The following is a 57,671-nucleotide window of genomic DNA, read 5'->3' as shown; positions in this document are numbered from 1 at the left end:
GCCCGGATTCCCGCCAGCGCCCGGCCGTGAAATCAATCACGATGTCGCGAACGGAGCTATCGTCGGCGCAGGTCAGTCCCCGCGTGTCGGACATGGGCAGCGGAACGACGGCTGGCGCGGGAACCGCCGCCGGCGTGGAAACCGGGGTCGCCAGGGCGAGAAGTAGCATTGGCAGGAACATCGGGTTTACCTTATCTGCTGTGACCGTTTGGCGCGAGGCACCTCATAGCAGTGGCCACTTAACCGCGCCTTACAGCGGACGCGCCTGCCTTGCCACCAGCACGGGCACGCCGTCACGCACTGGAAAAGCGAGCCCGGCCGCCTCCGAAACCAAGGCATGCCGCCCGGCATCCCAGCGCAGCGGTGTCCGCGTGACCGGGCATACCAGCTTTTCCAGCAACCACGGTTCAATGGGAGGGAAATTTGCGTCCGGTTCGATCATTGCAGCGTCGCGCCGCCGTCGCGCTCGATCCGGCCAATGATCTGCATCAATTGCATGATGCGCTCCGACCGTTCGGAAAGGCTGTCGGCTTCCAGCAGGGTTTGCTTGGACGCAGGATCGAACGGCGCGATTTGCGCGATGCCGTTCACCAACGCCACATCGTCCAGCCGCGATACCGCCGTCCAGTCGACGACATAGCCCAGTATGTCGGCAAAGCGTCGCGATTCCTGCTCCAGCGCGGCGCGTTCCACTGCGGACAACACTTCGTCCTCACCCCTCGCCTGTTCCACCTCCGCCTCGACCTGGCGGAATTGCGTCGCCACAGGCAGTTCGCGCAGAACCCGGAACCGGGCGAGGCCGGTCAATATGATGTTGAAGCGACCATCCTCCAGAGCCTCTATATGGCTGACATGGCCCAAGCATCCGACATCATAAAGCGGTGGCACCGGACCGTCGCCACGCGGCTGGATCATGCCGATCCGGCGGTCCCGCGCCATTGCGTCATGGATGAGGGCGCGATAGCGCGGCTCGAAAATATGCAGGGGCAGGTCCATACCCGGCAGCAGCAGCGCGCCCGCTAGCGGAAAGATGGAGACGCGCGTCGCCGCCATCGTCGTTACGCGAACAATATCTGCGACAGTTTCCGCCGCTGCGTTGCAACCCAAGGATCTTCCAGACCCACTGCCTCGAAAATCTTCACCAGCTGAGCGCGCGCCGCGCCATCATTCCATCCGCGGTCGCGACGGACGCTTCCCAGCAGCATGTCGGCGGCGCCGTCGCGATCGCCATTGCCCATCAGGCCCGCCGCCAGATCGAAACGCGCCTGATGATCATCGGGGTCGGCGGCGACCTTTGATTCCAGGTCCGACAGATCAGCCGTCGGACGCGCTTCGCGCTTGAGCGCGATCGCCGCGCGGGCCTGATCGATCGCCGGATGCTTTGCTACTTCAGGTGGGAGGCTGGCGATCAGCGCTTCGGCTTCGTCCAGTCGGCCAAGCGCGATCAATGCGCGAGCCTGGCCGCTTATGACCTCGGCATTGTCCGGATCCATCTCCGCGATTTGCGAGAAGATCGAAAGGGCGCGTTCATGCTCGCCCCCCGCGAGCATTTCCTCCCCCATGGCGATCAGCGGCGCGACTTCCTGTTGCAGAGCCTTTTCATCGGATTCTATCGGAAGCTGGGCCAGCAATTGGTCAAGAAATTGCTTGAACTGCCCTTCCGTCCGCGCCTGCGACAGATCGGCCACCGGCTGACCTTGAAAAACGGCATAAACCGTCGGGATCGACTGCACGCGAAACTGGCTTGCGATAAAGCCGTTTTCGTCGACATTGACCTTGACCAGCTTGACGCCCTTGGCGGCATAGTCGGCGCAGACCTTTTCGATCACCGGGGCCAGCTGCTTGCAGGGGCCGCACCATTCGGCCCAAAAATCGACAATGACCAGACTGGTGCGCGAAGGATCGACGACGTCGCGGCGAAATGCCTCCACTGCCGCCTTTTCAGTCTCGCTCAGTCCCAGGGTCGCCACGTCGTCATCTCCTGCCAAGTTGGTCCGTCAAGGCCGCTGCCTTACAGCGCCTTATGTGGGGCGTCACCCCCATGGAACAAGGCAGGATGCCGTCAGAAGGTGTAGCCGACCCCTATCGCGCCGATCCATTGGTCCTTCGATCCGGCGATGGCGACCACGGGCGAATCCGCATAATCACCGAGCATGCGTGAATAGCTGCCAAGGGCAAACAGCGTCCAGCCGCGCCGGATGTCGCCCGACAGGGAATACCCACCGGTCAGGTTGAAATTGACCTTGCGAAAGCCTGACCCGTCGCCAGCGCGATCATAGGCCGGCAGGCCGCTCGCAACGGCCTCTTCGGGCGTCACGTCGAAATAATATCGGCCATATTTCTTGCCGACATAATCGGCCGACACGCCCAGGCCAACGAAGCTGCGGATCGACAAAGGGGTGAAATATTCAATCGCGGGCGTCACGATCATGCTGTCATGTGCCCCGGCAACGTCCTTGGTGATGGTGACGCGCGCCGAAATATTGTCATAGGCGCTGGTGATGACGCCGGTCTTTCCGATCCCGACGAAGCCACCCACCTCGATTGCGGTGTCGAGCTTGCCCAGCGCGGCGACGGCGTCGTCCTTGATGCGCTTGCGGCTGGTGCGGTCGAACCGTGCGCCCACGACGGGGCCAAGCTGAATGTCGATGCCTTCGTCGCTGCGATTGGGAATGACATCGACGAAGAGGGCAGGCCCGCGCGTCCAGAAGGCGAAATCGTGAACCTTGCCCCGCAGCTGCGGGATCGGGATGACACGATAATCGTCGGACCCTTCATAGCTCGGCACGGCGGCCGCGCCGACGCCGATCGTCAGATTGCTGTGATCCTCCGCCTCCTGTGCCTGTGCGGTCATGGTGAATGACAGGGGCGCGACAAATGTCGCGGCCACAAGGCTACGGAAGGATGGCATGAGAACCCCTGTTTTCAAATCTCTATTCGGAAGGCAGAATGTTTCGGGGGGGTTACAGGTTCCCGATTTCCGTCACAGGAAATATTTCAGCTGAATATCCTGTTCGACCGGCGCGCCGCTGATCGTGAAACTGGCAGATCGGAAGCTGGGCGCGCCAAAGCGCAGGACAGGGTTGCGAGAGAAGCCCACGCCTTCGCGCGGAATGCCGGCGAAGGTATCCAACCGCCCATTGCGATTTTCGTCATGAATGATCGCGATGGCATAGCTACCCGGCGCCAATTGACCCAGCGTCACGGGGTCGCTGGACGCGGGTATGGAAAAATGCCGCTTGTCAGGGTCATCCGTGCAGTCGGGAAAATGATCCGGATCGCGCGTCACGCAAATCAGAATCTGGCCCTTGGCCGAACGCAGCCCTTCCAGCGCCATGCTAAGGGGCTGTGGCAAAGTGACGGGCGCCGCACCCATCGAAAAAAACCCCGCCAGACACAGACCAACCGCCTTCACGTGCGTCCCTTCGCAAATTTGCCCAACCCTTTGTCGGTGCCGCACAGACGATCCCAGAAACGAAAATACAGGCCGTAATTGCAAGCATAATATTCATGGTGGCGCTGATGATGGCTCGCCGTGATCAGCCAGGCGCCCAGCGGCCCGCGCACCATCCAGCCCGGAAACATTTCCCACCCCATATGGTTGCTGACCCCCATGACCGTCATGACGGTCAGGACGACGGCCAGCGCGCCGACATGGATCGGTATTATGAACACGAGCGCCGGAATGACGATCGCACCGGTGAGCGCTTCCCAGGGATGAAAGCTCATCGCGGCCCAGGCGGTTGGGGGGCGGCTGGCATGATGCACCGCATGGGCGATGCGGAACAGGCGCGGCTGGTGCATCCAGCGGTGCGTCCAATAGAACCAGCAATCATGCGCGGCGAGATAGAGCAGCACCGACAGCGGCAGATACCAGAGCGGATAGTCGCCAATGTCGCTGTAAATTTGCGTCCAGCCGCGCGCCTGCCAGCCCCAGGCGACGATCCCCGCCGGCACGCCGTAAATGACCGCGGACAAGAGCGACCAGCGCACTTCCCGCCCCATCTGCCGTTCCAGCCCCCGGTAGAGACCGGGCTGGCGAATGCGCGTCGCGAGCGCGAAGCCGCCGCTTGCCAGCAGGTAACGCACGCCGACGATGACGCTCATCGCCAAGGCGGACAGAAGGATGGCAGCAACCATGGTCGGCCTATACCCTTGAAGTATTACGGGCGAAAGGGTGGAGCGCGGCTGGTGCTGACGCGCCGCCGCCGCTTGGGTCAGGTGCGCGGACGGGCCTGACGGTAGCTGCCAAGCTGCCGGACCCATTTGGTGTGGAATTCCAGTTCGGCCAGCGCCCGGTCGACCGCCGCATCGCCCGGCATACCTTCGATGTCGCAGAAAAATTCCGTGGCGGCAAAGCTGGCGCCGCGCTGGTAGCTTTCCAGCTTGGTCATATTGACGCCGTTGGTGGCAAATCCGCCCATCGCCTTGTAAAGCGCGGCGGGCACATTCTTCACTTCGAACAGGAAAGTGGTCATGACCGGGCCGATGCCTGCGACCGGCATTTTCGCCTCACGCGCCAGCACAAGGAAGCGAGTCATATTGTCGTCGCTATCCTCGATATTTTCCGCGACCAGCCGTAACCCATAAAGTTCGGCCGCCAGATAGGGCGCGATTGCCCCTTCCCCCGGCGTCTTGCGTTCGGCGACGAGTGCCGCCGCGCCCGCCGTATCGGCATAGGCGACCGGCTGAATGCCGCGTTCGCGCAGATAGTGGCGGCACTGGCCCAACGCCTGAACATGACTGACCGCGCTGGTTACAGGCGTCGCATCGGGCGCCATCAGGCAGTGGCGAATGCGCAGGAAATATTCATCGATGACATGGAGCCCCGATTCGGGCAGCAGGAAATGCATGTCCGCCACGCGCCCGTGCAGGCTGTTTTCGATCGGGATGATGGCGCGGTCCGCCTCGCCCTTGCGCACAGCGTCGATGGCGTCTTCAAACGCGAAGCAGGGCAAGGGCACGCAATCGGGGGCATAGCCAAGCGCCGCCAGATGCGAATTGGCGCCCGGTGCGCCCTGATAGGCGACGGCGCGCGCGGGGTTGGCTGCAGCCTTGGCAGCCTGGTCCGCGACGATCGCGCGGGCGGGGGCAGGATAATTTTCCATTTGCGCCTGCGCGCTTAGGATTTCCCCCCGGCCGGCGCAAGCGCGCTGCGCATTCGTCTATCAACCCGGCTTGCACCATCGCGCCAGCCCGATTATGGCAGCGCTCAAGAGGGGGCGCGACTGACAGCCGCCAAGACAAAAGCAAGGGAAGTCGAGCGAGATGGGCGATCGTTTCAATACCGTGGCGGGCTGGGCTTTGTTTGCAGGCATCATCGCCCTGGGTGGCGCGATCGTCAGTTCCAAATATTTCGAAACCGAACGGCCGGAAAAGATGGGCTATGCCATCGAGGGCGTGGAGGCCGAAGGCGAAGGCGGCGACAGCGGGCCCAGCCTCAACACCCTTTTGGCCAGCGCCGACGTCGCGGCGGGCGAAAAGGTGTTCGCCAAATGCGCCGCCTGCCACACCGTGAACCAGGGCGGGGCCAATGGCATCGGTCCCAATCTGTGGGGCACGGTCGGCGAAGCAATTGCCGTGGGCAAGGCGGGCTTTGCCTTTTCCGATGCGCTCAAGAGCAAGGGCGGTCAGTGGACGTTCGAAAATATGGACGCCTGGCTCAAAAGCCCGCGCGAATTTGCGCCAGGCACCAAGATGACCTTCGCCGGCCTGGGCAATCCGGCCGATCGCGCCAATTTGATCGCCTGGCTGAACACGCAAGGGTCCAACCTGCCGCTGCCCGCGGCCGACCCTGAGCCAGCAGAAGCGAGCGCCACGCCGGCCGAAGCGGCGGGCGATGCAACCAACGCCGCCCAAAGCGTCGAAGGCGCGGCGCCCGCTGACGCCGCAACCGCCGGCGGCCCCGCGACGCCCACCACCGGCGAGAGCGAATAAGCGCGATAAGCGTTTGAATGGGACGGGCGCCTTGGCGCCCGTCAGCCGTTCATCATCCGATATTTAAACCCCATGGCCTGGGCCAGATGCCGCAGGCGGCGTTCGACGGCTTCGCCATAAAGATCGGCATCCTCGGCGCGCAGATACAGGTCGATGCGGTCATCATGCCGTTCCAGCCGCGATACCGCCAGTGGCGCCTCCACTCCACCCGACATGCGTTGAGCCAGGCGGATGGCGAGGCCCCATAAAATGGCGCGCTGCAACCGGTCCGTCATGGCGATTCGCTCCAGCGCCGGCAGCGGTGCCACCCCTCCGCCAAAATGACTGCTGAGCGCCTGTCCCAGCATCGCTCGTTCCGCCGCGTCAATACCCACCCAGTTGCTGTGCAAAGCGATTTCGACACCCCGCTCCGCCCGAAAGTCGGGATTAGCGCGCCAGCTTACATCGGCCAGCAAGCAGGCGGCCCGGCGGATACGGCGACCCGACGCATCGTCATCGGTAAAAAGCGGAGCGATCCAGCGGTCGATCCGATCCCCATGGCCGCGAAACCGCGCCTGTGCCTCCCCTTCCGCCTCTGCTGCGACCAATAGCGGATCGTGCCGTTGAATATCGGGCGGCAGCGCTCCGTAAAGCAGCCCTTCGCGCAGGCCATAGGCGGACACGACCAGACGGCTCGACTTGAGCTGGCGCACCACAACCGACAGCAGAGCGGCGGCGTCCGGCAGCGTCGGCACGCGCGATCCCGTCATGGCCGGTATCTGTTTCAGCCGGGCCTTGTCGACATGGCTGACGATACGGGTCAACTGTTCGGCGCGCGCAGCCGTCATTTCATATTGATGGACGACGGGCAGCGGAAAATGGGTCAGCTGCATGTCGAACCGCGCGAGCGCACGCCACGACCCGCCGACCATGTAAAAGGGCAAGCCTGGTTCAGCGGCCCATCCGGCCTTGTCCAGCATCTTGGCGACGGCGCGCTCCAAGGCACGCGGCCCCTTGGCGCGGATCTGCGGCAGACGCAGCACGCCCAGCGGCAGCGATATGGTCTGTTCCACCGTCCCGTCCCGCACCCGCGCCAGTTCCAGGCTGCCGCCGCCCAAATCGCCGACAATGCCGTCCGCGCCGGGAATGCCCGACAGGACACCCATTGCTGCGCCGATCGCTTCCTGCGCGCCGGTGAGCAATTCGACCGTCAGCCCCATGTCCTTGGCGCGGGCGATGAAGTCGGGTCCGTTGGTTGCATCGCGCACCGCCGCCGTGGCGACGCAGCGTATATCGGCAACCTTCATCGACCGGCACAGATGCGCAAACCGACCGATGGCGCGCAGGCCGCGCTCCATCGCTTCGGGTTCGATCGCGCCGGTGCGGGCGAGCGAGGCGCCCAGTCCGGCCATCACCTTTTCATTGAACAGGATGAAGGGGATGCGGCGCGGTCCGTCATAGATGACCAGGCGCACGCTGTTCGACCCGATATCGATGATCGCCGTGCGCGCATGGGCGGGCTCGGGCGATGTCACCATCTGTTCGGCTACGGCGCGCACGCGGCTCAGCATCGAATTCATGGCCGCGTTCAACCCCCGCTGCGCAAACGCAAGGTCGGGACGGCGTCGCTGTCCAGAGCCGCGCCGCGTCCCGAAAGCGACGGATTGGTCATGAAATAGCGATGCAGGTTGAACGGCTTTTCGCCCATTTCGACGCGGCTATAATGGCCTTCGGCGTCCAGCTCCCAGCTCTGTTCCGTATCGATAAGGTTGGCAACCATCACCTGGTCGACGATCTGGTCGTGCACGGTGCCGCTTTCCACCGGGGCCAAGAACTCCACACGGCGATCAAAATTGCGCGGCATCCAGTCCGCCGAGCTGATATAGACTTTCGCGCCATTGTTGGGCAGCGCCTTGCCATTGCCGAACACGGTGATGCGGCTATGTTCCAGGAAACGGCCCACGACCGACTTCACGCGGATATTTTCAGACATGCCCGGCACCCCCGGCCGCAGGCAGCAGATGCCGCGCACGATCAGCTCGATCCGCACCCCGGCATTGCTGGCGGCATAGAGTTTTTCGATGATCGCGGGATCGACCAGGCTGTTCATCTTGGCCCAGATGGTGCCGGGCCGCCCGGCGCGCACATGATCGATTTCCGCCTCGATCAGTTCACACAGCCGATTGCGCAGGTCGCGCGGGCTCATCACCAGCTTTTCCAGACCCTGCGGTTCGACATAGCCGGTGATATAGTTGAACAACGCTGCGGCATCGCGGCCATAATCGGGATTGGCGGTGAAGAAGCTCAAGTCAGTGTAAATCCGCGCGGTGATCGGGTGGTAATTGCCGGTGCCGAAATGACAATAGGTGCGGAACTGCTCTCCTTCGCGCCGCACGACCATCGACACCTTGGCATGGGTCTTCCAGTCGATGAAGCCGTAGACGACCTGCACGCCCGCACGCTCCAGCGCGTCCGCCCACATCAAATTCTGTTCTTCGTCGAATCGCGCCTTGAGTTCGACCACTGCGGTCACGGACTTGCCCGCTTCAGCGGCGTCGATCAGCGCCCGGATGATCGCCGACTGTTTGCCCGCGCGGTAGAGCGTCTGCTTGATCGCGACCACATCCGGGTCAGACGCCGCCTGTTTCAGGAAGGATATGACGACGTCGAACGCTTCATAGGGATGATGGACGACAATGTCCTTGGCCCGGATCGCGGCGAAACAGTCGCCGCCATATTCGCGGATACGTTCGGGAAAGCGCGGCGCATAGGGTTCGAATTTGAGGTCTGGCCGATCTTCATCGACGATGCCGGACAAGTCGCCGATGCCGACAAAACCCTCCACCTCCTCGATGATCGCGTCATGCCCCTGGAGCATGTCCTGCAACATTTCCTCGACCGGTTCGGGAATGCGCTCCTCGATTTCCATGCGGATAACGCGGCCGCGGCGGCGGCGTTTGATGGCGCTGCGGAAATAGCGGACCAGATCCTCCGCTTCCTCCTCGATTTCGATGTCGCTGTCGCGGATGATGCGGAAGACGCCGCTGTTGCGAACGCGATAGCCAGGGAAGAGGTCCTCCGAAAAGCGCCGGATCACCGCCTCCAGCGCCATGTAGCGCGCTGGGTCCCCTGGCACGCGCACGAACCGCGCGAGCGACGATGGGATCATCACCAGCTCGCGGATCGGCTGCTTGTCCGACAGGCGCTCCAGATCGAAAACGATCGACAGCCCCTGGTTGGGAATGAAGGGAAAGGGGTGCGCCGGGTCGAGGGCCTGGGGGGTCAGGATCGGGAAGATCTGCGTCAGAAAATGTTCGCGCAGCCAGGCGGCGCAGACATTGTCCATGTCGGCCGAAGGGCCGATGACCTCGACGCCAACCTGCGTCAATTCGCCATGGAGCGCGCCCCACACTTTCTGCTGCGCGCGCATCAGCGTGCCTGTCGTCTCGGTAATCGCGGACAGTTGCTGCGCCGGAGTCAGCCCGTCGGCGGAGCGCATGTCGACATTCTGTAATTGTTGCCCTTTGAGCCCTGCGACCCGCACGGAAAAAAACTCGTCAAGGTTCGCGCCCGAAATCGACAGGAAGCGCAAGCGCTCCAGCAGCGGATGAGCGCGGTTCATCGCCTCTTCCAGCACGCGCTGGTTGAACGCCAGCCAGGACAGCTCACGATTGAAATAGCGGTCGCTGGGCAGCGACAGATTGGCAATGGGATCGGCTTCGGCCACGGACTACTCGCGTTGCACTGAGGAAGGATCGGACGGGACTATAGGCAGGATACCCGCGGATTGCAGGGCCTCTTTCGCCATTGCGACCGAAATCTTGCGTCCAGATGACAAGGCAGCGCGATCCAGCAGGCGCGTGATCGTTTCGATGGCGGCATAGGATCGGTCGATCCGCCGCGCCAGCCAGTCTGGCAAATCCGCAGAATACGCCGCGCCAGCGGCATCGAAACTGCGCTGGATGAGTGCGCGGGTCAGCATCTCGTCGGGTGCATCGATGCCGACATGGGGGACGGCGGCCAGACGGGAGCGTAGGTCGGGTAAGGTGACGGGCCAGGTGGCGGGCGGTGCCTGCCCTACGAGCAGAAGCGGGCGATGCTCCGTCTGCGCGGCGTTCCAGGCATGAAATAGCCGATGATCGTCCAGCGGGCGGTCACCCTCATGCGCATCATCGATGACATCGCCACCGCTCATGCGGGCGAACTGACGTGCCAGTGTCGACCGTCCCGAACGCGGCGGGCCAGTCAGAACGGCAATGGACAGCGGCCAATCCCGCCAACGCTCCAGATAGGCAACGGCGACACGATTGGCGTCGCTGACAAGAAAATCGCCTTCGCCCCTCCCTTCATGGCCTTCGAACGGAAGGCTGATCTGGCTCATTGCGCGGGAGGCGGCGCCTGTCGCCGCGTGATGCGCAGCGTCGTTCCAGCCACGGCGACCTGATAACCGCGCGCCTGAAGCCCGGTGCGCAGCATGTCGATGCTGCCGTCATACCCGACCTGCATGACCGATGTGCCGCCCAGCGCCAAACTGCTGGTCGATGCCGAACGCACGCCCGGGATGGACCGGACGGCCGATTCGCCTGCGCCCACCGAACTGACGTCCGGCGTGTCATATTGGATCGTGAAGCTGCCGGTCGTGCTGACGCCCGCAACCGGCACATCGATCGCCTCGATCGGCGCTTCGACGGCATTTTCGATCTCCAGCGTGGCGGGATCGACCGGCTCCTCGATGATGAGCGAGGGGTCAGGACGCAGGCGACCGTCGTTGAGCGCGCCGGTATAGAGCGTGTCGATCCGCTTCGCGCCTTCGTCCAGCATTTGCGCCAGGCCACTGGCGTTCGACGCCCGCAGCGCAAAGCTGCCGATCAGGCTGTTGTCCGGGCCATAGCGCGCCGTGAAGGTCGCGGTAATCGGGCCGCCGGGATAGGCGCGCTCCAACCGCACGATCGGGATGACGACATCGGCCGCGCCATATTGGTCGAGCAGCACCCGCCACCACAGCCGGCCGCGTCGCCCGGTCTGGCCAGCATTGAGCAGGATCGGATCGGCGATTGATCCGGCGACGCGCACATAATCGATGGCGCTTTCGCCGGTCCGATAGCGCGCCCAAGCCTTCTGCCATTCATTGGTCCGCTCGTAGGATACGGCGGACCCGCCATCCCACATCACCGGAATGACCAGCAGCGGCGGCGACCGACGGACATTGCCCGACACGCCGAGCAACTGCCCGGTGCGCGCGCGATCGAACATGACGCCCAGCGTAGCGACATAACGGGTGGGGCCCACCTGCTCCTGCTCGATTTCGATCCCTGAAATCATCGCTTCCAGCTGCGAATCGGACAGCGCCGGCGCGCCCGCGCCGCCATGGGTGCGGCTCCACAACATCCGCCAGGCCTGTCGCTGCGCCATGCGCCAGCCGGCATAGCGCGCGCTGTCAGCGTCCTTGGCTTCCACATCCACCTTGACGCCTGTTACCTCGAAATCGCCGCCGCTGGCGATTGGCGGGACGCCGCGTTCCCCCTCCATCTGCGCGAACAGCGCGGCGGCCAGCAAGCCAAGACCGATGGCGATCGCGATCTGGACAGGCCGGGACAGCAGGCGCACCAGCGCCATGGGCCGGAACAGGGGGCGGGACAGGGACGGGCTCAGGCTCACGCGCGCCCTTTTGGCGCGTAATGCCCGGGATGCCAAGCTTCCGTTTTGCGCCTCTTTGTTCTAGGGGCGCTGATCATGAGCGACAACGAATCCTACAGCTACGCCAAGGCTGGCGTCGACATCGCCGCGGGTAATGCCCTGGTCCGCGCCATCGCCCCCCTTGCCAAGGCGACGCGCCGGCCGGGCGCTGACGCGGAACTGGGCGGCTTTGGCGGCTTTTTCGATCTCAAGGCGGCGGGCTATGATGACCCGTTGCTGGTCGCGGCCAATGATGGCGTCGGCACCAAGCTCAAGCTCGCGATCGACCATGGCCGCCATGATGGTGTCGGCATCGATCTGGTCGCGATGTGCGCCAATGACCTGATCGTCCAGGGGGCGGAGCCGCTCTTCTTCCTTGATTATTATGCGACCGGTCGGCTGGAAAGCGGCGTCGCCGAACGCGTCATCGCCGGCATTGCCGAGGGATGTCGTCAGGCGGGCTGCGCGCTCATTGGCGGCGAAACCGCCGAAATGCCGGGCATGTATGCTGATGGCGACTATGACCTTGCGGGTTTTTGCGTCGGCGCGGTGGAACGATCCAATGCACTGACCGGTAACCGGGTGAAGCCCGGCGACGTGCTACTGGGCCTCGCCTCTTCGGGCGTGCACTCAAACGGCTATTCGCTGGTCCGACGTCTGGCCGCCGACAAGGGGTGGAGGCTCGACCGCCCTGCCCTGTTCGACCAGGACGTGCTGCTGATCGACGCGCTGATGGCACCCACGCGCATCTATGTGAAAAGCTTGCTGCCGCTGGTGCGCGCGGGCTTGATCAACGCGCTGGCGCATATCACCGGTGGCGGCTTGCTGGAAAATATACCCCGCGTCCTGCCCGAAGGCGCGCACGCCGTGATCGAAGCCGACGCCTGGGATCAGCCGCGGCTGATGGCCTTCTTGCAAGCACAGGGCCATATCGAGCCGGAGGAGATGGCGCGCACGTTCAACTGCGGCATCGGCATGGTGCTGGCCGTGGATGAGGCGCATGTTACCGCCGTTACGAAGGCGCTGGAGGATGCGGGCGAAACCGTGTTCGCCATCGGTGCGGTCGTTACCGGGGAAAAGGGCTGCACCGTCCGGGGCAGCGCTGACAGCTGGAGCGCGAAAGCAGACTGGTCGGCCACCCATCTGGGGTGATGCCACCAACCTTGTCCGGCGGAACGGAGGGAAAATGATGGCAAAAGCCAGGGTCGCTGTTCTGATTTCCGGGCGGGGGTCGAATATGGCGGCGTTGCTCTATGCCGCAAAGGCTGACAACTGCCCCTATGAGATCGTGCTGGTCGCCGCCAATGACCCGGCCGCACCGGGCCTGGCGCTGGCGGCGGCGGAGGGCATCGCCACCTTTGGCTACAGCCACAAGGGGCTGAAACGCGCCGAATTCGATTCGATCATCGATGCCCAATTGCGCGCAGCGGGTGCGGACTATGTCGCTCTGGCGGGATATATGCGGCTGCTGTCGCCGGAATTCGTTGCCGGCTGGGAAAACCGGATGCTCAATATCCATCCCAGCCTGCTGCCCAAATATAAGGGCCTGGACACGCACCAGCGCGCCATCGACGCAGGCGACAGCCATGCTGGCTGCTCCGTTCATGTCGTGACGGCCGAACTGGACGACGGGCCGGTTCTGGCGCAGACTCCCGTCGCGATCCTGCCGGGCGATAGCGCCGACAGCCTTGCCGCCCGCATCCTGATCGCCGAGCACCAGCTCTATTCGCGCACGCTGGCGGAGTTCGTCACGCGCGAGCAGCAGCCCGAATGGATGCTCAACCGCGTCCGGGAAATTGCCCTTGCCCTGCCCCAGGCAGACGAGATCACCTCCCATGGCATGCCATGTTTCGGGATTGAAAAGGGCAAGAAATTCGCTTGGTTCACCCGCGACCATCATGGCGACGGCATCGTTGCACTGCTGGTCAAGACCACCGCACCGGACGAACAGGCGACGTTGATCGATGCGGACCCCGACCGATATTATCGCCCGGCTTATTTCGGCACGGACTGGGTCGGCATCCGGCTGGACCGAGGCGCCAATGACTGGGACCACATCGCCGATCGGCTTCGCGCTAGCTGGCGGCAGGTTGCGCCGAAGAAGCTGCTCGGGCTCATGGATATCGCCGAAGATTTTTAAGAGCAAACCGGACGGCGCGATTGCCGCCCGGTCGCCTCATACTCAGGCGTCGGCCAATGCCGGCGCCCCTTCGAGAACGCCCTTCACATAATCGCGAATGGCCTCATCCTGCGCATTGGCGAAGAAATACTCCTGGAAGCGTTCACCGGCGATCGCGGCCTTAAGCAGATCCTGATCAACCGACTTCAATACCGTCACCATGTCCTTGCACGAAGCATCCTTCAATGATTTCAGGATGCCGCGATTCTTGGCCATGATTTCGGCCCGTTCCTTGGGATAGCCAAGGCCCCGCTCGCCTTCGAACAGCTTGCGGTAGACATCCTGCAGGTTCAGCTCGGCGGCCCAGCCAAAACCCTTGGCATAGGGCATGGAAATGGCGTTGCCGTCATTGATCTGCGCGAACAGGAAAGCGTCGGTCGGATCGATGACCAGGCCGCAAAACACGCCGGGCATGGCATTGCATGCCAGCATGGAACCCATGCCCGTGCCGCAGCCGGTAACGACGAAGTCGGCCGCCTTGGAATTGAGCAGAATGCCGGTCAGGATGCCATTCATGACATAGGTCAGCGAAGCCTTATCCTCGGCCGTATACATGCCATAGTTGAACACTTCATGGCCCAGCGGTTCGGCAACGGCGGTCAATGCCGAATGGATCGTCGAATTCTTCGCCGCCTGGCTGTTTTCCGTAATCAGGGCGATTTTCATCAATAGTCTCCAGATGAGAGGCGGATGGAAAGGACCAATAGCAGTGCGGGTTTTGGAACGCATGCCCACACCTTGGGAATCCTACCCCTACACGAAAAGCGTCCCGGCGGAAATCATCAAGCCCATATTCAACCCACTCGGGGCACTCCATGTCCTGCCGGCCCCGATCCCGAAAGGCCGCCAGGCGATCCTTAGCCTCCCCAATGCCTCCGCCCTCTTCCCTTCTTCTGTCGCCATCCCCATAGAACAGGCATGACTGACAGCCCTGCCCCGCAAGCCGCTATCGAAATCCGTAACCTCACCAAGGTCTACAAGGGCGGCAAGCGCGCGCTCGACGGCATCGACCTCACCATTCCACGCGGCCAGATTTACGGCCTGCTCGGCCCCAATGGCGCGGGCAAGTCGACCACGATCAACATCCTGGCCGGCATGGTGAACAAGACGGCCGGCGACGTGCGCATCTGGGGCTTCGACATCGACGTCAATCCGCGCAACGCCAAGAATTCGATCGGCATCGTGCCGCAGGAAATCGTCTTCGACCCCTTCTTTACGCCGCTGGAGACGCTGGACAATCAGGCAGGCTTCTACGGCGTGCCCAAGGACAAGCGCCGGTCGATGGAATTGCTGCGCGCGGTGCATCTGGACGACAAGGCCAATGCCTATGCCCGCACCCTGTCGGGCGGTATGAAGCGTCGGCTGCTGGTCGCCAAGGCCATGGTCCATTCGCCACCCATCCTGGTGCTGGACGAACCCACCGCCGGCGTCGACGTGCAATTGCGCCAGCAATTATGGGACTATGTCCGCGAACTCAATGCCATGGGCGTCACCATCGTGCTCACCACCCATTATCTGGAGGAAGCCGAGGAACTGTGTGACCGCATCGGGATCATCAATCATGGCAAGGTGATCACCGACAAGCCGACACGCGAACTGATCGCCATGGCACAGGAGAAGGTCGTGCAGGTAACGGTCGATCGAGATGTGACGGCCGCGCCGGATGCCCCTTGTTTCGAAAAGGTGGAACTGTCCGGCGAACGCACACTCACCATCACCTACAGCAAGGACCGCGCCAATGCCGGCCAAGTGCTGAGCGCCGTGCAGGCAAGCGGCCTGTCGATCGTCGATGTGGTGACCCGCGACCCGGACCTGGAGGATGTGTTCCTGCATCTGACGGCGGCGGCGTAACGCGAAACAGTCCCCCCTTCCGTCTGCGGAAGGGGCGTAGAACAGAAGCAGCAAGAGCGCGATATATGCCCACCACCCCCCATGACGTCATCATCATCGGTTCTGGCGCCGCCGGACTGACGGCCGCCATCAACCTCGCGCAGGATCGCAAGGTGCTGGTGCTGGCCAAGGGCGCGCTCGACAGCGGGTCGACCAACTGGGCGCAGGGCGGCATTGCTGCTGTACTCGACGCGGGTGACAGTTTCGAGGCGCATGTCGACGACACGATGGTCGCCGGCGCGGGCCTCAACAATCGCGAGACGGTGGAATTCGTCGTGTCCGAAGCGCCCGCCGCGATCGAGCGGCTCGCGGCGCTCGGTGTGCCCTTCAACCCCAGCGAGGATGGCGGCGACGCCTTTGGCAAGCGCTGGGACCTTACGCGCGAAGGCGGGCACAGCCATCGCCGCATCGTCCATGTCGACGACGCCACCGGCCACGCCGTCCAGGTCGCCTTGCTCAAGGCCGCGCGCGCCAATCCCAACATCACCCTGATGGAGGATATGGTCGCGATCGACCTTATCACCTCGCGCCATGGCGAGCGCTATTCGGGCGACGGCCATGTCTGGGGCGTCTATGCCTTTAACAAGGCGACCAAGCGCGTCGACGCACTGCTGGGCCGCGCAACCATCCTGTGCACTGGCGGCGCAGGCCGCACCTATCTCTTCTCCACCGCGCCGCGCGGCGCGACAGGGGACGGCATCGCCATGGCCTGGCGCGCGGGGTGCCGCGTTTCCAATATGGAGATGAACCAGTTCCACCCCACCTGCCTCTATAATCTGGAGGTCAAGAATTTCCTGATCACTGAAGCGGTGCGCGGCGAAGGCGGTCATCTAAAACTCCCCCCCGGCGTGCCGGGTGGCGGCGAACGCTTCATGCCGCGTTTCGACGCGCGCGCGGAACTCGCCCCGCGTGACATCGTGGCACGCGCCATCGACCATGAAATCAAGCGCCTGGGGCTGGACTATGTCCATCTCGACATCAGCCACAGGCCGCCGGAATTCGTGAGGCATCATTTCCCGACCATTTATGCCCGGCTGCTGGATCTCGACATCGACATTACGAAGGAGCCGATCCCGGTCGTCCCGGCGCAGCATTATACCTGTGGCGGCGTCATCATCGACCTCGATGGCCGCACCGACCTGCCCGGCCTCTATGCCGCTGGCGAAGTGACCGAAAGCGGCCTTCACGGAGCCAATCGCCTGGCGTCCAACTCCCTGCTGGAATGTTTCGTTTTCGGGGAAGCGGCGGCCAAGCATATCCGTGGCTCCTGGGACAACCTGCCCCCGCCCCCGCCGATCCGCGCGTGGGACGAAAGCCGCGTCACCAACAGCGACGAAGAAGTCATCGTCCAGCATAACTGGAAGGAAATCCGCCGCTTCATGTGGGACTATGTCGGGATCGTGCGCACCACCAAACGGCTGGAGCGGGCGCAACATCGCATCGACCTGCTTTCGCGCGAGGTTGACGATTATTACGGCAATTTCCGGGTGACGCCCGACCTCATCGAATTGCGCAACCTGCTGGAAGTGGCGCGGCTCGTCGTTCGCTCCGCGCTCCATCGCAAGGAAAGCCGCGGCTTACACTATACCCTCGACTATCCGGACACTTTGGCCCAGGCGGTCGATACGGTGCTCGCGCCCTAATTCGCAACGTGGCGCGCGGGCACCGGTTCAGGCGTCGGCGACTTGACGATGTGCCGCAAGATGGTGAGCAGATGGCCTCTGTCGAACGGCTTGTTCAGCAACGGCCGCTCGTTGAAGGCGACGGGCAGATGCTCGGGTCCATAGCCAGACAGGAACAGAAAGGGTATGCCCCGGCGATCCAGCGCTTCGGCGATCTGATCGACCGCCGCCCCTTGCAGGTTGCCGTCGAGGATCGCCGCGTCGAAAGCAAGCGTTTCAGCTGCATTGACCGCATCGTCCAGGGTTGATGGCGTCCCCACCACCCGCGCGCCGGCTTCGGTCAACACGTCGGCGAGTTCGAACGCGATCAGCGGTTCATCCTCCACCACCAGAAATTCCAGCCCTTCAAGGATGGTGTGGCTGTTGAGGCGTTCGCCATAGATGATCGGTTCATGGACTGCCGCGCCGGGAGGTGGGCTGGCCGATCCCATGTCCGCTGTGGCCGCGGACCAGGGAAGGTCGAACTGCCAGTGCACGCCTTCGACCGGATAGTCGGCGCTCACCGCCCCACCCTCCCCCAAAAGGCTGCGTTCGACCAATATCGTGCCAAAGCCCTTGCGCGTTGGCGGGGTGACGGCCGGCCCGCCACTTTCGCGCCAGCTAAGCAACAATCGTTCATTCGCTATCCGCCAGTCGATGAACACATGCCCCTCGCGGTTGGATAGCGCGCCATATTTGGCGGCGTTGGTGCCCAGTTCGTGCAGGACCAGCGCCAGATGCAGCGCTAGGTTGGGCGACAATTCGACCTGAGGGCCGGACACCGAACATCGTCCCTCATCGATCGTGCCCAGGTCGAGTTGATCCTGCACCAGTTGCGACAGGCTGGCGCTTTGCCAGGTCTGGCGGCTGAGCAGCGAATGCGCCTGCGCCAGCGCCTGAAGGCGACCGGTAAATTTGTCGGCGAATTCAGCGGGGCTGGGCGCTCCTTTGAGCGTCTGGAAGGCGATCGCCTGTACCGACGCGAGCGTATTCTTGACCCGGTGGTTAAGCTCCCCGATCAACAGATGCTGTGTTTCCTCCGCCCGCCGCCGTTCGGTAATATCCAGAATCTGGACGCTGACGGAAGCCGGCTTGCCCTGATGGTCCAGCAACAGGGAATAATAAAATTCGCATTCCAGCGATGCGCCGTCGATCCGCTGGACGGCATGGACCTGCATGTCGCGCTGTTCCCCGCCAAGCGTCAGGGCCGCGACATGGCGCGTGACCGCACCGGCCGTGTCCACATCCATCCATCCGATGGTTCCGGCATGGCGTCCCAGCACCGCCTCGGCCGACCAGCCGAACAGCCGTTCCGCCCCGCGCGTCCAGCTGATCAGCCTCAGGTCAGGCTCGAATTCCACGATGGCCAGCGGCGAATTGTCGCGATGGGCATTGAGGCGGTTGAGCGTCGTCGCCAGCTGCTCCGCCGTGTCGCGCAAGGCATCGCGTTGGCGTGCCAATGTCTGGCGCTGCCGGCTCAGTTCGAAAAAGACATCGGTTTTGCTGCGCAGCATGCGCGTGTCGATGGGCTTGAGCAGATAATCGACCGCACCGGCCTCATATCCGCGAAAGCGGCGCTGTTCATCGGTCGCGACAGCCGTCAGAAAGATGATCGGAATAGCGCGGGTCCGCTCGGTTGAGCGCATGATCTCGGCCAGTTCGAACCCATCCATTTCCGGCATCTGCACATCGAGCAACGCCAGCGCGAATTCATGCTCCAGCATCAGTTCCAGCGCCTGCGCGCCCGACTGCGCCTTGAACAGGCGCAGCCCGTCATTGGCCAGCAGCGCTTCTAGCGCTTCCAGATTCTGGGGCACATCGTCCACCAACAGGAAATTGATCGGCGCTTCTTCAGACATGGACGACATTTCCTGCGCTTTGGGCTTTCCTGTAAATCCGCTCCTGCGCGGCAAATTCGCTAAATGCATTTGCATGGGTTGAAAAGCGCAACGTTTCCTTGGCGCCCAGACCCAGAAAACCGCCTCGGACCAACGAGTCCTGGAACAATCCGATCGCCCGGTCCTGCAAGGGGCGATCGAAATAGATGAGGACATTGCGGCAGGATATGAGATGCACTTCGCCAAACACCTGATCATTGACCAGGCTATGCTCGGCAAAAAGCGTGCGCTCGCGCAGGCTGGGATCAAAGCGCGCACCGCCATAAGCGGCGGTATAATAATCGCTCAGCGATGTGCGCGCGCCCGACGCCTGATGATTGGCGGTAAAGCCCGCCAGCCGGTCCAGATCGTAAATGCCCATTTCCGCCTTGCGCAGCGCGGCCGGGCTGATGTCTGTGGCATAGAAGAGCGTGCGGCTGTCCAGCCCTTCCTCCCGAAACAGGATGGCGAGCGAATAGAGCTCCTCCCCCGTGCTGCATCCCGCGACCCAGACCTTAAGTGAGGGGAACGTCGCGAGATGGGGGATGACCTCTTCGCGCAGGGCACGAAAATAGCCGGGATCGCGAAACATCTCGCTGACATGGATGGTCAGGAAACTCAGCAGGTCGGGCAATATGGCCGGTTCGTGCAGCATCCGATGCTGTAACATGGACAAGCTGTCGCACTGGAAAAATTGCTGCGCCCGAACCATGCGGCGCAGCATCGACCCGCGCGAATAGCCGCGAAAGTCGAACTGGTGGCGGCGCCATAGCAGGTCGAGCAGGCAGTCAAGCTCAAGCAATTGCAGCTCTTCGATGGTGTCGTTCGCCACGACCGCGTCGATCGTCATCGCGGCATCCACACCCGCACCAGCGATAGCAGCTTGTCCACGTCCAGGGGCTTTGCCAGATAATCATTGGCCCCCGCGGCGATGCATTGCGCCTGATCCTGCGCGGTCGCCTTTGCGGTCAGGCTGATGATCGGCAAGTCGCGCCAGTTCGGATTGGCCCTGATCTCGCGCGTGGCCGTCAGCCCGTCCATCTCGGGCATCATCACGTCCATCAACACCAGGTCGATATCCCGTCCGCGCTCGCCCTCCAGGAATTTGAGCGCTTCCACGCCGTTTCGCGCAATATGAACGGTGGCGCCATGCGGCTCGAACAGGCTGGTGAGTGCGTAGATATTGCGCACATCATCCTCCGCGACCAATATCTGGCGCCCTTCCAACAGCGCGTCGCGATTGAGCGCGGTCGCCAGCATCGCCTGCTGCCGCGCGGGCAGATCGGCGACCACCTGGTGCAGGAACAGCGTCACTTCATCGAGCAGCCGCTCGGGCGACTTTGCCCCCTTGATGATGATCGACTTGGAATAGCGCCGCAGGCGCAACTCCTCCTCGGCCGACAGATCCCGTCCGGTATAGACAATGACCGGCGGGAAGGAGAGGCTGTCATCGCGGCTCAGCTTTTCCAGCAGCTCAAAGCCCGATGCGTCCGGCAGATTGAGGTCCATGACCATGCAGTCGAACGTCTGGGTGGACAGCCGTTCCAGACATTCGCTTGCGTCGGCCGCCTCCACCGTATCGACATCGCGCGTCGCCAGCAGCAGGCGCAGGCTTTCGCGCTGGGTGGCGTCATCCTCCACCAGCAGAACGCGGCGCATGCGCGCGGAAAAATGATGCTGCAACCCTTCCAGCACCTCGGTAAGCTGCTGCCGTTTGACCGGTTTGAACATATAGCCCACCGCGCCGCTCGACAGCGCCGCATGCGCATGGTCGGCCACAGATACGCAATGCACTGGAATATGCCGCGTATTGACGTCGCGCTTCAGCCGGTCGAGCACGGACAGCCCGCTATGGTCGGGCAACCCCATGTCCAGGATGATCGCCTGCGGCACAAACTGGCGCGCCAGCGTCACGCCCTCGTCCGCGCTTTCGGCCAACAGGCACTGGAAATCCAGTTCGCGCGCCAGGTCGCACAATATGCGGGCGAAGGCCGGATCATCCTCGACAAACAGGATGACGCGGCTGTCGCCGGTCAGGGCGTCCCGATCATCCTCGACAGACCGGACGCGCGGCGGTGGCGCTGGCAGGTCGGTGCGGGTCGCCAGCAGCGGGGCCGCCTCGCGCGGCGCGGGCCGATAATGCGGACGGGTGACGGGCGTCTCGGTGAAATGGCGTGGCAGCGTGAGCGTAAAGCTACTCCCCTCCCCCGGCGCGCTCACCAGGCTGATCTCGCCACCCAGCAATTTCGCCAGTTCGCGCGATATGGACAGGCCCAGCCCGGTGCCGCCATATTTGCGGCTGACCGATCCATCGGCCTGCCGGAAGGGTTCGAACACCGTCTGCTGTTGCTCAGCTGGGATGCCAATGCCCGTGTCATGGACGGTAAAGGCGATGGCATCGTCCCCAGCCTCCTCCACCGTCAGCGTGACTTCGCCCTTGTCGGTGAACTTGATCGCGTTCGACAGGAAATTCTTGAGGATCTGCTCCACCCGATGAGGGTCGCTCTCAATCTCGACCGGCATGGCGCTGGCCGCTGGGATACGCAGCGCAATCCCCTTTTGCCGCGCGCCCGGTTCCAGCAGAGCATGCAGCTTCTCGACCATTGGCGCGATGCGCATGGGCCGCGTCTGAAGGTCGACATGACCCGCTTCGATCTTCGAAATATCCAATATGTCGTTGATCAGCAGCAGCAGGTCGTTGCCCGACGTCTCGATGGTTTCGGCATGGCGAACCTGCTCGGCGGTCAGGTTTCCTGCTCGATTGTCGGCTAGCAATCGCGCCATGATCAGTAGCGAATTGAGCGGGGTGCGCAGCTCATGACTCATATTGGCGAGAAATTCGGATTTGTAGCGGCTCGCCTGCTCCAGTTCGCGCGCCTGCTCCTCCAACGACGCCTGCGCCCGGGTCAGATCATTGCGCTGCTGGACCAGCTGCTGCGTTTGCTCCTCCAGCTCGACATTGGTCTGTTCCAATTCCGCCTGCTGCGTTTCCAGGCGCGCCTGAGAATCGAGCAGCACCCGGCTTTGCTCTTCCAGTTCCTCGTTCGCGCTACGCAACTCCTCGCTTTGCGCCTGCAATTCCTCCGACTGCTGCTGCGTCTCTTCCAGCAATTCCTGCAAGCGCTCGCGATAGCGCGCGGCGCGGATCGCCTTGCCGATCGCTTCCCCTGCCCGCTCCAGCAATATCAGCGCCTGGGCGTCTGGCTCCTGCGCAAAACCGATTTCCAGCACGGCAACGACATCATCGTCAGCGCAGGCGGGCGCGACCAGCATGGTGGTGGGCGCGGCCTGCCCCATGCTGGCGCCATAGGCCAGATAGGATGGCGGCACCGGACCGACGCGGACAATGCGCCGTTCGGTGATGGCGACGCCGATCAGACCATCGTCTGGACCGGTCGAACTGATAATATCCGCGCCCTGGGGCACCCCGATGCTGGCGACCCTGCGATAGGCCGCGCCGTCATCGACGAATAGCAGGGCCGCCTGCGCATCCAGACGTGTCACGAGATTTCGGAGCAGGTCTTCGCCCAGCGTCTGGAGATTGCGTTCGCCCGCCATGGCCCGGCCAAGGCCGATCTGCGATCGCTGAACCCATTCCTCCCTCCGCACGGCCAGTTTCGTTCGAATGAACGCATAGCCAAGGCCGCCCAACAACCAGGCCGTTAGGCCCCCGAGCGAGCGATTGACCTGCGCAACAGTCGGATCGACGCCCGCCGGCGCGATCTGATAGCCGATCGCCATCAAGAGAGTCGCGATCACCGCCAGCAGTGGCGGAATGATCGCCCGTGACGTCATGTAGGACAAGGTGAGCGGCAGCAGGTATAGCACCCATACCGACATGCCGAGTGGCAATGCCATATCCGCCAGAAAGGGCGGGATCATCAGGATCAGCAAGGCAAAGGGAAGCAGCGTCGAAGATCGCGCCGGCGTCATCCCGAACAGGGAGGGCATTATGTTTCCACACTCTTGTAACAACGCCCCCACGCCGCGCGGCCATATTACAAGCAGGCCGCACCGGCGCAAGGGCATTCAGGCAAATATCTGCAGTGCCTATATGGCAAGCCACAGCCCTTTTTTTTCGAACGCGGATCGCGCACCCAGCCTGTTATCCGGCTGGCCAATGATTGTCGAGAAGATCGCGTAAAGCCCCTTCGGCCTCAGCGCGCGACCCGCCGCCTTTGTGAAACAGGGTCAACGTCACGCCACGCCGGTCCTTCGCATCGACCCGCAGCAGAGGCGCGCCTGCGGCGCTGTGGACGATGACGGCATCCGATCCTGTCCTCTTGGGGGCCTTGGGCGGACGAGCCTTTTCCCGCATATTGGCGGTCATGCCGGCCGCTGCGACCAAAGCGCGGATCATCTCCGGCGCATTGGCAGGAATGCCCCCCTCCCCTGCCAATCGTGCTTCGCGAATTCGGCGTGCCTCGCCCAGCACCGTGGCGCGCATGTCATCGGCCTTCAGGATCGGCTTTAGACTGCCGATATGGGAGATTTTAAGGTCGAAGGGGTCGGGAAACGACTCCACCAAATCCTGCGGCAGTCGGGCAAGGTCAAGATACCGGCTCAGCCAGGCCTCGGACTGGTTGAGCCGCTTAGCCATCTGCTTCTGACTGCCGGCATAATAAAGGTCGAGCGCCTTTAAATAGTCGCGCGCGCGCTCCAGGTCGCTTAGGTCCGCCCGTGCGCGATTTTCCAGGTCCGAGATGCGGAACGCTTGCTCATCCGTTAAGTCCCTGATTTCAACGAGATAGCGTATTTCCGGATGATTATGCTGGCGCAGCCAGGACACCGCCCAATGCCGGCGGGCGCCGCAGATCACCTCATAATCATAATCGGGGTCCTGCACGCGCCGGACAATCGCAGGCACCTCCTGCTTGCCCTGCGCCACTATGCTTTCGATAAGGTCGTTGCAGCGCTCTTCATTCAGCGCCGCATAATCCCGGTTGTGCCGATCCCAGATGCGGCACCGAGCCGGATCGACAAGCTCTTGCGGGTTATTGACCACCGACCCGGACGCCAGTTCCGCCAACCGGTTGTTGCGTCCCCCCAGCACGCCAACGCCCAGGCGCGAAGGCCGCCCCTGTCCCTCGGCCGCAGGCTCCACTGCCGACACCAGGTCGGCCATGAAACTCTTGTTCCGGGAGTTCATGCTCGCTCTCCTCCATGCCAAATTGCAGGGCTGCAATTTCTCCTGTTCATGCGTGGCCCGCCTTGCGCAGGCGTCCCAGATGGCTGGGCCATGTTTTACGGATCTCCAGCTCGATCTCCGCATTCACTCCGTCGAGATAGGTTAGACACCGGTCGCGAACCGCCTTGCTGGTCATCGGACCTTCCAGTTCGTAGACCGTCATCAACCGCGCGGTCGCATTGTCGATTTCAGCTGAATCCTTGAGCGGCGTGCGCACCATGGCATTGCCATAGACTTGTCGCATCAGATCCAGCAGCCCCTTCTGCATGGATTTGCCCTCGTCCACCTTCGACGCCACGAACCGCAGGAAAGCGAGTTGCGGCGCAAGGTCGTAGGATGCGAGTTCCTGGATCGTCTCGTCCAGCATCGCCAGGAAGGCGGTCGTCGAGGAAAAGTCCATCACCGTGGGGGGCACCGGGACCACAAGGGCATTGGCTGCGCGCAACACCGACAGGGAAATCGCGCCGAGCGCTGGCGGCGGGTCCAGGATGATCACATCATAAAGATCCTGGACCGACGCGATGCCATGCGCCATGCGGTCCAGCAAAGTCCCCTGCCCCCGCGCCATGCGGGCGGCCAGTTCATATTCCGACTGGAACAGTCGCAAATTGGCGGGGATCAGGTCCAGCCCGTCAAAATGCGTCTTCTTGATAGCATAGTCGAGCGACGCCCGCTCCCCCTCGCGCAGATAGGGGTACAGGGTTTCGTCCTCATCCAGATCGAGATCGGGCACATAGCCAAACAGAGTCGTGGCCGACGCCTGGCTGTCACAATCGATCAGGAGCACTCGATAGCCGCGAATGGCCAGATATTGGGCAAGGTGCACCGACACGGTTGATTTGCCGACGCCGCCCTTAAAATTCTGGACCGCGATGATCGAGCATGGGTCTTCAGGTTCCCGCCACGGCCGCGTGCCAAAGGTGCCGCGCATATCATTGAGTTGCGCGAGCGTGTAACCCATACGCCGCCCATTGTCCGCACGGGGAGGGGGGACAAGGCGGCCATCGCTTTCCGCCTCCCGAATCGCTGCTGTCGTTCGCCCCACCAAATCGGCGGCCTTTCCGATCTGGAAAGTTGGCTCGCGCCGTTCGTCGGCTCGCGCGTTGCGTGCAGAATTGCGCAGCTTTTCGAGGACAGAAGAGGACCGAGAGGCTAGAGTGGCAACGTCCAGTGCTTCCCCCAGCCGCACTTGTTCAAATGCGGAAGCCATAGCTGCTCCTTGTGAAACTGGCGTACTACATCTTCGATTTTCACTTTCCCGTCAATATGCGCGTAAAATTCGCAAATCCGCGTTGTAGCTTCAACGCATCGTAAATTGTGCTACCTATCCTGACCTAATGGGGGCGGTCGACATGACAGAGCATGATGGATCCTGACCTTTTGGGGGCGGCGATACAAAATTGCAGGGCTGCAATTCTTGATCAGTCTGCAATCGGCGCAGTGATCCCTTGCAGGGTGGACGCATGATGCCGAAGGAATGGGTAAATGTTCCGGGCATCAGATTACTCGGCTTGATTCTTTCCACCTGGATTTTGTGCATTCGCGATTCTTGGGTGGCGCCGAAGGGGAGGGCGCTGCGCATCAGCAGATGGAGCATGAGCCGAGCAATGGTTCAGACATCGCGAACCTCCCCGTGTATCAAGCCGCCCGGACAACCAACGACTCCCTTGGCTCCCGTTCCAATAGGCGGGTGCGCCTGCGGATCCTCAGCGGTGGGAAAAGCCGGTTTATGAAAACGATCGCGCACCCCCCCACCGGAGAAGCGGGCGCACGCACGACTTAGGCGGGCGGCAAAGGGGCGCCGTCGCGATTTGTCCGCATGCATGTAGCGCCCTTGGCGCTCATGCTTTGCATCGACGGGCGCCAGCTATGTTGATGGTCCAAAGGCTAACCCCAACGTAGTTCGACGTAAATATGATAGGCGACATCTCAGGTCGCTCATTCGCCCTTTAGGAAAAATTGCAGGGCTGCAATTATTACGATGGACGCCCCCGCCGCGCGAAGAATGCCTCGCAAAATCCCTTCCACGACTTTTCAAGCTTGACGCCTGATAGGCTGTCGAGCCGGTCGCCCATGGCCTCTCGATAAGCATCGGCAATCAGGTCGACGTCCCACCCGCCGCCATGACGCAGGCCTATGGCCCGTGCCGCCTGCTCTGTCGTCCCGAAATGCAGCCTGCCACGCGGAAACCGCGCCCAGGGCGCCGCCGCCTTGTCGCGCGCCCGCTCTTCGCTCACGGTCAGCGACGTTGTCGCGGCAGACAGCAAATGCGTGACCTCCGCCGGGTCTGCCAGATCTTCCTCCCGCCCAATTGCGATCACAGTTTCCACCGCATGCTCTCGCCTGGCCTTCCTACCGGCGGAGTGGCGCGCCAATTCATCGACGGTCGCGATCTGCGATGGCGCGCCCTTGGGCGAAAAGCGGAATATGATCTCCACCACCGCGCGGCCACGGCGGATTTCCTCCCATTCCACCGTGAAATGGGCCAGCTGGTCGATCTCCGTCTTTGCGATCTTGAGCACCTTGCGACGCAACTGTGCAAAATCGCCATATTTGTCCGGATCAATACCCAAAGCTGCCCTGAGCCCGACGATATCGACCTTCCATACAGGCTGCCGGCGGTGCAGACGCAGCGCGCCCTCCTCATACAGTTTGAGGGCGTAAGCCGAGCGGAAACCCAACACCGCCTGCCGGTTCATGACGGCATAGGTCTCTGATTCCTGGATCAGCCGCCGCGCATCGGGCGTGAATTGCCATTCAATCCACCCGGTTTCTTTGTCCCCGTCCTCGACCTCTTCCCACGATGCCTGGATCAAATTGAACCGCTTGGTAGCGCGCTTTCCCCGCCAGCTTTTGTCGTCTTCGGCAAACAGCGTCCGGTGCAATTCTTCCAACATATCGACGATCCGCTCATTGCCCTTGTGGCCGCGCCGGATATCCGCCTTGCGCATACGATGCGGAATATCACGCCAGGCATCGCCCCCCGCCGTCAGGATCATGAGGGCGAGCAGGCGCGAAGCGGTCAGGCTGAGTGACTGACCCTTGACGAACCGCACCTCGACCAACCGACCGGGTTTGACGAATTCATCGCTGCCCTTGCGCGACAGCGCGGCCGCGACTCGCATCGATCGCGGCGTCGCGGCCGCCTCTTCGCTTTGCTGTTGCTCGATGCCTGCAGATTCGTCCATGGCGCCACCCCGTCGATCGCGCCACAAATGCCTGTCCTGACAGCGAAGGTCAAGTCAGGACAGGATAGGCTGGTTTGGTTGCCCCCATCAGGTCAGGATAGAAATTCGCTCTGTTCAATAGGAAATCTTTGTTTCACCCCGAGTCGCGGAATTGTGAGCCCCTGGGCGCATCGATGCCCGAATTTACGCCCTATGGGGTTCTCATGCTCGTTCCCCCAAGCGGTCAGGACGGTCCCCAAGAGGGCAGGATAAGCCCCCCATCGGGTCAGGCTTGCGCCCCCACAAGGACAGGGAATCACCCCCGCCGGGTCAGGTCAGTGCTGAATCCCGCTGCGAAAAGAATAACTTACATATGGCGAATCTTAGAATCTCTAGAATCCTGGAATCTCCCGCCGCTGACGCGACGGGCATGGTTCGATATTTTGGTTTTTATGGTCGCAATTGCACAGGCAGCAACTGTCATCCCGGCCAATCCCATGGCACCGAGTCATCTTGCCAGATGCTCGGTTCTGACCGGTCCAGCGGATTGCGGCCGTCGCGCGGAACACCGGGCGGTGCGGCAACGGGTATCGCATAATGGCGATAGCTTGCCTGCCCGGTGCGTTCGATCAGCAGCCCCGCCTCTGCCGCGATGGTCAGCAACTTGATCGCACCTGCGCTGGTCAGCTGCAAATGCCGCGCCACCATTGCGCTCGTTACATAGGGCCTCAACATTGCGAGATGCAGCACATCACCCAGCCGCCCGGCGCGCCGCCGCGAGTCCAAAAAATGGCGTGCGCGTGCGGCAAAACCGCGCAGGCGAAGCTCCAAGTCCAGCAGCATCTGCGCCGCATCCCGAATGGCGTCCAGCCATAAGCGCTCCAGCGCAGCGTCTCGCGCCATCCGCCATTCGCTCTTTTGCGTGTCGAGACCCAGGGCGATCAGGCCGCCATGCGACCCATTCCAGCGCCCCGGTCCCCATCGATCCCCAATCAGCAGGCTGGCGGCCAGATCGCTCCGACCAAGGGGCGCGTGCGATCGCCAGGACGCAGCGACATGCGCGCTGGCGATCAGGGGAGGGGAGGGGCGCCAACGCTCTATCGCCCGCTGCCAAGTCTCCACGCGCGCGATCATGTCATCCGATATTGGCCCGTTGACCACCCCGCTATCGCCCATCGGGTCTGGTTTCATGCCAAGCCAATCCAGCACCGCCATGGCGTCGCCTGCCAGCGCGTCCAGACTAATGGGCGTTCCGATGGACCGTCGCCCCAGGCTAAGGTCGAAGGTCGATGTTCTTACCGTGCCCCGGCCGTCAATCTCGATATCATGGTCATGCAACGGAACGGCATCGATCGCGGCCAGTGCCTGACGTTCAGCGACATGGGCGCGCACCCGGAAGGCCGCGCGAACCGGGCTGAGCCGCATGCGCTCGTCTAGGCGGCCTAAAGCCTCCTGCGCATGCGCATAAGCGAGCTGCCGATCTTCCTCCAAGGGCCGCCTCCTGTCCTATATATAGCAAGATATGATAATCTGTTTATTATCAACAAGAAAGAGTAGTATATTCAATGATAAAAACAGCTTGGGAAAGTCAACTCTATGCGCCGATCGCTCGCGCTTGCACCGCGTCGGCCCTCCCAAAATTACCGCCAAGCGGCGGCAGCGTCGCCGGCGTCAGCCTTTAAGATTTTGCGCAACAATCGGCGCCAGCCGGCGGGCGATCACTGTCACGCCTCGCGCATTGGGATGGATGCCGTCAGGCAGAAGCAGCGCCCGTTCGCCCAGCACCCCATCCAGCATGAACGGGTAAAGCGCGGCGTCATATTTGTGCGCCAGATCCGGAAAGATGGGGTTGAACGCAGCGGCATAATCGGCCCCCATATTGGGCGACGCGAGCATGCCGGTCAGCATAACCGGGATACCGCGCGCCTTGGCTTCGCGCAGGATCGCGTCCAGATTGTCGCGCGTTTCCTGCGGCGACAGCCCGCGCAGCATGTCGTTGCCGCCAAGTCCGACCAGCATCAGGTCCGGCTTGCGCGGCAGCCCGTCGAGCGTGAAGGCCAGCCGGGCGCGCCCCGCCGTCGTCGTGTCGCCCGACACGCCGGCATTCACCACCTGCGCCTTGAGGCCGCGGTCGGCCAGCGCGCGCTCCAACACCGGCGCCAGCCCTTGTCCCTGGTCCAGATTATAGCCGGCATAGAGACTGTCGCCAAACGCCACGACCAGTTTGCGGTCGGCCGATGGCGTCGCCCGGGCCGGCGGCTCCACCCTCTGCGCCTGTTCTCTCGCCGGGGGAGGGGGCGGCGCGTCAGGAGAACAACCCGCCGTCAGATGGACAATCAGCGTCAATGCCCCATATTGCGTCAACCTGCCCGCCAAGGACCCATTCCCTTCATGCATTCGCCACTCGATCCTGCAACTATCGCCATTCGTGCCCAGGATGTCACGCTTCAGCTTGGAACCCGCGAGGCCCCGGTAACGATCCTCAAGGGGATCGATCTGCATGTGCAGCGCGGGCAAAGCGTCGCCATATTGGGCGCGTCGGGATCGGGCAAAAGCTCGCTGATGGCGGTGCTGACCGGGTTGGAGCGGGCAAGCGGGGGAAGGGTGGAAATTGGCGGCGTCGATTTCGGCGCCTTGGGGGAGGATGATCTGGCGCGCGCCCGGCGCGGTCGGATCGGCATCATCCTCCAATCCTTTCATCTGCTTCCCACCATGACCGCGCTGGAAAATGTCGCGGTGCCGCTCGAACTGGCGGGGCAGGCGGACGCCTTTGCCATTGCTGCTGAAGAATTGCGCGCGGTCGGCCTTGGCCACCGGCTGGATCATTATCCCGCGCAATTGTCGGGTGGCGAGCAACAGCGCGTCGCCATCGCGCGCGCGGTCGCGCCGCGCCCCACCTTGCTCTTTGCCGACGAGCCCACCGGCAATCTGGACGCCGCGACTGGCGCGGCGATCATGGACCTGCTGTTTGAACGGCAGGCGGCGGCGGGGGCGACGCTGCTCATCATCACGCATGACGCCGCGCTGGCGCAGCGCTGCGAGCGCATCATCGAAATGCGCGACGGACGCATCCTGTCGGATCACATGGCGTGAGCCGGCTTGTCTGGCGCGCAGCGTGGCGCATTGCCCGTCGCGACCTGCATCTGGGCTTTCGCGGCCTGCGCCTCCTGTTCCTCTGCCTGTTCCTGGGCGTTGCGACGCTGGCCGCGATCGGCAGCCTGACCAGCGCGATCACGCAGGAACTGCGCGATCGGGGACGGCTGATCCTGGGCGGCGATATCGAAATCGGCATGACCCAGCGCGAAGCCAGCCTGGGCGACAAACAGGCTTTTCGTCAACTTGGCGCGCTCAGCCAAACTATCCGCATGCGCGCCATGGCCCAGCGGGTGGGGCAGGGGAGGGGGAACGCGCCGCCCGCCATCCTGACCGAGCTCAAGGGGGTGGACGCTGCCTATCCGCTTTATGGCGCGCTGGCGTTGCGGCACGGCATCTATCGTCCGCTTGATGCCGGCGATATCCTGATCGGCGACGCTTTGTCCCAACGGCTGGGCATCGGTCGCGGCGCAAAGCTGCGCTACGGCGACGCGCTCTTCATTGTCCGCGACATCATCGTGGATGAGCCCGACCGGCTGGGGGAGGGCTTCACCCTGGGACCGGTGGCGATCACGTCCCTGTCGGGGCTGCGTCGGACCGGCTTGATCCAGCCCGGCAGTCTCTATTCCACCAAATATCGCATTCGCCTCGACCCGCGCTATGACGCGGCAACTGTGCGCAAGGATTGGGAAAAGGCGCGCGCGGGCGAAGGCTGGACGTTCAAGGATCGCGATCGCGCCGCGCCCGGCGCCAATCGCTTCATCGACCGGATGGGGCAGTTCCTGTCGCTGATCGGCCTTGCCGCCCTGGTCATCGCCGGGATCGGCGTCAGCAACGGGGTCGCTTCCTATCTCGCGGGCAAGCGCAATGGCATTGCGACGCTCAAGGTGCTGGGCGCAAGCGCGGCGGACATCGCGCGCATCTACCGCTTGCAGGTGGGCGCCGTTGCGCTGCTGGGCATTGCCGCAGGGCTCGTCGTCGGCGCGGTGCTGCCCCCACTCGTGGTCGCGCTCGCGGGCGACGTGCTGCCGGTCAGCCCGGGTTTCCGCCTGTTCCCGCTGCCGCTGGCGACAAGCGCGCTCTATGGATTGCTCATCGCTTTTCTCTTCACGTTCCCGCCGCTGGCCCGGGCACGGACCCAGCCCGCCGCCGCCTTGTTCCGGGGTGCGATCGAACGTCGCTCCGGCTTTGACCGACGCAGCCTTGCCGCCATGACGGTGGCCGGCCTGCTGCTCGTCGCGCTGGCGCTTGGGACGGCGGGCGATCCGCTATTCTCCGCGGCGGTTCTGGGCGCCGTCGGCGCGGTTCTGCTCCTGCTGCTTGGCATCGGTATCGCCGTGCGCCGGATCGCCCGGCGCCTGCCCCGACCCCGCCGTCCCTGGCTGCGGCTGGCGCTCGCCAATCTCCATCGGCCCGGCGCGCAGACGGCCGCGCTTATCGTTGCGCTTGGCCTTGCTCTTACCCTGTTCGTAACGCTCGCCGGGATCGAAACCAGCCTGGATGCGGAAATCCGGCAAGTCGTGCCCAAGAAAGCGCCGGCGCAGATCGTGCTCGACATCCCCGCGTCGCAGCAGCAGCGCTTCCGCACTATTGCCCGGGCGCAGGCTCCCGAAGCGCAACTCAACATCGTGCCCGTCCTGCGCGGCACCATTACCGGCTATGGCGACACGCGCGTTGCCGATCTTGCGCAATTGCCCGAAGGTGCCTGGTTCCTGCGCGGTGAACGCGGCGTCACCTACAGCGCGGCCTTGCCCGAAGGCAGCGATCTGGTCGCAGGCACCTGGTGGCCGACCGACTATCGCGGTCCGCCCCTCGTCTCGCTCGACGCGGAAGCGGCCCGCACGCTGGGCATCGGCGTGGGTGACAGGCTGACCGTCTCGATCCTCGGGCGAGAGATTACGGCGCGCATCGCCTCGCTGCGCAAGGTCAACTGGGATACGATGGGTTTCAATTATGTGCTCGTCTTCTCGCCGGTCACATTGCAATCCGCGCCCCACAGCGTTGCTGCCACCATCACCATGGACCCGCGCCACGACACTGCCATGACCCGCGCGCTGCTGGCGGCCTTCCCCGGCGTGTCGGTCATTGCGGTGGGCGATGTCATCGATCAGGTCGGCGCCATCCTGACACAAATGTCGCGCGCCATTCTGGTTGCGGCCTCGGTCGCCATTCTGGCCGGCATTGCGGTGCTGGTGGGCGCCATCGCCGCCGCCCGCCAGTCGCGCAGCTACGACAGCGTCATCCTCAAGACGCTGGGGGCGACCCGGCTGCAACTGCTGGGCGGTCAGGCGCTGGAATATGGCCTGCTCTCGGTTCTGCTGGCGGTCGTGGCGCTGGCGCTTGGCAGCGCGGCGGCCTGGTTCGTCATCGTTCAGGTCTTCGATTTTACCTGGTCGCCCGACTGGGTGGTCATGCTGGGCACCCTGGCGGGCGGAGCGTTTCTGACACTCGGCATCGGCCTTGCCGGCGCGCTGCCGCTCCTGTCGGTCCGCCCCGCCCGCGCCCTGCGGCAGGTCTGACGGGGCAGGGGGGGCGTCGACCGCCAGCATCGTCCTGGGGCTGCGCGTCTGGTTCTGACGCCTTTCTTGACGGCAGCGGGGACCAGTCGGTTATTTCACCTTGGCCAGCGCGGCCGTCATCCGCTTGGCGGCGAAGGGGGGCAGCTTCACTGCTTTCGCTGCGGCGATATCGGCTGGCGTCACCTTGCCCACCTGGACCAGGGCGACCATGCCCATCGAATAATGCGGCATGCATTTGATGCCATAAAGACCGGGCTTGGTCACGGTCATCGTCACTTCCTTGTTCATCGCCCCCTTCATCGGCGTCGCGCCCGTTGGCAGCATATTGGCCATGGTTTCGGCATTATGGCTGGGATTGGTCGGCAAAAACCGGATCTTGTCGCCTGGCGCGGCTTTGACGAAGGACGGTTCGAACACCATCGCGCCCTCCGCGCCCTGGTTCTTCATATGGACGATGATCTCCTTGGCGGCCGCGGGCAGGGGCGACAGCAGTAGCGTGGCGACCGACAGGCGAAGAATGACGGGACGGATCAAGGCTCTCTCCATTGGATGGTTCGGCGTAGGCCGCCGGATTGCCAAAGAAAATGGGGGTTTTCCCTGACCCGGCGCAATGGGCCATTGGTCCAAGGTCCCTGTTCGGACTGCGTGGGTCGTCGGTCATTCGGGCCGGTTGCGTTCGGGACTGACAGGCTCCAGCCGCAAGCCCAGGTCCCGCCAGCCATCGCTCCCTTCCGCCAGCCACCAGATAGGCCGATAGCCCGCGCGCTGCAGCCGTCGCGCCGCATTCCAGCTCATCCAGCAATCGGCCAGGCAAAAGACGACGACCGGCATATCGGCGCGCCCTGTGGTCAATCGCGTCACGCCGTCGAGCAGCCATCGTTCGACGGCCGGATCAATGCCACCCCTGCCGCTTTCAGGGAACCAGTGCGCGCCGGGAATCGTCATTCGCTCTGGCTTGCCCCCCGTACCGGGATCGACCGGCGTCACGTCGATGAACAGGGCATCGACACCTGGCCGCAACACCGCTGCGGCCTGGGGTGCGATCCGGGTAACGCCGTTGGGCGCGCGCCGCGTCGGCGCGCGATAATGGGCGATCCGATATCCCGCGCTGTCGAATGCAGATGCGTCCGCCCCCGCAGGCGCAGCGATCGACAGCATCATCCACGCGATCCCCATCGCCAAATCCTTCCGCGTCATCGACCCAAGGTGCAATGGTATCGCAAGGCGGCCTGCCTTACCTCCTGCCCTTAGGGAGAAGGGACATGAAGGCCATGATGGCGCTGCTGCTGGCGCTGATCGCCGCGCCGGGGCAGGCGGCGCAGGATTATCCCGCCGATCCGTTGGGATCGCCCATGTGGCGCGCTCATGCCCTCACCTTGTTCGGCCACGATCCCGTCCGGTTCGACGCACGGGTGAAGGTCGAATTTCCGGCCATAGCAGAGGATCAGCGCGCCTTTCCCGTCGCCATCGACGCGCGCGGAATTCCCGGGGTGCGGCGGATGCTGCTCTTTGCCGACCTCAATCCCATTCCTGTCGCGATCGACTATCGGCCGACCCATGCCGCGCCTTATGTCGCTACCCGCATCAAGCTCGACCAGCGAACGCCGGTGCGCGGCGCGGTGCAGCTGGAGGACGGCCAGTGGCTGGTGTCGGGTGGCTGGATCGATGCGGCGGGCGGGGGCTGTTCCACTCCACCGATCAGCCGGGTGAAGGGCGACTGGGCTGATCATCTGGGCGAAATTCGCGGGCGCGCTTGGCCGCAGCGCGACGGCGCGCGCCTGCGGCTCGGCTTTCGCCACCCCATGGATACCGGGCTGGTCGCCAATATCGCGACCTATCATCTCGACCATCTGACGGTGAAGGATGGCGATGGCCAACTGCTGGGCGATATGGACCTGTGGGCCAGCGTGGCCGAAGATCCGGCGTTGACCCTGATGCCCGATGCGCCGTCGGGGGGGCGGCTTCTGGTCGAGGCTCGCGACACCAATGGCCGGAACTATGTCGCGCGCATCGACCTGGCCCGGCAATCGCCGATACCGGCGCGTCCCTGATGCTCTCGCGTCGCAGCGTCCTGACAGGCTTCGCCTTCCTGCCCGTTGTCGCCAGAGCAGCCGAAAGCTATGCGATCGAACCCGAACAAATCGCGCAGGGCATCTGGATGGTGCGGGGGGCCGATGCCCCCATTCAGCCTGACAATGGCGGCGCCATCGCTAATATCGCCATTGTCGATACGCCTGCGGGCACGGTGTTGATCGATTGCGGTCCGTCGTTGCGCTATGGCCTGGCGCTCAAGCGCGTGGCCGAAGAGCTGACCGGAAAGCCGGTGATCCGCATCTATGTGACGCATCTCCATCCCGATCATGGCTTTGGCCTTGGCGCTTTCGACGCCACCCGCGCCGCCGCACTGCCGGGCACCATCGCCGCCATGGAAGCGCAGGGGCAGGGTTTTTCCGATGCCATGTACCGTATCCTCGGCGACTGGATGCGCGGCACCGACCTTTTGCTGCCCCGCATCGCGCTGACGGCCGGGCAGGAGGATTTCGGCGGCAGGACGTTTCGCCTCCTAGCGTTGTCTGGCCACAGCAGCGCGGACTTGGCATTGCTCGATGAACAGACCGGGCTGCTGATGGCGGGCGATCTTGTGTTTTATAATCGCGCGCCCAGCACGCCGACGGCGGACTTGCCGGCCTGGCGCGCCAGCCTTGATCGGCTCGCGGCGCTGGATCATGGCGCCTTGCTGCCGGGCCATGGACCTTTGGATCCTGGCGGAACGGCCGCGATCGTCCAGACTCGCGACTGGCTCGACTGGCTCGACGCGACATTGACCGATGCCGTCGCCGCCGGTCTCGACATGGTGGAAGCGGGGATGCTGCCGATCCCTGATCGCTTCGCCGGCCTCGCCGCCGCGCGCTACGAACTGCAACGCAGCGTCTCGCATCTCTACCCCGGGCTGGAGGCGCGCCTGCTTCCGCGCGTCGACCGGCCGGACTAAATCCTAGAAACTCGCCTTCATCCCCAGATACCAGCGGCGCGGCGCGCCCGGGCCATAAGCGCGCGGGTCCGACGCGCCGGGCGCTTCCTCCAGGTCGATCTCATCCACCTCGCTGAACGTCCCGAATGTCGCATAGCGTCGATTGAAGGCGTTGCGCACTTCGCCGAACAGGTTGACGCCCGGCACAATCGTCACGCTGCCGCGCAGATTGACGATGGCATAGCCGGGCACCTGGCGGGTATCATTGCCTTCGTCGCCGATCAGATACTGGCCGCTCCGCGCCAGCACATCGCCCCCCAACGACCATCGCGCTGTCGCATAGTCGAGGCTCAGCGTCGCACTATGGCGGGGAATGCCCGGCAGCCTGTCGCCGCGCGCCACCGCGATTCTTCCGTCATCATCCGCTTGCGGGTTGGCCGGGCTCGCAAGCGTCAGCGGCGCGCGATAGGTCGCATCGGTGAAGGCGTAGCTGATCGCCCCGGTCAGGCCGCCCCGGCTTGCCTTGACGCTGGCTTCGATCCCCCGCCGCCGGGTGGCGCCGATATTCTGGAAATAGGCCCGCCCTCTGATGGCCGAGGCGATATATTGAATGTCGTTGCGGTTGCGCGTGCGATAGGCCGACAGTAGCCAATCGACCTTGATGCCGCCGGCCTGCCCCGATCCGCTCGCGCCCGCTTCCCAGCTTTTGGCCACCACCTGCTTGAGCGGCGGATCGGCGATGAAGAAGTTGGTCAGGCTGCACGGCGCATTTTCGTCGGCGCAGGACAACTCCGCCGGGGTCGGCGCCCGGTTCGTTTCCGCATAGCCTGCCCGCAGCGACAGCGCATCGCTCATCCTGTAATCCAGTTCCACGCCCGGATTGACCCGCTGGAACCGGTGTCGGCCATTGAGCGCCGTGCCAATCTGGTCCTGCAACACGATCCGCGCATGATTATATCGCAGGCCGATTTCGGCCGACAGGCGCGGCGTGATCGGCAGCTTGTCCTGCACGAAGACTCCCCAATAATCGCTGTGCGTGATCAGGCTGACCGGCGCGATGGCGCCATCGCCCTGTACGATCATCGTGCCCAGCCCATCGACGCTGCGCGCATCGGTCAACGCGCCCAGTTCGACCGACGTGTCGAATCGCGTCCGGCTGGTGTCGTAACTCAGGCCCAGCGCGAAATGGTTGCGCCCGCCTAGCATCGGCCGGTCGTCGATGATCTGGAACAGGGCGCCCATGGCGCGCGTGCGGGTGCGGCCGCGATTGAGCACGCCATAGCCGTCCCCGTCCAGCATGTCGGCGATCGGAGCGCCGGCCGCGTCGGTCAGCACCGCCTCTTCCTCCTCGTCGGAATCATCCCCGACGGTTTCCAGGCACAACAGCCCTGCCTCGTCCTCCTCCTCGCATGCCTCGATATCGGCCGCGTCGCCGTTGATCGTGCGTAGCGTCAGGCGCTGGGCATAGAGCGTGCCTTCGATCCGCGTGGTGCCGGACAGGGCGACCCAGGGGTGCAGGCTGATGCGGCCATAGGTCGACTGGCTGTTATCGGGCCAGGTGAACACCGCGCGCCGGTCCGCCGCCAGTAATTCGACCGGGGCGACCCCATTGCCGGTCAGGTCGGTATCCGCGCCCACCAGCTTGACATGCAGGCCGCCCGACGCCGTGTCGAAGCCCAGGTCGAGATAGCCATTATAGAGGGTTGAGGGCGAAAAATCGCGCCAGCCATCCTCATGGCTATATTGGAACGCGCCATAGGCGCTCAGGTCGCCGCGCGCGATGCCACCTGCAATGCTAGCCTCGCGATAATCGAAACGTCCCGCGCTATAGCTGGCCTCCAGCCCCGGATCGGACAGGCCGGTGCGCGTTTCGACCAGCATCGCGCCGCCCAGCGCGTTGAGGCCATAGACCGGGCTTGCATCCAGCAGGCTCACGCTTCGGATCGCCGCTTCGGGCAGCAGGTCGAACGCTACCGTATCGCCAAAGGGCTGGTTGAATCGCGCCCCGTCCAGATAGACCGCCAGTCCCTGCGCCACCCCTTGTAATGGCGACGCGGAAAAGCCGCGATAGACCAGATTGGGTTGCCAGGGATTATTCTGCGCGTCCTGCAAGGTAATGCCCGCGATGGTCCGGGTCAGCGCGCCAAGCAGGTCGGGCGTGCCCGCACGTCCGATATCGTCGCGCGTCAGGATCAGCGCATCGTCCACGTCGACTGCGCCCCCCGGGGCAGTCACGATGATCGCGCTTCTGTCGACCTCGCTGTCGGCCTCGCTCTCCGCCGCGCTAATTGGCATCGTCCAGATCGCCGTCGATCCGGCCAAGAGCGCACCCCAGGTCCGCATCATCCTCACCCCCATTTTCCTTGTTGAAACAAGGGTTAGGGGAAGGGCAGGGGGCGCTCCATCCTACTTTGGGTCAATGACGCCAGTTTACGCCGATCCACAGCGTGCGCGGCGTGCCAAGGTCGATGGACCCGCCCGCATTGCGCGTGACAACCGGCTCGTCGAACAGATTTTCGCCCCGCGCGACCAGCCATACGCCCTTGGCCAGCGGCAGGCGCGCAACCGCGTCCAGCGTCAGCGCGTCGGGCAGCACATCGCTTTGAAGGTCGTCTTCATATTGCTTGGCGACATAGCGCAGCGTCGTGGACAGCGATGGCCCCCCGCGCGGTGCCCAGGCCACCGTGCCGCTGGCCGCATGGCGCGGACTCTGCGCGGGCGTGAAGCCGTCAAACGCTTCGCCCGGCGCATGCACGCTGCTGTGGCTATAGGCATAGGATGCCGACAAGGAAAAATCGCCCATCTGCGCCGCCGCCGTCAGTTCCAAGCCCTTGGCGACGATCCGCTCGACATTCTGCCGTTCGCGTGTGTTGGGAGCGATGGTGACATTGGCGATCGCGCCGTCCAGCCGGTTGTAAAAGGCCGTGGCCGACAGGGTGACGCCCTTCATGGGTGTCAGGTCGACGCCCGCCTCCACGCCTTTCAGCTTTTCGGGGTTCAGCGCGGCATTGGCGCGCGTGGTGATGGGAAAGACCACGAAGGGCCGATACAGTTCGTTCAGCGTCGGCAGACGAAAGCCGCTATAGGCCGCCGCCCGCAGCGCCACCGCGTCGCCGGGCCTGAACAGCGCGCCGATCCGGCCGGTCGTTTCCCAGCCCGACCGATCGGCATAGGATTCGCCCGTGGCCGCGCCCGTCGTCGCATTGACCTGGCGGTAGAAACCGTTGCGGATCGTCCACCGGTCAACCCGCGCGCCGCCGGTCAGCACCAGTCTGCCCAGCGTCCAGTCATCCTCGACGAACAGGCCGCTCGTCCATTGCTCGCCGCCCGCATGGCGCAGGAAGGTGCGCGGGTTGCTCGCGACATTGGCGTTATAGGCGTCCTCATACATGTCGCCGGTGGCTAGCCGCGTGTCGGCGCCCACGCGCAGCACATGTTGGGGACCGACCGGCGGGCGCAGCTCGATCTTGCCGCCCAGCCCGGTCGATGGCGTGTTGCGCTGGTCCAGCGTCTTGCGAAAGCTGGAGGAGGATATGACGATATTGGAAAAATTGCGCGCCTGGATATAGGCCAGCGCATCGACCTGCCACGGGCCGCGCGCGACATAGCGGATGCTGGCGTCCTGGCCCTCGCTCATGCTGTCGGCGCCCTGGAAACGCAGCGTGCGATGATCTTCGAACAGCGTTGCGCGAAACTGCAATTCGGACGTCGCGGAGATCGGAGCGACCGCGCGGAGATTGGTCGACCAGCCATCATAGGCGGCGGGCGCGCTGGCGGCGACTCGCTGGTCGCGCGGCGTGGTATAAAATCCATCCCCCCGGTCCCATCGGCCCGACAGGGAGACATGACCGCCGCCCAGATCCGGGGTGATGGTGGCGGACAATTCGCTGGCGTCGCGGCTGCCATATAGGGCGCTCAGCGCCATGCCGGGTAATTCTTCGCGGGTCGCGCTCGCCAGTTCTATGGTGCCGGCGACCGCGCCCGATCCGAACGCGCCGCTGCCCCCGCCGCGCGTCACGCGCACGACCGACAGTCGTTCGGGCGCCAGCGCACCGAAGGGAATATAACCAAAGAAGGGATCGGCCAGCGGCACCCCGTCCAGCAGCATCAAGGTCCGGCTTGACGCGTTGCCGCCCAGCGCGCGCAGCGTCACGCCCTGCGCGGATGGGTTGGCCGACCGGCTGTCCGACCGGCGAAACTGCTGAAATCCCGCGACATCGCCCAGTACCGTTTCGATCCGCCCCGACGCGCTTTCCATCAGCCGTTCGCGCCCGATCACCACCGATCCATAGGCCGGGGTCCCCGGCGGCAGCGGCAGGCCGCGTCCCGTCACGATGATCGCCGGCGCATCGCCGGGCGTCTGCGCCCAAGCGGCAGTCGGAACGATCAATAGCAACGCAGGCAGCAGGCAGGTCTTCATGGCATTCCCCTCAGGCGGCCTCTCCCTTCTGGTTTTTTGTCGCGATTGCAAACGGAAAGGGCCGCACCCCTTGTAGGATGCGGCCCGTCCCCCGGGACATTGGTCCTTTGGTCAGAAAAAGAGGATCGCGCCCGCCGCGATCGCGTCCGACGACGCCTCATTGCCGTTATGCGCCTGCGACTTGGTGCTCACATATTCGCCGAGCAGCGTCACCCAGCTATTGAGGCCATAGCGGACCTGCCCGACCCAGCTGCTATTCTTGTCGACCAGCGCGGGGTTGGCGATCGCATCGGCCGCGTTGGCGTAATCCAGATGGCTTTCGCCATAGCTGCCGCCGAACGAGAATTTGCCGAAGGTCGCCAGGCCCTGAAGATAGAAGCCGTGGCTGTCGCGCTTGTTGCCCAGCCCATCTATGTCGAACAGGTTGAGCGCAGTGGTGCCAAGGCCCGATGCGTCATAATAGGTTCCGACCACCGTCACCGGGCCAAAGCCGACCTTGGCGCCCACATCCCATCCCCAGCCGGTATAATCAGGGCCGGCATCGACATTATGCTTCTGCGTGATGCCCGACGCCCACAGCCGCGTCGATACCGCGCCCATCTTGCCGTCATAGACCAGCTTGCCCTGGAAACCGGGCTGCTTGTTGGTTTCGGCCGGCCCGGTCAGCGACGACAACGGCTCGAAAATGCCGATGCTGGCGGTGATCCCGCCAAAGCTGGGCGTGGTATAGGTGATCTGCGGCTGGAAGTCGGTGTAGATATAGCCAGTGCCGATCCGGCCCAGCGTCGTGTTGGACGGCGCGACATTGCCCGCCGGCGTGCCCGACGACAGCAAGGTGATGTCGTTCAATATCGCTTCGGACGCGAACAGGCCGATATCGCGGCCGATCTTCACCTCGCCAAATCCCTTGCGCCCGAACGTCAGATAGGTCTGGCGGAAATCGATGCCGCTGGTCTGCAATGCGCGCGGATTGCCGGGGCTGTTGGCGCCGCCGCCCGCTGCATAATTGACTGAATTGATACCCGGATACATGCCGAAATGCGCGCCCACGTCCCAGCCGCCCTGGGTGGTCATCGCCTCGACCTTCAGGAAACCGGGCAGCAGGCCGTTGCGGATCGCCGACGTGTCGCCGCCCACCGTCGCGACACCGCCCACGACCGTGTTGGTCGCGCTGGGCGCTTCGCCATTGTCGTGCACGTAAAATCCGTTGACCGACCCTGAAAATTTCAGCGTCACATCCCCCATCTGCAACCCGATGCCGCTATCGGTCATCCGCACGAAGCCCGCGCCGCCCGAGGCGTCGGGCGTCACGGGCGGTGCGCTGGGCGCGGCAGCCGCCTGCGCCGTTTCGCTCGCCTGGCCGCTCAGCAGCTCCTGATATTCCTCGTCGGTCAGGATGCCCTTTTCATGCAGTCGTTTCAGCAGATCGGCGGTGGTGCCGGCCATCGCCGGCGCGGCCGTGACGCAAAGCGCGAATGCGCTCGCGGCGCACATCAGGCGCAGTGTCCCCTTCATCTCATCCTCCCGTTGAGCCGCCGGTGGTTCCGGCTGGCCCGGACAGTGGGCCGCATCAGGCGGACGGAAAATTGAACTTAGGTTCTGCGACTTTCGGCCGGGCGCTGCGGCATCGGCCGGGTCAGGGCGCGATGGCGATTCCCCACGGGGCAGAGCCGACCGGCACGGTGCCCACCACCTTGGCCATGTCCAGGTCGATCACCGACACATTGTTCGAAAGGCCATTGGCGCTATAGGCGTGGCGGCCGTCGGCGCTGACCGCGACATGCCAGACGCGGCGGCCGACCGGGACATAGGCGCGCACCTTGCGGCTCGCCACATCGACCAGCGCGACATGATCGGCGCGGCCCAGCGCCACGATCGCGGTCTTGCCGTCGTGCGTGAAGCGGATGCCGCAGGGCAGGATGCGATGCGCCGCGACGCCCTCTATCTCGAACCGCAGCGTGTCCGTGATCGTCCGGCTGGCGACGTCCGCGATCTGGACGACGCCGCCGATCTCGGCCGCGATCCAAAGCTGGCGCCCATCGGCGGTGAATTCGACATGGCGCGGCCGCATCTCGGTCGCGGTTTCGCCTGCCGCCGTCCGGGTGGAAAGATCAATCCAGGTGACGACATTATCCTCTTCGGACGTGACCGCGACCCATCGTTCGTCCGGGCTTTGCGCGACGCCTTCCGGCTCGCCGCCCACCGCCACCTGAAAGGCGACGGTGCGCGAGGAAAGGTCGATCGCGGTCAGCGCGGCGTCATTTTCATTGGCAACGAACAGGGTGCCGCCATCGCGCGACAGAGAGAATTGCTCGGGGTCCTCACCGGACGGCAATTCGGCCACCAGCTTGCCGCTGACGCGATCAATCACCTGCACCGCATGATCCAAGCTGGCGCACAGATAGACATATCGTCCATCCTTCGACACGGTGATGCCGCGTGGCCGGCCGCCCACATCCCACGTCGCCAGCACCGTGCGCGTCGCGCCGTCGATCACGCTCACGCTGTCGCCCCGCTCATTGGAGACATAGAGCGTGTCCGCGATCGCCGGGACCGGCATCGCACTCGCCATCGCGGCCCATAGCAGTCTCTTCATGCCAGCCCTCTCCCTCAATGTCCGTCGTCCCAATGGTCTAGGCGCAGCATCAGGCGGGCGGGATTGTACCAAAGGCCAATGGGGCGCTCTCCGCCGCTCCCCTACACTTGCATGGAACAGGACATGATGGGTGAGGATGGACAGGCTCATGACTTCGGGACGCATTTTGCTGCTGGGCGCGCTTGCCGTGCTGGCCGGAACGACGGCCAGCCAACTGCTGGCGCATGGCGACGTGACGCCGCAGGCGGTCGATACCTCCGCGCTGCCGGACATTGGCGAGGAATGGCTGGAAAAAAATCCCTATAGCGGCAACGCCAAGGCGATCGAAATCGGCCAGTCCGCCTATGGCCAGAATTGCGCACGCTGCCATGGGCTCGACGCGGAAAGCGGCGGCATCGCCCCGGACCTGCGCTATTTGGAGCAGGGTGAGTCGGGCGACCAGTGGTTCGCCGAACGCTATCGCCACGGCTCAAGCCATGACGGAAAAGTCTATATGCCGCCATTTGGGGATGTCTTGGGGCAAAAGACCGGCTGGGCGATCCGCGCCTGGCTCGAAACCAAGTTCGAGGGCTGATCCCATGGTCAGCCGTCGCGCCTTTCTCAGCACCGCCGGCGCTGCCGCGACATTGGGCCTTCTGCCCTCGCGCATCGGCGCGGCGCCGCTGGGCAAGGTCAGGGATACAGGGGTCCTTCGGGTCGCCGTCTATAGTGACAACCGTCCCTGGTCCTGGGAAAAAAATGGCCGGCTGACCGGCATCGACGTCGATCTTGCCAATGCCTTGGCGCAAAAGCTGGGCGTACGCGCCGACGTGGCGCAGATCACGGCGGATGAAAGCGTCGACGATGACCTGCGCAATGCGGTTTGGAAGGGCGGGCTGCTCGGCTTCATGCCGGCCGACATCATGCTGCATGTGCCTTTTGACCGGGCCTTTGCCGCGCGCAATGATCAGGTTGCGATTGTCGCGCCTTATTATCGTGAGACGTTCCAGTTTGCCTGCGCCAATGGCGATATCGACTGTGATGCGCCGCCCGTCCAATGGAAGGGCAGGCGGCTCGCCGCCGAACTGGACAGCATTCCCGATTTTTATCTGATCGGCGCCTTTGGCGGGGTACTGTCCAGGGATGTCGTCCATCATAAAAGCGGCACAGCCGCCGTGGACGCGATGCTCGATGGCAGGGCCGACGGCGTGCTCGCCAGCCGCGCCCAGATCGAAGCAGCGCTGCATGACCGCGGAAATCCCGCCATCATTCGCCGCAAAATGCCGCTTCCCGCCTTCACCTCGCTGGGTTGGGACATCGGCATGGCGGTCAAGGAAAACAGCCGCACGCTGGGCGACGCGGTTGAGGACATCCTGGCCGCCATGGGGACGTCGGGCGAACTGGCCGCCCTGTTCGCCGCCCATGGCGTCACCTATCAGAAGCCTGTCGCAGGCTGATCGCGGCCCTCACTTGCCGCTTCCAATGTTGGGCGATTATCCCCTTGGCATACGTAAGGAATTGCGCTATACAATGAGGCATGAGCAAGAAGCCCCAAACGATCGCGCAGTTCTTCAAGCAGTTTCCCGATGATGAGGCCTGCCTGAACCACCTGTTCGAAATCCGGTTTGGTCAGGGCTTTGAATGCCCGTCATGCGAGCGCCCGTCGAACTGGTATCGGATCAAGGCGGAGCGCGCTTATTCGTGCCAGTGGTGCGGCCATCACCTGCACCCGACTGTTGGCACGCCGTTCGAGCAGACCCGCACCCCGCTCCAGCTCTGGTTTTACGCCATCTTCCTGTTCACCACGACACGCAACGGCGTGGCGGCGAAGGAACTACAGCGCCAGCTTGGCGTCACCTACAAGACGGCGTGGCGCATGGCGCACCTTATCCGCGAGCATATGGCCGACGTTGACGGTGAAGCACCGATCGGCGGCGCTGGTGAAATTGTCGAGGCAGACGAAACTTTCATCGGCGGCGTCCACAAGCGGGGCAAGCGTGGCGGCGATCCGGCGGAAGGCAAGACCATCGTTTTCGGCGTCATGGAACGCGGCGGCGAGATTGTGACGAAAGTGGTGCCGAACCGCCTTCGCTGCACAATCTTCCCCATCGTGCAGGATCATGTCGAGGCCGGTACGGAAGTCCACACGGATGAATATCGGACCTATGCCACGTTGGGCAACATCGGCTACCAGCACAAGAAGGTGAACCACGCCGCCAAGGAATATGCGAGCCGCGACGGTGTGAGCGTCAACGGGATCGAAGGCTTCTGGTCGCAGCTAAAGCGGTCGATCAACGGCACCCATATTCACGTGAGCGGCAAGCATCTGTGGAAGTACGCGAAGGAAGCGGAATATCGCTTCAATCGTCGGGATTGCTCCGAGACGATGCTTTCGGAACTGCTGGGAACTTTTGGGCCATTGCCCGAACGGCCCGATTGAAGGCGTCCGCGTCGCCATCTGGGTCGGTGTCATGTGCCTTGATGAACTGGTCGATTTTACCCTTCTCGCGGGCATCACGAAGGCTGGTCATCGTAAATCCTAGCTAGGTAGTAGACGCTTGGTTGGTAATCCCCCTCGTTGTCGAGAACAGACGTAACCAGCACATCAGCTTTAACCTTGTCGCGGGTAAAAAGTTCTTCTGCGTCTATACCTGGGGCGAGATGCAAGGCTTTGCGACCATCCGCCACCTCAGCGATAGAAGCCGCCCATCGCTTGGGGTTCTCCCGATCATGAGCGAAGAATTTTACCGTTACGCCCTCATATGACTCAGTCTGGGTGGGCGGCTTGTGGCTTGCCATTTCCACGTCAGAAGGCAATGCGTCCAGCGCGCCTTTTCCTATCTCAGCCCCACCCGGCGTTGTTACTGCGCTGGCGTGGTGACGACGGGCTGGCGCGAGGAAATCCATTGCCTGATTGCCGACTGAAACCGGGCGTTTGGAAAGTACGGCGGTCACCGCCTCGATTAGTTGGTCTTCTGGTATGCTGACCTTGCGCGCAGCCTCTTCAACCAACTTTTGCCGCTCTTCTGCGATAGCCTGCTCACGCTTTTCCATCTGCTTTTTATCGAAGTCATCCTTCGCCCTCTTCATCCGCTGTATCACTTTCTCCACGCCCCAAAGCCCGATGATGAGGATGATGACGCTGACGAACGAGTCGTAAGAGTCTGGGACGTCGACGCCAAATAAGGTTTGGAGAAGGTCTACAGGCATGTCTTCGATAAGGCCTTGTTGGGCACCAGCAGCCAGCACGCCCTCAAGTCGATGCCGTAGGGGGCTGTTTTGGGACACTTCCCGAACGACCACCGACAGATGCTCGACGAAAATATCGGGGAAGCACTCTTCGATAACCAGAATAGCTTCTCGGAATAGCTTCTCTTGAGCAGTGAGAGCCTTGGCGACCTCACTAACCGTAGCGCGGCCTTCAAACTCATAAGTGAACTGTGCTGGAACGCGATATTCCATAGTGCCCCCATCATTACGGAAGCACTTGCTATCTTGCAGAAGCTGTTTGAGTCAAAGGAAGATGGCATACGTCACCTGGATTTAGCGCCTATGGCGCTAACACATTTCGGCCCAATGATTCACGTATGCCAAGGGGATAATCACCCAATGTTGGACTTTCTCTGATCTTTCCTGGTCGGTGAGGCACGCTTCGATCCTTTTCATGCTCGGATGGGCGGGTTTTGGTGGCTATTCCCACCTGTCGCTTAGGTGTCGCTTCCGTGTCGCTTCGTGGGCGCGTTGCGGTCGCTTCGGGGCCAAAAGCGGCCAAAGCGAATGAACTTCGCTCCTGTCCATTTCCTCCCGACCGAAGGTCCAATTGCCGCTTGCGCCGCCCGGCATAGGCTGTTCGGCGCAATGGGCGCGCACGGCGCCGCAGAAATGGGAGGATGATGATGAAGGGACGTATGTTGCGTTCGCTGGGCGGCGCCGCCGCATTGGCATTGGTCGTGGCTGGGGCGCCGCTGCTGGCGCAGGGGGCTGGCCCGACCGATGCTGACCTCATGAACGACGCGGCAACGCCCGGCGACGTGCTGACCTATGGCATGGGTCCGCGCGCGCAGCGGTTCAGCCCCTTGAAGCAGATTGACGCGGGCAATGTCGCAAAACTCGTGCCCGCCTTCGCCGCCTCGCTGGGCGGCGAAAAACAGCGCGGTCAGGAGGCGCAGCCGATCGTCTATGACGGCACCATCTATGTGACGGGCAGCTATTCGCGCCTCTTTGCCTTTGACGCGCGCACCGGTGAGGAAAAATGGCAATATGATGCACGACTGCCGGACGCGATCATGCCCTGCTGCGACGTCGTCAATCGCGGTGCGGCCATCTACGGCGACAAGATCATCTTCGCCACGCTCGACGCGCGCGTGGTGGCGCTGAACCGCGAAACCGGAAAGGTCGTGTGGAATAAGCAGATCGCCGACTATAAGGAAGGCTATAGCGCGACCGCCGCACCGATCATCGTCAAGGGCATGGTCATCACCGGCAATTCAGGCGGCGAATTCGGCGTCGTCGGCGCGGTCGAGGCGCGCGACGTCAACACCGGCGAACTGATCTGGCACCGCCCCGTGATCGAAGGCCATATGGGCACGTTGCGGGGCAAGGATAACGGCATCACCGGCAAGACCAACGCCAGCTGGCAGGGCGACTTGTGGAAGACCGGCGGTGGCGCAACCTGGCTTGGCGGCACCTACGACCCGGAAACCAATCTGCTCTTTTTTGGGACCGGCAATCCAGCACCCTGGAACAGCCATCTGCGCCCGGGCGACAATCTCTATACCAGCTCCACCATCGCGCTCGATCCCGACACCGGCGTCATCAAATGGCATTATCAGACAACGCCGCATGACGGCTGGGATTTCGACGGCGTCAACGAATTCATTCCCTTCGACGCCACGATCAATGGCAAGCCGATGAAGCTGGGCGCCAAGGCGGATCGCAACGGCTATTTCTACGTGCTCGATCGCACCAACGGCAAATTGGTCAGCGCCTCGAAATTCGTCATGCAGACGACTTGGGCTGACGGCATCAATCTCAAGACCGGAAGGCCCAATTATATCGAAGCCGGCCGACCCGGCGCGCCGACGACCGAGAAGGGGAAGCCGGTCTTTGCCTCCCCCTCCTTCCTTGGGGGCAAGAACTGGATGCCCATGGCCTATAGCCAGGACACGGGCCTGTTCTACGTGCCATCCAATGACTGGGGCATGGATATCTGGAACGAACCCATCGCCTACAAGAAGGGCGCGGCCTATCTGGGCGCGGGCTTCACCATTAAGCCGATTGCCGAAGACCATATCGGCGCGTTGCGCGCAATGGATCCCAAGACCGGCAAGATCATGTGGGAATATAAGAACAAGGCGCCTTTGTGGGGCGGCGTGCTGACGACGGGCGGCAACCTTGTCTTCACTGGTACGCCGGAGGGCTATCTCAAGGCTTTCGACGCCAAGACGGGGCAGGAACTCTGGAAATTCCAGACCGGATCTGGCGTGGTCGGATCGCCCGTCACCTGGGAACAGGATGGCGAACAATATGTCGCCGTCATGTCTGGCTGGGGTGGGGCGGTCCCGCTGTGGGGCGGCGAAGTGGCCAAAAGCTTCAAGGACATCAACCAAGGCGGGGCGCTCTGGGTGTTCAAGCTGCCGCGATAAGCCGAAATGAAAGGAGATTGATCGATGATTGTCATGGGCCGGGGACATCATACGCCGCACATGCCGGCATTGCCGCCACGCGCGATGCATCTTGCCTCCGCCCATGGCATCATGGATCATGAAATGCAGGGGCGGGGGATGGGTCAGTATATGGGCGGGGACGCCATGATGGAACGGGTGCTGATCATCGACGATCATCCCCTGGTGCGCGATGGCCTGCGCAGTGTCATCGCGATCAGTTTCGACAATATCGAGATATTGGAGGCGGCGAGCTTGGCAGAAGCGGTCGCGCTGCTAGAAAAGCAGGACAATTTCGATCTCATCCTGCTGGATCTCAATATTCCCGACGTTCGCCGCCTCGACGGGTTGAAACTGCTGCGGCAGCGCTTTCCAATCCTCCCCGTCGTCATGGTCTCGGGCGCTTTCGACCGCGCCATCGTGCAGGACGCTTTGGCGGCCGGAGCGGCGGGGTTCATCCCCAAATCGCTCAAGCGCAGCGGCATTGTCGATGCGCTGCAACGCATCGTCGCTGGCGAAATTTATCTGCCCGAAACCATGGGCGAAGTGCCGCCCCCTTCGGTGGAGGAGGATGATATCGTCCGCCGCATCGACAGCCTGACGCCGCAGCAAAAGACCGTTCTGGGCCATCTTGTTCGTGGCCGCCTCAACAAGCAGATTGCCCATGACCTCGGCGTGTCGATGACCACGATCAAGGCGCATGTCTCGGCCATCTTGCAAAAACTAGGCGTGCTCAGCCGTACCCAGGCGGTCATCAAGGCGAACCGTGTGGGCTTTAGCGGCGACTGATGGCCACAGCCTTGTTATTTCAGGATCGTCCGCAACAGCGCCCGCAATTGCGCTGGCTTCACCGGCTTGTTGAGCAGGGGAATGTCGGCGGCGTCCAGCTGCGCTTTCAGCGCTTCGCCGCGGTCGGCCGAGATCATCACCGCTGGCACCCGAAGACCAAAACGCGCCCGTAATTGCTCGATGACGACATCGCCGGTTTCCTCTTCGTCCAGATGATAGTCCACCAGGATGATGTCGGGCGCCGTCCCAGCCGCGAACTGGCCCGCTGCTTCGGCAAAGCTGCCGGCCGTCACGACGCTGCATCCCCATCCACCCAGCAGACTGCTCATGCCGGTCTGGATCGCGCGTTCATTGTCCACCACCAATGCGGTCAGCCCGCGCATCGTGCGATCCCTTCCCGTAGCGTCGTGTGGCTGCCGTTCATCTGCGCTTTCCACGCCGATCGGCACCATGATCGAAAAGGTGGAGCCGGCGCCAGCCACAGACCGCAGCGTCACCGGATGCCGGAGCATGTCGCTCGCCCGCCGGACGATGGCGAGACCCAGGCCCTTGCCGGACTGGCGATTGTCGAACCGCCGAAACTCCTCGAAGATCAATTGCTGCTGGTCGGGCGGGATGCCGGGGCCGGTGTCCGTAACGCTGATTTCGACTAGCGCGTCGAACATGTGGCAATGCAGCCGCACAGCGCCTTTCTGTGTGTACCGCACGGCATTCGATAGAAAATTCTGCAGGATCCGCCGCAGCAGCCGGATATCAGACCGCACCCAGACCTGCTCGCCCTCGATACTGAGCGACAGCCCTGCCGACCGCGCCATCGGCGCAAATTCCACCCGCAACGTGTCCAGCAGACGGTCCAGGGGGAAGTTCGACAATTCTGCCTGGATGGCGCCAGCGTCCAGTCGGCTGATTTCCAGCAGTGCCTCCAGCAAATCCTCCACCGAATCGAGCGCGGTGGACGTCTGGCTGACCAAAGCGCGGGTAGGCAAGGCGAGCCGCCTGTCGCCCAAGGCCGCCACGAACAGGCGCGCGGCGTTCAAAGGTTGGAGCAGGTCATGACTTGCTGCGGCCAGGAAGCGCGTCTTCGACAGGTTGGCCTTTTCCGCCGCAATTTTGGCGTCCATCAATTCCGCCTCGATCTGTCGCCTCTCGGCTACCTCTGCCTCTAGTTCGCACGTCCGTTCCGTGACCCGGCGTTCCAGCGTTTCAGCCGTTTCCTTCAAGGACGCCTGCGCGCGCAACATATCGGTGACATCGGTAAAACCGATCACCTGTCCGCCGCCTTCCAACATTGTGCTGCGCAATTCAAAGCAGCGATCCCCTGCGCGAACCTGGCCGACCTTTCGGCCAATGCCATCTCGCCAGTCCAGGTACCCTTCGTCAGCCAGATGCCGCTCGGTTCGGCACCAGTGCACCAATTGCGCATGGTTGCCCATGTCCTGCGCCCAGTCCTCCGGCAAGCGCAGAAGGCGTTGCAGGGCCTCATTCCAAGCCGCGACATTTCTGTCCGCGTCGAACAGGCAAACGCCTTCTGACAAATTGTCGAGTGTCGCCTGCAGTATGATGTTGCGCTCGGCCAGTTCTCGCGTGCGCTCGCGTGCATCCTCGGCCTTTGCTTCGGTGATATCGGTGTAGATGCCAACAATTCCACCCTCGCTGGTCCGCAGTTCGTTGACCTGCACCCATCGTCCGTCGGCCAGGGCCTGAACATGGCCGCCCTGTGTGACGCTGTGGCGGGCAAGGCGTTCAGAAACCCAGCGGTCAGGCGCTATCAAAGCTTCCCGTGCAGTCTGATGTGCCGCCGCCAGCCGAGCGATTTCATCGAACCGCATGCCTTCACGCAGCTGATCGGCAATGTCGGGCCAGAAGCCGAGATAGGCTTCGTTAAACAGCAGCAGCCGGTCGTCGGCATCGAAGAGGACAAAGCCTTCGTTGATGGAATCGATGGCATCGCGCAACCGCATGCGTGCTGCGTCGGCACTATCGTGGGCCGCTGCTAGTTCCGCATGCGCGCTTGCCAATCGCGCCAGTGCGTCCTCCAGCTGGACGGTGCGGTCGCGCACCATGGATTCTAGGGAAATCGCAGTCTCGAACATGGCGAACGCATTGCCGGCCATATCGCTGGATCGTTCGACCCGGTCGATCAATGCGGCATTGATCTTGCGCAGCTTGGCGACTTCCAGACGCAAGGCCGCGACGTCTATCTCGTCCAAGTTTGCAATTTCGGCGGCCGCCCCGGTCATTTTCCGATGGCCAGACCGCTGAACGTCTGGTTGACGTGCAGGGCGTGATATTGCTCGCCATAAGTATTGAACCCGATGACGCTGTGGCGACGGTAGAGTTCCGAGACGGCACGGGAAATTTGGCGCTGTTCGGCGTCGATGCGGTTGAGCACGCAGTCGAAGGCGATGATGCGATCGACTTCGCCCAATTGATCGGCGATGTCGGTGAAAAGCGCATCCATGCCCGCGATGCGATCCACCGGCTCTCCCACGGTCAGCACGATGCCTTCGTCGATCGCGCAGTAGAAGGTCAGGCTGCCATCGGCATTTGCGCTCTGGATGGACCGGACATGATAGTCGCCAGCGGCGCGGACCATCGGCGGGTGTGCGGCAAAGAATTCGACGCCCAGTGCCTCGCCGGCATGGCCGGCGATGCGCAGATACTCGCTGGCCGCAGGCTCTGCGTTGATTTCGGTTACGACCCGATCCTGCGGAATGGCGCCTGTGACAACCATCTTGGCTGCGCCCGGCCGGTAATGCTGCGCCTTGAAAACGTGCAGGGGCCGAGGCGTGGACAAGATCGCCACGACCGCTCCATGCGCGTGGAATTGCCCCCCCTCAAATATGGATGTTTCCCGAAATGCCAGGCCATCGCCCGATGACCCACCGATCAAAGGGATATCGCCCAGCGCGTCCTGGATCGTCATGGTGAGCAACTCTTCGCGATGCGACAGCCCGTCAACGAGGAACAGGGCAACCTGGTTTATTGTCTCTCCAAGAGACCGGCTGTCGCGCGTCGCTGCGGCGACCAGACTGCGGACGACGTCGCGCGCCGCGACCGGATCGAACATGTCGACATCCTGGAAACAGTGGGAGGCGAGGTGAAAGCTGTCTGTTGGAAAAGCGATCGCGGAAAGGCTGTCCTCGTCATAGCCGCGATCGGTCAACTCCCCCGAACTGGTGCAACCGATGACCGACACGCCTTCGCTACGCCGGTTGATGGCCCGCGCCAGCGGATCCCGGTCGAACCGATGCGAGCAGAACAGCATGAGGCCAGCCAGCGGCGCTTCGCCAAGCTGCTCCATGATCTCGTCCATGGCGGCAACAGGGCTCGCAGCGTGACTGGCTGCAAAGCCAATGCGTGAAGCCAGCAACGTCATCGGTATCTCCCCCCCTGATTTCTCCTTGTTATACGGTCTTATGAACCTGCCGGCGACGCGTGACCAGTCCGACGTTCAGCATCCGCGGACGGGGCCGCCTGCCGCCTCCAGCGCGGCATATTCCTCATCCGTGAAAACTCGGGAGCGGACGATGAAACGAACACCTTGCGGACTTTCGAGCGACATGCCCGCGCCGCGACCGGGCACGACGTCGATCATCACCTGGGTATTGCGCCAATAGTCAAACTGCGCGCTGCCGATCCATACGGGAATGTCGCCTGCCACATGCCCTAGAAGAACGTCCTGCGTTCCGACCTTGAATTCGCCGCGCGGAAAACACATCGGCGCGGACCCATCGCAGCAACCGCCGGATTGATGAAACATCAGCGCACCATGCGTCTGCGTAAGCGCCCGCATCATCGCGTCCGCTTCCGGCGTGGCTATCACGCGCGCTGGCACCATGGTGACTGTCCTTGCTACTAACCAGTGCGGCGGGCGCTGGGGAAGATTGTCGCCCGCCGCCATCGGAAGCCCTGGAACAGGGAATGCAGCTTCCGACAATTGCATCTTCGCCGGATCAGAAAAAGCCGAGCGCTTTCGGGCTGTAGCTTACCAGTAGATTCTTCGTCTGCTGATAGTGATCCAACATCATCTTGTGCGTTTCGCGTCCGATACCGGATTGCTTATAGCCGCCAAAGGCTGCGTGGGCCGGATAGGCGTGATAGCAATTCGTCCAGACTCTGCCTGCCTGAATGGCCCGGCCCATCCGATAGGCGCGGCTGCCGTCGCGCGTCCAAACGCCGGCGCCAAGTCCGTACAGCGTATCGTTGGCGATCGCGAGGGCTTCCGCCTCGTCCTTGAACGTGGTGACGGACAATACCGGGCCGAAGATTTCCTCCTGGAAGATGCGCATCTTGTTATGGCCCTTCAACACAGTCGGCTCGACATAATAGCCCTCCGCCAGTTCGCCATCTAGCCGTGCCCTTTCGCCGCCGGTCAGCAATTCGGCTCCTTCGCCAAGGCCGATCTCGATATAGGAGAGGATTTTTTCAAGCTGATCGTTCGAGGCCTGGGCGCCGATCATGGTCGCTGGGTCTAACGGGCTACCCTGGCGGATGGCCTTGACCCGTTCAACGGCGCGGGCGATGAACCGGTCATAGATGCTTTCCTGGATCAGGGCGCGGCTGGGGCAGGTGCACACCTCGCCCTGGTTCAAGGCGAACATCGCGAAGCCTTCCAGGCATTTGTCAAAATAATCGTCGTCAGCGTCCATGACGTCTTCGAAAAAGATGTTCGGGCTCTTGCCGCCAAGCTCAAGCGTCACGGGAATCAGGTTTTCCGACGCATATTGCATGATCAGGCGGCCCGTGGTGGTTTCGCCGGTGAAGGCGATCTTGGAAATCCGCTTGTTGCTGGCCAGAGGTTTGCCAGCCTCCACGCCAAAGCCGTTGACGATGTTGAGCACGCCCGACGGCAGCAGGTCACCGATGACTTCCATCAGGACCATGACCGACATTGGGGTTTGTTCAGCAGGCTTCAAAACCACGCAATTGCCTGCCGCCAAGGCAGGGGCGAGCTTCCAGACCGCCATCAGAATTGGAAAATTCCATGGGATGATCTGGCCGACCACGCCGAGTGGTTCGTGAAAATGATAAGCGATCGTGTCATGATCAATTTCCGCGATGGATCCTTCCTGAGCGCGTAGGCAGCCCGCGAAATAGCGGAAATGATCTATCGCGAGCGGGATGTCTGCATGCGTCGTTTCCCGGATAGGCTTGCCATTGTCGATCGTTTCGGCCATCGCGATCAGGTCGAGATTGGCCTCCATGCGGTCGGCCATTTTGAGCAGAATGTTGGACCGGTCGGTAGGCGATGTCTTGCCCCAGCCATCCTTGGCTTTGTGTGCTGCGTCGAGTGCCAGTTCGATATCATCGGCGGTCCCGCGTGCGATCTGGCAGACGACTTGGCCCGTGACGGGCGAAATATTGTCGAAATATTCGCCCTTGGCTGGAGCTACCCACTGTCCACCAATATAATTGTCGTAGCGCTCACGGATCAACCTCTCGCCCGCAAAACGCTCCATGGCCTGCTGCAGCATCGTCCACTCCTGAATCGATTAAAGTTGGATCAAGGATGGCAGAGGCGGTCGAGCGTGCAATTGGACCTTCGGTCGATATGGCTGGTCGTTACCCGACACCCTCTGGATCGCCGAGTGCGTCCCGGGGTGATTCGGCGTCCCCTTTCATGCTAGGTCGCCGGGATGATGATAAGGGATGACAGGACCAGCGAACCGGAAACGGGCGGCGCGCGCCGACGCGCCATATTGGAAATCGCCGCGCGCCTATTTGCGCGCAAGGGCTATCGCGGAACATCCATGCGGGACATTGGGGAAGCGGCCGGCGTCCAGGGAGGATCGCTCTATCATCATATCAGATCTAAGGACGCCCTTTTCGTAGAACTCCATCACGCAGCCCTGGACGAAGCGGAGCGTCGGATCGCTCAGGCTGCATCGCAGCAGCTCGAGCCTTGGGCCCGGCTTGAGGCGGCCTGCGCCGCTTTATTGGAGATTCAGCTCGACCCTGACTCGTTGACGATGCCGATGATGAACGATTTTCGCGAGGTGCCCGCTACGGTTCGCACCGCGCTGATCGAGCGGCGAGATCGGTTCGAAACGCGGTTTCGGGACTTGGTGGCCAATCTGCCGTTGCCGCCTGAGCTTGACCGCTCCATCTATCGCAACCTGCTTCTGTCTCAACTTAATTCGGCGGCCGACTGGGTGCGGCCCGGCCGCCTGTCGCCCCGAGACATCGCTGAGCAAATCGCGCGTGTGTTTCGCCACGACATATCGACAGGTTGAAGCTGTAACAACTGTTTGGTATAGCGCTATGCAATAGAAAGGCCCGTATTATGCAAAGCTATATCCCGCCCATCGACGACTATCGTTTCCTGTTGGAGGAAGTGCTCGATTTTGATGGAGCGATGACGGAGCTCGGCAAGGACGTGGATTGCGGCCTCGCGACGGCGGTCCTTGAAGAGGCGGGGAAATTCTGTGCCGATCATCTTCATCCGCTCAATCGTCAAGGGGATGAGCAAGGCGCGCGGCTGGTCGATGGATCAGTGGTCATGCCTGACGGCTTTGCCGCAGCTTATCAAGCCTTCGTCGAGGCGGGATGGCCGTCCCTGGCTGCTGATCCGGACCATGGCGGACAGGGCCTTCCCTTCATCCTGCAATTATGGCTCGATGAGATGCTGTCCGCATCCAATCTTTCATTCGGGCTTTTTCCGGGTCTCACCCGCGGCGCGATGGAAGCGATCGCCGCCCATGCGAGCGACGACCTTAAGACCCGCTATCTGGCGCCGTTGATCAGCGGAGAATGGACCGGCGCCATGGCGCTGACGGAAAGCGGAGCCGGCACCGACCTTGCACTGCTGAAAACAAAGGCGGAAGATCTGGGAGACGGGCGTTTCGCAATCACCGGGCAGAAGATCTTCATTTCTTCGGGCGACCACGACATGGCGTCCAATATCGTCCATCTCGTTCTTGCCCGTTTGCCCGATGCGCCTGCTGGGGTGAAGGGTATCAGTCTGTTTCTTGTGCCCAAGATGCTGCCCGATGACACGCGCAACACCATGTCGGTCGGCGCATTGGAAAAGAAAATGGGCATTCATGCCCAGCCGACCTGTGTCATGAACTATGATGGCGCAACGGGGTGGCTGGTGGGCGAGCCGCACCGTGGCTTAGCGGCCATGTTCACCATGATGAATGCCGAACGACTGATGGTCGGCATCCAGGGGCTCGGCATTGCCGGCGCTGCTTATCAACAGGCGGCCGCTTATGCCAAGGATCGGCTCCAGGGGCGCAGTAGCGATGGCGGCCGGGGCCCTGTTGCGATCATCGAACATGCAGACGTCCGGCGCATGTTGCTCAAGGTACGTGCTTTTGTCGAAGCCGGGCGCGCGCTGGCTGGGTGGACCGCCTTGCAGTGGGATCGGGCGCAGGGCCATGCCGATCCGGCAATCAGGGCGGATGCCGATGCGTTGGTCGCGCTGCTTACGCCTGTTGTGAAAGCCGCGTTCACCGATTTCGGATTTGAAAGTGCGGTTGCGGCGCAGCAGGTGTTCGGCGGCCACGGCTATATCCGCGAATGGGGGATGGAGCAGTTCGTGCGAGACGCGCGCATTGCGCAGATCTATGAGGGTACGAACGGGATCCAGGCGATGGATCTTGTGGGCCGCAAGTTGCCTATGGCCGGCGGCACTGTGGTCGAGCGCCTGTTCGATCAGATCGAAATGGATTTGCAAAAATGCGAAGGCGTCGAAATGGCCGAACGGGTACGTAACGCGCTTGGCCTTCTGCGAGACGCGACGATCGCCTTGCGTGGGGCCGGTGCCGACGCAGCAGGAGCGGCGGCGGTTGACTATCTTCGCCTGTTTGCCCTCGTCTGCTTGGGATGGATGTGGGCTCGAATGGCAGCCGTGGCGACCCGCGATAGTCCCTTGCACGCGAGCAAGCGCGCGCTTGCCGAATTCTTCGTGCTCCGGCTTCTGCCGGAGAGTGAGGGCTTGGCGCGGGCGATCGGCGCGGGCGAAGCGTCCTTGATGGCAATGCCTGGCGACGCTTTTTAGGAACCGGCCCAGCCATCTCACCGGCGTGATCGTCCCTTCGCTGCCCAAAATTCGCTTATGTCGTTTTTTTGAAATTTTATGA

General features: G+C 63.0%; 48 protein-coding genes (1 of these 48 running past the window's edge). 16 read left to right on the top strand and 32 right to left on the bottom strand.

Translation table 11 applies throughout. From position 1 onward, the window contains the following. From LL253_RS16015 to LL253_RS15980, 8 genes are all read right to left on the bottom strand, one after another. Positions 1-181, bottom strand: the start of a protein-coding gene (locus LL253_RS16015) for a hypothetical protein (protein WP_228227806.1). The gene continues 209 nt to the left of window position 1, outside the view; only the first 181 of its 390 coding nucleotides appear in the window; the start codon lies at positions 179-181; its stop codon lies beyond the left edge, outside the window. A 69-nt stretch (positions 182-250) separates the two neighbouring features. Beyond that, positions 251-442 (bottom strand): Trm112 family protein, encoded by a 192-nt coding sequence (locus tag LL253_RS16010; RefSeq protein ID WP_228227805.1) that lies wholly within the window; start codon positions 440-442, stop codon positions 251-253. Next, complete coding sequence (locus tag LL253_RS16005) at positions 439-1,053, bottom strand: LON peptidase substrate-binding domain-containing protein (RefSeq protein ID WP_228227804.1); 615 nt, start codon at positions 1,051-1,053, stop codon at positions 439-441. Before LL253_RS16005 ends, LL253_RS16010 begins: the two co-directional genes overlap by 4 nt. 5 nt (positions 1,054-1,058) lie before the next feature. Continuing rightward, positions 1,059-1,970, bottom strand: coding sequence for a tetratricopeptide repeat protein (locus tag LL253_RS16000; protein WP_228227803.1), 912 nt, complete (start codon positions 1,968-1,970; stop codon positions 1,059-1,061). A gap of 92 nt (positions 1,971-2,062) precedes the next feature. Next, complete coding sequence (locus LL253_RS15995) at positions 2,063-2,890, bottom strand: MipA/OmpV family protein (protein ID WP_228227802.1); 828 nt, start codon at positions 2,888-2,890, stop codon at positions 2,063-2,065. Positions 2,891-2,983: 93 nt separating this feature from the next. Continuing rightward, on the bottom strand, positions 2,984-3,337 hold the full coding sequence (locus LL253_RS15990) for a DUF2141 domain-containing protein (RefSeq protein WP_228227801.1): 354 nt from the start codon (positions 3,335-3,337) through the stop codon (positions 2,984-2,986). Between the two features lie 74 nt (positions 3,338-3,411). After that, positions 3,412-4,140, bottom strand: coding sequence for a sterol desaturase family protein (locus LL253_RS15985; RefSeq protein WP_009823425.1), 729 nt, complete (start codon positions 4,138-4,140; stop codon positions 3,412-3,414). A gap of 77 nt (positions 4,141-4,217) precedes the next feature. Continuing rightward, positions 4,218-5,108 (bottom strand): prephenate dehydratase, encoded by an 891-nt coding sequence (locus LL253_RS15980; protein WP_009823426.1) that lies wholly within the window; start codon positions 5,106-5,108, stop codon positions 4,218-4,220. A 160-nt stretch (positions 5,109-5,268) separates the two neighbouring features. On the opposite strand from LL253_RS15980, the gene LL253_RS15975 reads away from it, so the two are divergent. Further along, on the top strand, positions 5,269-5,937 hold the full coding sequence (locus LL253_RS15975; protein WP_009823427.1) for a c-type cytochrome: 669 nt from the start codon (positions 5,269-5,271) through the stop codon (positions 5,935-5,937). A 41-nt stretch (positions 5,938-5,978) separates the two neighbouring features. Here LL253_RS15975 and LL253_RS15970 read toward each other — a convergent pair whose 3' ends face one another. From LL253_RS15970 to LL253_RS15955, 4 genes are read right to left on the bottom strand one after another with little or no spacing between them, the layout of a single operon-like run. Continuing rightward, the gene (locus tag LL253_RS15970; protein ID WP_228227800.1) at positions 5,979-7,496 is read right to left on the bottom strand and encodes a Ppx/GppA family phosphatase; all 1,518 of its coding nucleotides are present in this window, start codon (positions 7,494-7,496) and stop codon (positions 5,979-5,981) included. A gap of 8 nt (positions 7,497-7,504) precedes the next feature. Then, positions 7,505-9,643 carry an RNA degradosome polyphosphate kinase gene (locus LL253_RS15965; RefSeq protein ID WP_228227799.1) on the bottom strand — a complete coding sequence of 713 codons (2,139 nt, stop codon included), beginning with the start codon at positions 9,641-9,643 and terminating at the stop codon, positions 7,505-7,507. Between the two features lie 3 nt (positions 9,644-9,646). Continuing rightward, a complete protein-coding gene (locus LL253_RS15960; RefSeq protein ID WP_228227798.1) occupies positions 9,647-10,297 on the bottom strand; it encodes a P-loop NTPase family protein in 651 nt (216 codons plus the stop codon). Beyond that, positions 10,294-11,532 carry a hypothetical protein gene (locus LL253_RS15955; protein ID WP_009823431.1) on the bottom strand — a complete coding sequence of 413 codons (1,239 nt, stop codon included), beginning with the start codon at positions 11,530-11,532 and terminating at the stop codon, positions 10,294-10,296. The genes LL253_RS15960 and LL253_RS15955 overlap by 4 nt, the downstream gene beginning before the upstream one ends. Before the next feature lie 117 nt (positions 11,533-11,649). Here LL253_RS15955 and purM point away from each other — a divergent pair, with 117 nt between their 5' ends. Together purM and purN are read left to right on the top strand one after the other, a co-directional pair. Then, positions 11,650-12,744, top strand: coding sequence for a phosphoribosylformylglycinamidine cyclo-ligase (gene purM, locus LL253_RS15950; protein ID WP_228227797.1), 1,095 nt, complete (start codon positions 11,650-11,652; stop codon positions 12,742-12,744). 37 nt (positions 12,745-12,781) lie between these two features. Further along, positions 12,782-13,732 carry a phosphoribosylglycinamide formyltransferase gene (gene purN / locus LL253_RS15945; RefSeq protein WP_228227827.1) on the top strand — a complete coding sequence of 317 codons (951 nt, stop codon included), beginning with the start codon at positions 12,782-12,784 and terminating at the stop codon, positions 13,730-13,732. A 42-nt stretch (positions 13,733-13,774) separates the two neighbouring features. Here the strand turns inward: purN and LL253_RS15940 are convergent, their stop codons facing one another. Next, positions 13,775-14,437, bottom strand: a complete 663-nt coding sequence (locus LL253_RS15940; RefSeq protein ID WP_009823434.1) for an RpiB/LacA/LacB family sugar-phosphate isomerase — start codon at positions 14,435-14,437, stop codon at positions 13,775-13,777. A gap of 252 nt (positions 14,438-14,689) precedes the next feature. Between LL253_RS15940 and LL253_RS15935 the strand changes: the two genes are divergently transcribed. After that, entirely contained in the window at positions 14,690-15,622 is a 933-nt protein-coding gene (locus tag LL253_RS15935) for an ABC transporter ATP-binding protein (protein ID WP_009823436.1), read from the top strand. Positions 15,623-15,687: 65 nt separating this feature from the next. After that, a complete protein-coding gene (nadB, locus tag LL253_RS15930; protein WP_228227796.1) occupies positions 15,688-17,304 on the top strand; it encodes an L-aspartate oxidase in 1,617 nt (538 codons plus the stop codon). Here the strand turns inward: nadB and LL253_RS15925 are convergent. The 8 genes from LL253_RS15925 to LL253_RS15890 form a co-directional block, all read right to left on the bottom strand. Beyond that, positions 17,301-19,181 carry a response regulator gene (locus LL253_RS15925; protein WP_323133421.1) on the bottom strand — a complete coding sequence of 627 codons (1,881 nt, stop codon included), beginning with the start codon at positions 19,179-19,181 and terminating at the stop codon, positions 17,301-17,303. The genes nadB and LL253_RS15925 overlap by 4 nt on opposite strands. Next, complete coding sequence (locus tag LL253_RS15920; RefSeq protein WP_050763073.1) at positions 19,174-20,049, bottom strand: CheR family methyltransferase; 876 nt, start codon at positions 20,047-20,049, stop codon at positions 19,174-19,176. Before LL253_RS15920 ends, LL253_RS15925 begins: the two co-directional genes overlap by 8 nt. Beyond that, complete coding sequence (locus tag LL253_RS15915; RefSeq protein ID WP_228227794.1) at positions 20,046-23,150, bottom strand: response regulator; 3,105 nt, start codon at positions 23,148-23,150, stop codon at positions 20,046-20,048. The genes LL253_RS15920 and LL253_RS15915 overlap by 4 nt, the downstream gene beginning before the upstream one ends. A gap of 154 nt (positions 23,151-23,304) precedes the next feature. Next, positions 23,305-24,348, bottom strand: a complete 1,044-nt coding sequence (locus tag LL253_RS15910; RefSeq protein WP_228227793.1) for a ParB/RepB/Spo0J family partition protein — start codon at positions 24,346-24,348, stop codon at positions 23,305-23,307. A gap of 46 nt (positions 24,349-24,394) precedes the next feature. Then, complete coding sequence (locus LL253_RS15905) at positions 24,395-25,597, bottom strand: AAA family ATPase (RefSeq protein WP_037543790.1); 1,203 nt, start codon at positions 25,595-25,597, stop codon at positions 24,395-24,397. A 766-nt stretch (positions 25,598-26,363) separates the two neighbouring features. After that, positions 26,364-27,512 carry a replication initiation protein gene (locus LL253_RS15900; RefSeq protein ID WP_323133422.1) on the bottom strand — a complete coding sequence of 383 codons (1,149 nt, stop codon included), beginning with the start codon at positions 27,510-27,512 and terminating at the stop codon, positions 26,364-26,366. A 522-nt stretch (positions 27,513-28,034) separates the two neighbouring features. Beyond that, entirely contained in the window at positions 28,035-29,045 is a 1,011-nt protein-coding gene (locus tag LL253_RS15895; RefSeq protein ID WP_228227791.1) for a helix-turn-helix domain-containing protein, read from the bottom strand. 180 nt (positions 29,046-29,225) lie between these two features. After that, on the bottom strand, positions 29,226-29,951 hold the full coding sequence (locus LL253_RS15890) for an arylesterase (protein ID WP_266101041.1): 726 nt from the start codon (positions 29,949-29,951) through the stop codon (positions 29,226-29,228). Here LL253_RS15890 and LL253_RS15885 point away from each other — a divergent pair. Together LL253_RS15885 and LL253_RS15880 are read left to right on the top strand one after the other, a co-directional pair. After that, a complete protein-coding gene (locus LL253_RS15885; RefSeq protein ID WP_228227789.1) occupies positions 29,946-30,647 on the top strand; it encodes an ABC transporter ATP-binding protein in 702 nt (233 codons plus the stop codon). The two genes, LL253_RS15890 and LL253_RS15885, sit on opposite strands and share 6 nt — an antisense overlap. Beyond that, a complete protein-coding gene (locus tag LL253_RS15880; protein ID WP_228227788.1) occupies positions 30,644-33,166 on the top strand; it encodes an ABC transporter permease in 2,523 nt (840 codons plus the stop codon). The genes LL253_RS15885 and LL253_RS15880 overlap by 4 nt, the downstream gene beginning before the upstream one ends. Positions 33,167-33,256: 90 nt before the next feature. Here the strand turns inward: LL253_RS15880 and LL253_RS15875 are convergent, their stop codons facing one another. Further along, a complete protein-coding gene (locus tag LL253_RS15875; RefSeq protein ID WP_009823448.1) occupies positions 33,257-33,712 on the bottom strand; it encodes a pseudoazurin in 456 nt (151 codons plus the stop codon). A gap of 111 nt (positions 33,713-33,823) precedes the next feature. After that, a complete protein-coding gene (locus tag LL253_RS15870) occupies positions 33,824-34,363 on the bottom strand; it encodes a rhodanese-like domain-containing protein (protein WP_228227787.1) in 540 nt (179 codons plus the stop codon). 65 nt (positions 34,364-34,428) lie between these two features. Between LL253_RS15870 and LL253_RS15865 the strand changes: the two genes are divergently transcribed. Together LL253_RS15865 and LL253_RS15860 are read left to right on the top strand one after the other, a co-directional pair. Beyond that, on the top strand, positions 34,429-35,217 hold the full coding sequence (locus LL253_RS15865; protein WP_407696122.1) for a quinoprotein dehydrogenase-associated SoxYZ-like carrier: 789 nt from the start codon (positions 34,429-34,431) through the stop codon (positions 35,215-35,217). Further along, complete coding sequence (locus tag LL253_RS15860) at positions 35,214-36,158, top strand: quinoprotein relay system zinc metallohydrolase 1 (protein ID WP_228227825.1); 945 nt, start codon at positions 35,214-35,216, stop codon at positions 36,156-36,158. Before LL253_RS15865 ends, LL253_RS15860 begins: the two co-directional genes overlap by 4 nt. Positions 36,159-36,161: 3 nt before the next feature. Here LL253_RS15860 and LL253_RS15855 read toward each other — a convergent pair whose 3' ends face one another. From LL253_RS15855 to LL253_RS15840, 4 genes are all read right to left on the bottom strand, one after another. Then, complete coding sequence (locus LL253_RS15855) at positions 36,162-38,483, bottom strand: TonB-dependent receptor (RefSeq protein ID WP_407696121.1); 2,322 nt, start codon at positions 38,481-38,483, stop codon at positions 36,162-36,164. A gap of 70 nt (positions 38,484-38,553) precedes the next feature. Next, complete coding sequence (locus LL253_RS15850; protein ID WP_228227786.1) at positions 38,554-40,557, bottom strand: TonB-dependent receptor; 2,004 nt, start codon at positions 40,555-40,557, stop codon at positions 38,554-38,556. A 111-nt stretch (positions 40,558-40,668) separates the two neighbouring features. After that, entirely contained in the window at positions 40,669-42,072 is a 1,404-nt protein-coding gene (locus tag LL253_RS15845; protein WP_228227785.1) for a porin, read from the bottom strand. 121 nt (positions 42,073-42,193) lie between these two features. Next, the gene (locus LL253_RS15840; protein ID WP_228227784.1) at positions 42,194-43,153 is read right to left on the bottom strand and encodes a PQQ-dependent catabolism-associated beta-propeller protein; all 960 of its coding nucleotides are present in this window, start codon (positions 43,151-43,153) and stop codon (positions 42,194-42,196) included. Positions 43,154-43,301: 148 nt separating this feature from the next. Between LL253_RS15840 and pedF the strand changes: the two genes are divergently transcribed. From pedF to LL253_RS15825, 3 genes are all read left to right on the top strand, one after another. Beyond that, entirely contained in the window at positions 43,302-43,727 is a 426-nt protein-coding gene (gene pedF, locus LL253_RS15835; protein ID WP_156784243.1) for a cytochrome c-550 PedF, read from the top strand. A 4-nt stretch (positions 43,728-43,731) separates the two neighbouring features. Continuing rightward, positions 43,732-44,589, top strand: a complete 858-nt coding sequence (locus LL253_RS15830) for a substrate-binding periplasmic protein (RefSeq protein WP_009823457.1) — start codon at positions 43,732-43,734, stop codon at positions 44,587-44,589. An 80-nt stretch (positions 44,590-44,669) separates the two neighbouring features. Further along, complete coding sequence (locus tag LL253_RS15825) at positions 44,670-45,572, top strand: IS1595 family transposase (protein ID WP_228227783.1); 903 nt, start codon at positions 44,670-44,672, stop codon at positions 45,570-45,572. 74 nt (positions 45,573-45,646) lie between these two features. On the opposite strand, the gene LL253_RS15820 is transcribed toward LL253_RS15825, so the two are convergent. Continuing rightward, a complete protein-coding gene (locus tag LL253_RS15820; RefSeq protein ID WP_228227782.1) occupies positions 45,647-46,594 on the bottom strand; it encodes a hypothetical protein in 948 nt (315 codons plus the stop codon). Between the two features lie 434 nt (positions 46,595-47,028). Between LL253_RS15820 and LL253_RS15815 the strand changes: the two genes are divergently transcribed. Both LL253_RS15815 and LL253_RS15810 read left to right on the top strand, forming a co-directional pair. Continuing rightward, complete coding sequence (locus LL253_RS15815; protein WP_037543898.1) at positions 47,029-48,777, top strand: methanol/ethanol family PQQ-dependent dehydrogenase; 1,749 nt, start codon at positions 47,029-47,031, stop codon at positions 48,775-48,777. Between the two features lie 24 nt (positions 48,778-48,801). Beyond that, positions 48,802-49,584, top strand: coding sequence for a response regulator (locus LL253_RS15810; protein ID WP_228222621.1), 783 nt, complete (start codon positions 48,802-48,804; stop codon positions 49,582-49,584). A 14-nt stretch (positions 49,585-49,598) separates the two neighbouring features. On the opposite strand, the gene LL253_RS15805 is transcribed toward LL253_RS15810, so the two are convergent. From LL253_RS15805 to adh, 4 genes are all read right to left on the bottom strand, one after another. Next, positions 49,599-51,824, bottom strand: a complete 2,226-nt coding sequence (locus tag LL253_RS15805) for a hybrid sensor histidine kinase/response regulator (RefSeq protein ID WP_228227781.1) — start codon at positions 51,822-51,824, stop codon at positions 49,599-49,601. Next, positions 51,821-52,963, bottom strand: coding sequence for an FIST N-terminal domain-containing protein (locus tag LL253_RS15800; RefSeq protein ID WP_228227780.1), 1,143 nt, complete (start codon positions 52,961-52,963; stop codon positions 51,821-51,823). The genes LL253_RS15805 and LL253_RS15800 overlap by 4 nt, the downstream gene beginning before the upstream one ends. Before the next feature lie 75 nt (positions 52,964-53,038). After that, on the bottom strand, positions 53,039-53,425 hold the full coding sequence (locus LL253_RS15795) for a DUF779 domain-containing protein (protein WP_228227779.1): 387 nt from the start codon (positions 53,423-53,425) through the stop codon (positions 53,039-53,041). 115 nt (positions 53,426-53,540) lie between these two features. Next, positions 53,541-55,061, bottom strand: coding sequence for an aldehyde dehydrogenase (gene adh, locus LL253_RS15790; protein ID WP_009823463.1), 1,521 nt, complete (start codon positions 55,059-55,061; stop codon positions 53,541-53,543). A 162-nt stretch (positions 55,062-55,223) separates the two neighbouring features. On the opposite strand from adh, the gene LL253_RS15785 reads away from it, so the two are divergent. Beyond that, positions 55,224-55,820 (top strand): TetR/AcrR family transcriptional regulator, encoded by a 597-nt coding sequence (locus LL253_RS15785; protein ID WP_228227778.1) that lies wholly within the window; start codon positions 55,224-55,226, stop codon positions 55,818-55,820. A gap of 50 nt (positions 55,821-55,870) precedes the next feature. Next, entirely contained in the window at positions 55,871-57,589 is a 1,719-nt protein-coding gene (locus LL253_RS15780) for an acyl-CoA dehydrogenase (RefSeq protein WP_228227777.1), read from the top strand. The last annotated feature ends 82 nt before the right edge of the window (positions 57,590-57,671 follow it).

The organism is Sphingobium soli (assembly GCF_020782245.1).
GTDB classification, from domain to species: domain Bacteria; phylum Pseudomonadota; class Alphaproteobacteria; order Sphingomonadales; family Sphingomonadaceae; genus Sphingobium; species Sphingobium soli.
The sequence above is the reverse complement of the archived record's forward strand: the minus strand, read 5'-3'. Positions and strand labels throughout refer to the sequence as shown.

Coding starts and splice junctions, on each gene's coding strand:
- LL253_RS16010 (WP_228227805.1), bottom strand. CDS start 442: ATGATCGAACCGGACGCAAATTTCCCTCCCATTGAACCGTGGTTGCTG.
- LL253_RS16005 (WP_228227804.1), bottom strand. CDS start 1,053: ATGGCGGCGACGCGCGTCTCCATCTTTCCGCTAGCGGGCGCGCTGCTG.
- LL253_RS15990 (WP_228227801.1), bottom strand. CDS start 3,337: ATGGCGCTGGAAGGGCTGCGTTCGGCCAAGGGCCAGATTCTGATTTGC.
- LL253_RS15985 (WP_009823425.1), bottom strand. CDS start 4,140: ATGGTTGCTGCCATCCTTCTGTCCGCCTTGGCGATGAGCGTCATCGTC.
- LL253_RS15980 (WP_009823426.1), bottom strand. CDS start 5,108: ATGGAAAATTATCCTGCCCCCGCCCGCGCGATCGTCGCGGACCAGGCT.
- LL253_RS15975 (WP_009823427.1), top strand. CDS start 5,269: ATGGGCGATCGTTTCAATACCGTGGCGGGCTGGGCTTTGTTTGCAGGC.
- LL253_RS15970 (WP_228227800.1), bottom strand. CDS start 7,496: ATGAATTCGATGCTGAGCCGCGTGCGCGCCGTAGCCGAACAGATGGTG.
- LL253_RS15960 (WP_228227798.1), bottom strand. CDS start 10,297: ATGAGCCAGATCAGCCTTCCGTTCGAAGGCCATGAAGGGAGGGGCGAA.
- LL253_RS15955 (WP_009823431.1), bottom strand. CDS start 11,532: ATGGCGCTGGTGCGCCTGCTGTCCCGGCCTGTCCAGATCGCGATCGCC.
- purM (WP_228227797.1), top strand. CDS start 11,650: ATGAGCGACAACGAATCCTACAGCTACGCCAAGGCTGGCGTCGACATC.
- purN (WP_228227827.1), top strand. CDS start 12,782: ATGGCAAAAGCCAGGGTCGCTGTTCTGATTTCCGGGCGGGGGTCGAAT.
- LL253_RS15940 (WP_009823434.1), bottom strand. CDS start 14,437: ATGAAAATCGCCCTGATTACGGAAAACAGCCAGGCGGCGAAGAATTCG.
- LL253_RS15935 (WP_009823436.1), top strand. CDS start 14,690: ATGACTGACAGCCCTGCCCCGCAAGCCGCTATCGAAATCCGTAACCTC.
- nadB (WP_228227796.1), top strand. CDS start 15,688: ATGCCCACCACCCCCCATGACGTCATCATCATCGGTTCTGGCGCCGCC.
- LL253_RS15925 (WP_323133421.1), bottom strand. CDS start 19,181: ATGTCTGAAGAAGCGCCGATCAATTTCCTGTTGGTGGACGATGTGCCC.
- LL253_RS15920 (WP_050763073.1), bottom strand. CDS start 20,049: ATGACGATCGACGCGGTCGTGGCGAACGACACCATCGAAGAGCTGCAA.
- LL253_RS15915 (WP_228227794.1), bottom strand. CDS start 23,150: ATGCCCTCCCTGTTCGGGATGACGCCGGCGCGATCTTCGACGCTGCTT.
- LL253_RS15910 (WP_228227793.1), bottom strand. CDS start 24,348: ATGAACTCCCGGAACAAGAGTTTCATGGCCGACCTGGTGTCGGCAGTG.
- LL253_RS15905 (WP_037543790.1), bottom strand. CDS start 25,597: ATGGCTTCCGCATTTGAACAAGTGCGGCTGGGGGAAGCACTGGACGTT.
- LL253_RS15900 (WP_323133422.1), bottom strand. CDS start 27,512: ATGCGAGTCGCGGCCGCGCTGTCGCGCAAGGGCAGCGATGAATTCGTC.
- LL253_RS15885 (WP_228227789.1), top strand. CDS start 29,946: ATGCATTCGCCACTCGATCCTGCAACTATCGCCATTCGTGCCCAGGAT.
- LL253_RS15890 (WP_266101041.1), bottom strand. CDS start 29,951: ATGCATGAAGGGAATGGGTCCTTGGCGGGCAGGTTGACGCAATATGGG.
- LL253_RS15875 (WP_009823448.1), bottom strand. CDS start 33,712: ATGGAGAGAGCCTTGATCCGTCCCGTCATTCTTCGCCTGTCGGTCGCC.
- LL253_RS15870 (WP_228227787.1), bottom strand. CDS start 34,363: ATGACGCGGAAGGATTTGGCGATGGGGATCGCGTGGATGATGCTGTCG.
- LL253_RS15865 (WP_407696122.1), top strand. CDS start 34,429: ATGAAGGCCATGATGGCGCTGCTGCTGGCGCTGATCGCCGCGCCGGGG.
- LL253_RS15855 (WP_407696121.1), bottom strand. CDS start 38,483: ATGATGCGGACCTGGGGTGCGCTCTTGGCCGGATCGACGGCGATCTGG.
- LL253_RS15850 (WP_228227786.1), bottom strand. CDS start 40,557: ATGAAGACCTGCCTGCTGCCTGCGTTGCTATTGATCGTTCCGACTGCC.
- LL253_RS15845 (WP_228227785.1), bottom strand. CDS start 42,072: ATGAAGGGGACACTGCGCCTGATGTGCGCCGCGAGCGCATTCGCGCTT.
- LL253_RS15840 (WP_228227784.1), bottom strand. CDS start 43,153: ATGAAGAGACTGCTATGGGCCGCGATGGCGAGTGCGATGCCGGTCCCG.
- pedF (WP_156784243.1), top strand. CDS start 43,302: ATGACTTCGGGACGCATTTTGCTGCTGGGCGCGCTTGCCGTGCTGGCC.
- LL253_RS15830 (WP_009823457.1), top strand. CDS start 43,732: ATGGTCAGCCGTCGCGCCTTTCTCAGCACCGCCGGCGCTGCCGCGACA.
- LL253_RS15825 (WP_228227783.1), top strand. CDS start 44,670: ATGAGCAAGAAGCCCCAAACGATCGCGCAGTTCTTCAAGCAGTTTCCC.
- LL253_RS15820 (WP_228227782.1), bottom strand. CDS start 46,594: ATGGAATATCGCGTTCCAGCACAGTTCACTTATGAGTTTGAAGGCCGC.
- LL253_RS15815 (WP_037543898.1), top strand. CDS start 47,029: ATGAAGGGACGTATGTTGCGTTCGCTGGGCGGCGCCGCCGCATTGGCA.
- LL253_RS15810 (WP_228222621.1), top strand. CDS start 48,802: ATGATTGTCATGGGCCGGGGACATCATACGCCGCACATGCCGGCATTG.
- LL253_RS15805 (WP_228227781.1), bottom strand. CDS start 51,824: ATGACCGGGGCGGCCGCCGAAATTGCAAACTTGGACGAGATAGACGTC.
- LL253_RS15800 (WP_228227780.1), bottom strand. CDS start 52,963: ATGACGTTGCTGGCTTCACGCATTGGCTTTGCAGCCAGTCACGCTGCG.
- LL253_RS15795 (WP_228227779.1), bottom strand. CDS start 53,425: ATGGTGCCAGCGCGCGTGATAGCCACGCCGGAAGCGGACGCGATGATG.
- adh (WP_009823463.1), bottom strand. CDS start 55,061: ATGCTGCAGCAGGCCATGGAGCGTTTTGCGGGCGAGAGGTTGATCCGT.
- LL253_RS15785 (WP_228227778.1), top strand. CDS start 55,224: ATGATGATAAGGGATGACAGGACCAGCGAACCGGAAACGGGCGGCGCG.
- LL253_RS15780 (WP_228227777.1), top strand. CDS start 55,871: ATGCAAAGCTATATCCCGCCCATCGACGACTATCGTTTCCTGTTGGAG.